The 55803-nt window shown below is 68.1% G+C and carries 54 protein-coding genes (2 of these 54 running past the window's edge); 20 read left to right on the forward strand and 34 right to left on the reverse strand.

The features are described from left to right. Window positions 1-754, forward strand: partial view of a DUF2079 domain-containing protein gene (locus BOSE46_RS10255; protein ID WP_159540146.1) — the 3' portion only. Its footprint begins 578 nt before the window's first position; only the last 754 of its 1332 coding nucleotides appear in the window; the start codon falls outside the window, past its left edge; it ends in the stop codon at window positions 752-754. A gap of 124 nt (window positions 755-878) precedes the next feature. Here BOSE46_RS10255 and BOSE46_RS10260 read toward each other — a convergent pair whose 3' ends face one another. The 10 genes from BOSE46_RS10260 to glpX all read right to left on the reverse strand — a co-directional run bounded on the left by BOSE46_RS10260 (window position 879) and on the right by glpX (window position 9783). Continuing rightward, a complete protein-coding gene (locus BOSE46_RS10260; RefSeq protein WP_159540147.1) occupies window positions 879-2264 on the reverse strand; it encodes an aspartate ammonia-lyase in 1386 nt (461 codons plus the stop codon). Window positions 2265-2313: 49 nt separating this feature from the next. Continuing rightward, window positions 2314-2955, reverse strand: a complete 642-nt coding sequence (locus BOSE46_RS10265; RefSeq protein ID WP_159540148.1) for a maleylpyruvate isomerase N-terminal domain-containing protein — start codon at window positions 2953-2955, stop codon at window positions 2314-2316. A gap of 10 nt (window positions 2956-2965) precedes the next feature. After that, complete coding sequence (locus BOSE46_RS10270) at window positions 2966-3604, reverse strand: hypothetical protein (RefSeq protein WP_159540149.1); 639 nt, start codon at window positions 3602-3604, stop codon at window positions 2966-2968. A gap of 15 nt (window positions 3605-3619) precedes the next feature. Next, a complete protein-coding gene (locus BOSE46_RS10275; protein WP_159540150.1) occupies window positions 3620-4780 on the reverse strand; it encodes a redoxin domain-containing protein in 1161 nt (386 codons plus the stop codon). A gap of 36 nt (window positions 4781-4816) precedes the next feature. Beyond that, window positions 4817-5860: a sulfate/molybdate ABC transporter ATP-binding protein gene (locus BOSE46_RS10280; protein ID WP_159540151.1), complete on the reverse strand. Its 1044-nt coding sequence runs from the start codon at window positions 5858-5860 to the stop codon at window positions 4817-4819. After that, window positions 5857-6645 carry an ABC transporter permease gene (locus BOSE46_RS10285; RefSeq protein WP_159540152.1) on the reverse strand — a complete coding sequence of 263 codons (789 nt, stop codon included), beginning with the start codon at window positions 6643-6645 and terminating at the stop codon, window positions 5857-5859. The genes BOSE46_RS10280 and BOSE46_RS10285 overlap by 4 nt, the downstream gene beginning before the upstream one ends. A gap of 1 nt (window position 6646) precedes the next feature. Then, window positions 6647-7414 carry a molybdate ABC transporter substrate-binding protein gene (gene modA, locus BOSE46_RS10290; RefSeq protein WP_159540153.1) on the reverse strand — a complete coding sequence of 256 codons (768 nt, stop codon included), beginning with the start codon at window positions 7412-7414 and terminating at the stop codon, window positions 6647-6649. Then, complete coding sequence (locus BOSE46_RS10295; RefSeq protein WP_159540154.1) at window positions 7411-7812, reverse strand: molybdopterin-binding protein; 402 nt, start codon at window positions 7810-7812, stop codon at window positions 7411-7413. The genes modA and BOSE46_RS10295 overlap by 4 nt, the downstream gene beginning before the upstream one ends. 61 nt (window positions 7813-7873) lie before the next feature. Further along, window positions 7874-8773, reverse strand: a complete 900-nt coding sequence (locus BOSE46_RS10300) for an alpha/beta fold hydrolase (RefSeq protein WP_159540155.1) — start codon at window positions 8771-8773, stop codon at window positions 7874-7876. Between the two features lie 2 nt (window positions 8774-8775). After that, window positions 8776-9783 carry a class II fructose-bisphosphatase gene (gene glpX, locus BOSE46_RS10305; RefSeq protein ID WP_236551714.1) on the reverse strand — a complete coding sequence of 336 codons (1008 nt, stop codon included), beginning with the start codon at window positions 9781-9783 and terminating at the stop codon, window positions 8776-8778. Between the two features lie 76 nt (window positions 9784-9859). Here glpX and BOSE46_RS10310 point away from each other — a divergent pair, with 76 nt between their 5' ends. Then, window positions 9860-10387 (forward strand): DUF4245 domain-containing protein, encoded by a 528-nt coding sequence (locus tag BOSE46_RS10310; protein WP_159540157.1) that lies wholly within the window; start codon window positions 9860-9862, stop codon window positions 10385-10387. On the opposite strand, the gene BOSE46_RS10315 is transcribed toward BOSE46_RS10310, so the two are convergent. The 3 genes from BOSE46_RS10315 to xseA are packed head-to-tail and all read right to left on the reverse strand — an operon-like array spanning window position 10384 to window position 13527. Next, entirely contained in the window at window positions 10384-12009 is a 1626-nt protein-coding gene (locus tag BOSE46_RS10315; protein WP_159540158.1) for a PD-(D/E)XK nuclease family protein, read from the reverse strand. The genes BOSE46_RS10310 and BOSE46_RS10315 overlap by 4 nt on opposite strands. Before the next feature lie 59 nt (window positions 12010-12068). Continuing rightward, window positions 12069-12296, reverse strand: a complete 228-nt coding sequence (locus BOSE46_RS10320; RefSeq protein WP_159540159.1) for an exodeoxyribonuclease VII small subunit — start codon at window positions 12294-12296, stop codon at window positions 12069-12071. Next, the gene (gene xseA, locus BOSE46_RS10325; RefSeq protein WP_159540160.1) at window positions 12289-13527 is read right to left on the reverse strand and encodes an exodeoxyribonuclease VII large subunit; all 1239 of its coding nucleotides are present in this window, start codon (window positions 13525-13527) and stop codon (window positions 12289-12291) included. Before xseA ends, BOSE46_RS10320 begins: the two co-directional genes overlap by 8 nt. 45 nt (window positions 13528-13572) lie before the next feature. Between xseA and BOSE46_RS10330 the strand changes: the two genes are divergently transcribed. Next, a complete protein-coding gene (locus BOSE46_RS10330) occupies window positions 13573-14568 on the forward strand; it encodes a 4-hydroxy-3-methylbut-2-enyl diphosphate reductase (protein ID WP_159540161.1) in 996 nt (331 codons plus the stop codon). Window positions 14569-14577: 9 nt separating this feature from the next. Here the strand turns inward: BOSE46_RS10330 and ggt are convergent, their stop codons facing one another. Further along, complete coding sequence (gene ggt / locus BOSE46_RS10335; RefSeq protein ID WP_236551717.1) at window positions 14578-16257, reverse strand: gamma-glutamyltransferase; 1680 nt, start codon at window positions 16255-16257, stop codon at window positions 14578-14580. 560 nt (window positions 16258-16817) lie between these two features. Continuing rightward, complete coding sequence (cax, locus tag BOSE46_RS10340; RefSeq protein WP_159540163.1) at window positions 16818-17894, reverse strand: calcium/proton exchanger; 1077 nt, start codon at window positions 17892-17894, stop codon at window positions 16818-16820. A 49-nt stretch (window positions 17895-17943) separates the two neighbouring features. Between cax and BOSE46_RS10345 the strand changes: the two genes are divergently transcribed. Continuing rightward, complete coding sequence (locus BOSE46_RS10345) at window positions 17944-19827, forward strand: Na+/H+ antiporter (RefSeq protein WP_159540164.1); 1884 nt, start codon at window positions 17944-17946, stop codon at window positions 19825-19827. 61 nt (window positions 19828-19888) lie between these two features. Here BOSE46_RS10345 and BOSE46_RS10350 read toward each other — a convergent pair whose 3' ends face one another. Next, window positions 19889-20311, reverse strand: coding sequence for a DUF6542 domain-containing protein (locus BOSE46_RS10350; protein WP_159540165.1), 423 nt, complete (start codon window positions 20309-20311; stop codon window positions 19889-19891). 94 nt (window positions 20312-20405) lie between these two features. Here BOSE46_RS10350 and BOSE46_RS10355 point away from each other — a divergent pair, with 94 nt between their 5' ends. Further along, window positions 20406-20957: a GNAT family N-acetyltransferase gene (locus BOSE46_RS10355; RefSeq protein WP_159540166.1), complete on the forward strand. Its 552-nt coding sequence runs from the start codon at window positions 20406-20408 to the stop codon at window positions 20955-20957. Then, window positions 20944-21468 carry a GNAT family N-acetyltransferase gene (locus tag BOSE46_RS10360; RefSeq protein ID WP_159540167.1) on the forward strand — a complete coding sequence of 175 codons (525 nt, stop codon included), beginning with the start codon at window positions 20944-20946 and terminating at the stop codon, window positions 21466-21468. Before BOSE46_RS10355 ends, BOSE46_RS10360 begins: the two co-directional genes overlap by 14 nt. On the opposite strand, the gene BOSE46_RS10365 is transcribed toward BOSE46_RS10360, so the two are convergent. After that, window positions 21453-22298 carry an alpha/beta fold hydrolase gene (locus BOSE46_RS10365; RefSeq protein WP_159540168.1) on the reverse strand — a complete coding sequence of 282 codons (846 nt, stop codon included), beginning with the start codon at window positions 22296-22298 and terminating at the stop codon, window positions 21453-21455. The two genes, BOSE46_RS10360 and BOSE46_RS10365, sit on opposite strands and share 16 nt — an antisense overlap. Window positions 22299-22355: 57 nt before the next feature. Between BOSE46_RS10365 and BOSE46_RS10370 the strand changes: the two genes are divergently transcribed. The 4 genes from BOSE46_RS10370 (at window position 22356) to BOSE46_RS10385 (ending at window position 27176) form a co-directional block, all read left to right on the forward strand. Then, complete coding sequence (locus BOSE46_RS10370) at window positions 22356-22961, forward strand: TetR/AcrR family transcriptional regulator (RefSeq protein WP_159540169.1); 606 nt, start codon at window positions 22356-22358, stop codon at window positions 22959-22961. A gap of 47 nt (window positions 22962-23008) precedes the next feature. Then, window positions 23009-24097, forward strand: coding sequence for a redox-regulated ATPase YchF (gene ychF, locus BOSE46_RS10375; protein ID WP_201299600.1), 1089 nt, complete (start codon window positions 23009-23011; stop codon window positions 24095-24097). Window positions 24098-24123: 26 nt separating this feature from the next. Beyond that, window positions 24124-25371: a DUF6357 family protein gene (locus tag BOSE46_RS10380; protein WP_159540170.1), complete on the forward strand. Its 1248-nt coding sequence runs from the start codon at window positions 24124-24126 to the stop codon at window positions 25369-25371. Between the two features lie 650 nt (window positions 25372-26021). After that, on the forward strand, window positions 26022-27176 hold the full coding sequence (locus BOSE46_RS10385; RefSeq protein ID WP_159540171.1) for a DUF3800 domain-containing protein: 1155 nt from the start codon (window positions 26022-26024) through the stop codon (window positions 27174-27176). 195 nt (window positions 27177-27371) lie between these two features. On the opposite strand, the gene BOSE46_RS10390 is transcribed toward BOSE46_RS10385, so the two are convergent. Then, complete coding sequence (locus tag BOSE46_RS10390) at window positions 27372-28142, reverse strand: hypothetical protein (RefSeq protein WP_159540172.1); 771 nt, start codon at window positions 28140-28142, stop codon at window positions 27372-27374. Beyond that, entirely contained in the window at window positions 28142-28567 is a 426-nt protein-coding gene (locus tag BOSE46_RS10395) for an SMI1/KNR4 family protein (RefSeq protein WP_201299601.1), read from the reverse strand. Before BOSE46_RS10395 ends, BOSE46_RS10390 begins: the two co-directional genes overlap by 1 nt. A 763-nt stretch (window positions 28568-29330) precedes the next feature. On the opposite strand from BOSE46_RS10395, the gene BOSE46_RS10400 reads away from it, so the two are divergent. The 3 genes from BOSE46_RS10400 (at window position 29331) to BOSE46_RS10410 (ending at window position 31803) form a co-directional block, all read left to right on the forward strand. Then, window positions 29331-30188 carry a hypothetical protein gene (locus BOSE46_RS10400; RefSeq protein ID WP_159540173.1) on the forward strand — a complete coding sequence of 286 codons (858 nt, stop codon included), beginning with the start codon at window positions 29331-29333 and terminating at the stop codon, window positions 30186-30188. Next, a complete protein-coding gene (locus BOSE46_RS10405; protein WP_159540174.1) occupies window positions 30185-31045 on the forward strand; it encodes a hypothetical protein in 861 nt (286 codons plus the stop codon). The genes BOSE46_RS10400 and BOSE46_RS10405 overlap by 4 nt, the downstream gene beginning before the upstream one ends. A 233-nt stretch (window positions 31046-31278) precedes the next feature. After that, window positions 31279-31803 (forward strand): hypothetical protein, encoded by a 525-nt coding sequence (locus BOSE46_RS10410; RefSeq protein WP_159540175.1) that lies wholly within the window; start codon window positions 31279-31281, stop codon window positions 31801-31803. Between the two features lies 1 nt (window position 31804). Here the strand turns inward: BOSE46_RS10410 and BOSE46_RS10415 are convergent, their stop codons facing one another. Continuing rightward, window positions 31805-32755, reverse strand: a complete 951-nt coding sequence (locus BOSE46_RS10415; protein ID WP_159540176.1) for a DUF2510 domain-containing protein — start codon at window positions 32753-32755, stop codon at window positions 31805-31807. 123 nt (window positions 32756-32878) lie between these two features. Between BOSE46_RS10415 and BOSE46_RS10420 the strand changes: the two genes are divergently transcribed. Further along, on the forward strand, window positions 32879-35887 hold the full coding sequence (locus BOSE46_RS10420) for a BTAD domain-containing putative transcriptional regulator (protein WP_201299602.1): 3009 nt from the start codon (window positions 32879-32881) through the stop codon (window positions 35885-35887). Here the strand turns inward: BOSE46_RS10420 and BOSE46_RS10425 are convergent. The 3 genes from BOSE46_RS10425 to BOSE46_RS10435 form a co-directional block, all read right to left on the reverse strand. Beyond that, window positions 35871-37247, reverse strand: a complete 1377-nt coding sequence (locus BOSE46_RS10425) for a neutral zinc metallopeptidase (RefSeq protein ID WP_236551719.1) — start codon at window positions 37245-37247, stop codon at window positions 35871-35873. The two genes, BOSE46_RS10420 and BOSE46_RS10425, sit on opposite strands and share 17 nt — an antisense overlap. Beyond that, a complete protein-coding gene (locus BOSE46_RS10430) occupies window positions 37244-37912 on the reverse strand; it encodes an LpqN/LpqT family lipoprotein (RefSeq protein WP_159540179.1) in 669 nt (222 codons plus the stop codon). Before BOSE46_RS10430 ends, BOSE46_RS10425 begins: the two co-directional genes overlap by 4 nt. Before the next feature lie 117 nt (window positions 37913-38029). Further along, window positions 38030-38188 (reverse strand): hypothetical protein, encoded by a 159-nt coding sequence (locus BOSE46_RS10435; protein WP_159540180.1) that lies wholly within the window; start codon window positions 38186-38188, stop codon window positions 38030-38032. A 122-nt stretch (window positions 38189-38310) separates the two neighbouring features. Between BOSE46_RS10435 and BOSE46_RS10440 the strand changes: the two genes are divergently transcribed. After that, window positions 38311-38940 carry a maleylpyruvate isomerase family mycothiol-dependent enzyme gene (locus tag BOSE46_RS10440; protein WP_159540181.1) on the forward strand — a complete coding sequence of 210 codons (630 nt, stop codon included), beginning with the start codon at window positions 38311-38313 and terminating at the stop codon, window positions 38938-38940. 48 nt (window positions 38941-38988) lie between these two features. On the opposite strand, the gene BOSE46_RS10445 is transcribed toward BOSE46_RS10440, so the two are convergent. The 7 genes from BOSE46_RS10445 to BOSE46_RS10475 all read right to left on the reverse strand — a co-directional run bounded on the left by BOSE46_RS10445 (window position 38989) and on the right by BOSE46_RS10475 (window position 50767). Next, window positions 38989-42648: a LamG-like jellyroll fold domain-containing protein gene (locus BOSE46_RS10445; protein WP_201299603.1), complete on the reverse strand. Its 3660-nt coding sequence runs from the start codon at window positions 42646-42648 to the stop codon at window positions 38989-38991. Between the two features lie 15 nt (window positions 42649-42663). Beyond that, a complete protein-coding gene (locus BOSE46_RS10450) occupies window positions 42664-44622 on the reverse strand; it encodes a glycoside hydrolase family 127 protein (RefSeq protein ID WP_159540182.1) in 1959 nt (652 codons plus the stop codon). After that, window positions 44619-46619 (reverse strand): TIM-barrel domain-containing protein, encoded by a 2001-nt coding sequence (locus tag BOSE46_RS10455; protein WP_236551720.1) that lies wholly within the window; start codon window positions 46617-46619, stop codon window positions 44619-44621. The genes BOSE46_RS10450 and BOSE46_RS10455 overlap by 4 nt, the downstream gene beginning before the upstream one ends. A 39-nt stretch (window positions 46620-46658) precedes the next feature. Beyond that, window positions 46659-47477 (reverse strand): carbohydrate ABC transporter permease, encoded by an 819-nt coding sequence (locus BOSE46_RS10460; RefSeq protein ID WP_159540184.1) that lies wholly within the window; start codon window positions 47475-47477, stop codon window positions 46659-46661. Further along, the gene (locus BOSE46_RS10465) at window positions 47474-48427 is read right to left on the reverse strand and encodes a carbohydrate ABC transporter permease (RefSeq protein ID WP_159540185.1); all 954 of its coding nucleotides are present in this window, start codon (window positions 48425-48427) and stop codon (window positions 47474-47476) included. The genes BOSE46_RS10460 and BOSE46_RS10465 overlap by 4 nt, the downstream gene beginning before the upstream one ends. Window positions 48428-48454: 27 nt before the next feature. After that, complete coding sequence (locus BOSE46_RS10470) at window positions 48455-49708, reverse strand: extracellular solute-binding protein (RefSeq protein ID WP_159540186.1); 1254 nt, start codon at window positions 49706-49708, stop codon at window positions 48455-48457. A gap of 72 nt (window positions 49709-49780) precedes the next feature. Further along, entirely contained in the window at window positions 49781-50767 is a 987-nt protein-coding gene (locus BOSE46_RS10475; RefSeq protein ID WP_201299604.1) for a LacI family DNA-binding transcriptional regulator, read from the reverse strand. A gap of 161 nt (window positions 50768-50928) precedes the next feature. Here BOSE46_RS10475 and BOSE46_RS10480 point away from each other — a divergent pair, with 161 nt between their 5' ends. Next, window positions 50929-51552 carry a class I SAM-dependent methyltransferase gene (locus tag BOSE46_RS10480; RefSeq protein ID WP_159540188.1) on the forward strand — a complete coding sequence of 208 codons (624 nt, stop codon included), beginning with the start codon at window positions 50929-50931 and terminating at the stop codon, window positions 51550-51552. Window positions 51553-51561: 9 nt separating this feature from the next. Here the strand turns inward: BOSE46_RS10480 and BOSE46_RS10485 are convergent, their stop codons facing one another. Together BOSE46_RS10485 and BOSE46_RS10490 are read right to left on the reverse strand one after the other, a co-directional pair. Next, entirely contained in the window at window positions 51562-51771 is a 210-nt protein-coding gene (locus BOSE46_RS10485; protein ID WP_159540189.1) for a hypothetical protein, read from the reverse strand. Between the two features lie 138 nt (window positions 51772-51909). Further along, on the reverse strand, window positions 51910-52233 hold the full coding sequence (locus BOSE46_RS10490) for a hypothetical protein (RefSeq protein ID WP_159540190.1): 324 nt from the start codon (window positions 52231-52233) through the stop codon (window positions 51910-51912). Between the two features lie 114 nt (window positions 52234-52347). Between BOSE46_RS10490 and BOSE46_RS10495 the strand changes: the two genes are divergently transcribed. Both BOSE46_RS10495 and BOSE46_RS10500 read left to right on the forward strand, forming a co-directional pair. Beyond that, complete coding sequence (locus BOSE46_RS10495) at window positions 52348-52875, forward strand: OsmC family protein (RefSeq protein WP_159540191.1); 528 nt, start codon at window positions 52348-52350, stop codon at window positions 52873-52875. Then, entirely contained in the window at window positions 52868-53032 is a 165-nt protein-coding gene (locus BOSE46_RS10500) for a hypothetical protein (RefSeq protein WP_159540192.1), read from the forward strand. Before BOSE46_RS10495 ends, BOSE46_RS10500 begins: the two co-directional genes overlap by 8 nt. 3 nt (window positions 53033-53035) lie before the next feature. Here BOSE46_RS10500 and BOSE46_RS10505 read toward each other — a convergent pair whose 3' ends face one another. Further along, window positions 53036-54280, reverse strand: a complete 1245-nt coding sequence (locus tag BOSE46_RS10505) for a YibE/F family protein (protein ID WP_159540193.1) — start codon at window positions 54278-54280, stop codon at window positions 53036-53038. Between the two features lie 9 nt (window positions 54281-54289). Here BOSE46_RS10505 and BOSE46_RS10510 point away from each other — a divergent pair, with 9 nt between their 5' ends. After that, window positions 54290-55048, forward strand: coding sequence for a phosphotransferase (locus BOSE46_RS10510; RefSeq protein ID WP_236551721.1), 759 nt, complete (start codon window positions 54290-54292; stop codon window positions 55046-55048). Further along, window positions 55045-55467, forward strand: coding sequence for a cupin domain-containing protein (locus tag BOSE46_RS10515; protein ID WP_159540195.1), 423 nt, complete (start codon window positions 55045-55047; stop codon window positions 55465-55467). Before BOSE46_RS10510 ends, BOSE46_RS10515 begins: the two co-directional genes overlap by 4 nt. On the opposite strand, the gene BOSE46_RS10520 is transcribed toward BOSE46_RS10515, so the two are convergent. Further along, a protein-coding gene (locus tag BOSE46_RS10520; RefSeq protein ID WP_159540196.1) for a YqjF family protein crosses the window boundary here: on the reverse strand, window positions 55426-55803 show its 3' portion. Its footprint extends 396 nt past the window's final position; only the last 378 of its 774 coding nucleotides appear in the window; its start codon lies beyond the right edge, outside the window; the stop codon is at window positions 55426-55428. The genes BOSE46_RS10515 and BOSE46_RS10520 overlap by 42 nt on opposite strands.

Consider the following 55803-nt stretch of genomic DNA (forward strand, 5'->3'; position numbering starts at 1 on the left):
GCTCGCGGGGGAGCGGCAGCGTGGCGTCCGGCTGGCGGCGACCGGCTTGATCGCGATGGCGTTCATCGTGCTGGTGATCGTGCCGGCGTTCAATCCCGGCGACTCCTATGCGTACACGTCGTCGCTCGGCGGTGACCGCGGCATCCTCACGACCTTGTTCGACGAGCCGGGCCGGAAGCTTGCGACGGTTGCGTTGACAGTCGGTGTCACGGGGCTCGCGGCGCTGGCGTCGCCGTGGGTCCTGCTGGTGCTGCCGACGTTCGCGTGGCGGTTCGCCGGCGACAACGCGTACTACTGGGGCACCGAGTGGCACTACTCGCTGCTGCTGATGCCGATCGTCTTCATCGCGATGATCGACGCGATGCGGCGGTGGCCCGTGCTGCGCTGGGCGACGGTCGCGGCCGTCGTCGTCACGGCGTTCACGCTGGTCAACTCGCCGCTCTCGACGCTGCTGGACTCCGAGACGTACGATGAGGCGCCGCGGGCGGAGGCGGCGCACCAGGTCATCGCCGAGGTGCCCAAGGGGGCGACGGTCGAGACCGACATCGCGATGATGAGCCACCTCGTCACGGACCACACCGTCTATTGGTGGGGCTCGATCGGCACGCAGGTCACCCCGACGTACGTTCTGTTCGACGCGGGCGCGGGCATCGGCTCACCGGCCGACGTCGTCGCGTACGCCGAGAAGACCCACGGCGGAACGTACGACCTGGTCTACGACCGCGAGGGCTACGTCCTCGCCAAACGCCGCTGACGGGTCACTTATGTCCCGCTGACGGGTCAGTTACGTCCCGCTGACGGGTCACTTGCGCGCCAAAGAAGCGGGCGAAAAGTGACCCGTCGCGGAGCGAAAAGTGACGCCTCAGCGTGGGGGTGAGTCAGGGGTGGGTCATGGACATGACGTCGAGGGCCTTGTCCAGGTCGGCCTCGCTGATCTCGCCGCGCTCCACGAAGCCCATCTCGATGACGACCTGACGGATCGTCTTCTTCTCCTTGACCGACGTCTTGGCGATCTTGGCGGCGTTCTCGTAGCCGATGAACCGGTTGAGCGGCGTGACGACCGACGGTGACGACTCGGCGAGCTCGAGACAACGCTCCTCGTTGGCCGTGATGCCGTCGATGCAGCGATCCGCGAGCACGCGCGACGCATTGCCGAGCAGGCGCATCGACTCCAGGATGTTGCGGCCGATCACCGGGAGCATGACGTTGAGCTCGAACGATCCCGACGCGCCGGCCGTCGCGATCGTCGCGTCGTTGCCGATGACCTGGGCGGCGACCATCAGCGTCGCCTCGGGCAGGACCGGGTTGACCTTGCCGGGCATGATGCTCGAGCCGGGCTGCAGGTCGGGCAGGGCGATCTCGCCGAGTCCCGTGCGAGGGCCGGAGCCCATCCAGCGCAGGTCGTTGCAGATCTTGGTGAGGCTGACGGCGATCGTGCGGAGCTGGCCCGACATCTCGACCAGGCCGTCGCGGGCGCTCTGCGCCTCGAAGTGATCGGTGGCCTCGGTGATCGGCAGGCCGGTGTTCTCCGCGAGGATCTCGATGACGCGCTGCGGGAAGCCGATCGGGGTGTTGATGCCGGTGCCGACCGCGGTGCCGCCGAGCGGAACTTCAGCCGTACGCGGGAGGGAGGCCTCGACGCGCTCGATGCCACGGCGGATCTGCGCCGCATAGCCGCCGAACTCCTGGCCGAGCGTGACCGGCGTGGCGTCCATGAGGTGCGTACGCCCGGACTTGACGACGCCGGCGAACTCCTTGGCCTTGGCCTCGAGCGAGGTGGCCAGGTGGTCGAGTGCGGGGATCAGCTCGTTGGAGGCCGACGCGGTGGCCGCGACGTGGATCGACGTCGGGAAGACATCGTTGGACGACTGGCTGGCGTTGACGTGGTCGTTGGGGTGGACGTCCTTGCCGAGCGACTTCGTGGCGATCGTGGCGAGGACCTCGTTGGTGTTCATGTTGCTCGAGGTGCCCGAACCGGTCTGGAACACGTCGATCGGGAACTGCGCGTCGTGTGCGCCGGAGGCGACCTCCTCGGCGGCCGCGACGATCGCGTCGGCGATGTCCTGGTCGAGGATGCCGAGCTCGGCGTTGGCCTTGGCGCAGGCGGCCTTGATCTGGGCCAGGGCACGGATCTGTGCGGGCTCGATCGGGGTGCCGGAGATCGGGAAGTTCTCGACGGCGCGCTGGGTCTGGGCTCGCCAGAGGGCGTCGGCGGGGACGCGGACCTCGCCCATGGTGTCGTGCTCGATGCGGTATTCGGTCATGCTTCCGACGATATCGCTGCAGTGCGGACGCGTATCGGGCAGGCGTGGGTCAGAACGCGGAGACCGACCCGGGCGCGCGTTGCGGCCGGCTCAGCGCGCGTACGACCGCCGCCTGGCCGTGCCTGCGCATCGCGACGCCGCCGAGCAGGTCGACCACGTGCGCGGCGACCGTGCCGGGGAACTCCGGCGTCGGCAGCCCGACGCTCGAGGCGAGATCGTCGGAGTGCACCATCAGCTCCATCGACCGGGTGATGAGGAAGTCGTCGGTCGTGAGCGCCCAGCCCTGCCACGGGATGAAGATCGTGTCAGGCTCACGCGGCGTGCGCAGCAGGTCGGGCAGCTGGTCGAGCAACGGTGCGATCTCGGCCAGCACGGCCTCGGGCCCTGCCTTCGCTGCCTCGTTGCCCTCGTCGCGGATCGAGGTGTTGGCCTCGTCCTCGGGCCGGGCGGTCACCCACTCGGCACCCGCGTAGTGGCCGAGCAGCGGGATCGGGTCGTCGGTCGTCGGCGGCTGCGCCAGGAACCGCGCCGCGTGCTTGACCTGTGAGAGCAGGTGGTGCGTGAGCCCGCCGACCGTCATGCCGGCGCACGAGCTTTCGGCGTCCCACGACTCGGCGACCTCCGGACGACCGGCCAGACGGAATGCAGTGTGGCCGGCGTCGACGAACTCGGTGCGATCCAACGGCTCCATGCGTACGACGTTAGTACGAGCCGGCGACATCGTCCTGCCGAGCGCCCGCCACGATCCAGTAGCGCTCGTCGCGACCCTGCAGGGCGACGTCGACGGCTTCGGCGCGTACGTCCGACAGGTGGTCGCCCATCGCCCGGCGCAGGTGCTCGGAGTCGTTCATCGACCACACGCACAGGTGTCCGCCGGGCCGCAGCCGTGACGCGCACACCTCGATGAAGTCGCTGCCATAGACCGCCGCGTTGCCGTCGTGCACCAGGAAGTCGGGACCGTTGTCGACGTCCAGCACGATCGCGTCGAGCGACGACGCCGACTGCGCGGCCACCACCTCGCGTACGTCGCCGACCACGACGTGCGTACGTTCATCGGCGAGCAGGTCAGCGCCGGGCACCGTGCCGTCGCGCATCCACCCGACGACCTCAGGGTGCAGCTCGGCGACGACGACACGACTGACCTGCGCCGATGCGAGCAGAGCCCGCAACGTGTAACCCAGGCCCAGGCCGCCGACGAGGACCTCGCGAGCGCCGAGATCGATGACCGTACGCGCGAGCGCCTGCTCTGACGAGGTCTCGACGTCGTCCATCACGAACACGCCGTTCACCCGGAGCTCGGTCGCGCCGTCGTCGCGTCGGCGGAGGATCGCACCCGTCATGGTCCGACCCTACGGTCACCCGAACGCGTACGAGAAGACCTCCAGCTGGCCGCGGTAGCGAATCGTGAGCGTCTCGCGGTCCGCCGTCGGCGCTGCGTAGACCTGCACGAAGTCCGGCCCTCCACGAACTGGTATGCGCCGGCTGACGCCCTCGGAGGTCGTGACCTCGAGCGATCCCCGACCGCCGACCAGCACGTACGCCCGCCGCGCCCCGAACGTCACCCGGCCGACGGCGCGGGCCTTCGGCACGGCGCTCTCCGGGTCGACGCGCCAGCGGCCGCCGATGCTCGCGGTGCCCGGTCGAGGCCGCTTCGCCAGCCGGTAGAGCTGCTCACGGCCGATGATGCCGTCGACCTCGGCGTCGTAGTGCGCACCCACGGCGCTGCCCAGCACGATCTGCGGTGGGGTGCCGCGCGGGGCGTCGCCGCCGTCGTCGAGCCTGCCGACGGGGCGGGGCAGAGCACTCGTCGATCCGTCCTCGGTCAGGAGCTTGCGCACCTGTCGCTCGAGGCGCTGGCTGCCGTGATCGCCGATCGTGATCGCGCGGACGGTCCCCGAACGATCGATGAGGTACGTCGTCGGCCGCACCGCCGTGCGGTAGCGGTCCATCGTCGTTCGGGCATCGTCCATCAGCACGGGAAACCCGAGCGACAGGTCGGCGACGGTCTGCTCGACCTCGGTGTCGTCGGTCTCGAACGAGAACTGGGGCGCGTGCACGCCGACGATCGCGAGGTCGTCGTACGCCGCCTGCCACGCCCGGAGGTAGCGGGACTCCCGCCGGCACTCCACGCACGAGCCCGAGAACACGAAGACGATCGCGACCCTGCCCTCGAGGGAGTCGATCGAGACGCCCGACGACCCGATCCACGGCCCCGGCCCGAGCGCGGGCGCACGGCCGCAGCGCGAGAGCCGTTCGATGCCCGGCGTGCAGGCGGACAGCCGGGTGTTGGCGCGGGTCACGGTGCTCGTCAGACCCGTCGGCACGGGCGCGGGCCCGGTCCGCACCGGTGCGACGGCCGGAGTCGTCGTCGCGACCGGGTCCTCGGGCACGAGCTGACCGAGTCGTCTCGGCAGGTCGCCGACCGCCGCGACGACGAGCAGGGCGACGACCGCGAGGCCGAGGAGGGCGCGTGGGTCCGCGGCCACTTGTCGGAGGAACGCACGGAGCCGGGTCATCACTGGAGGTTCGTCACCGCGGCACGCCGTGACGGGTCATGCTCCGTAGATTGCCACCTCGCTGGCCTTGACCGCGAGGAACACCCCGGTCCCCGGTGCCAGGTCGAGCTCTGCGACGACGGGTGCCGTGACGTCGGCGCTGATGGCACCGGCCCGCACTCGTACCTGCGCACCTCGCGGCTCGAGCTCCGTGACGGTTGCGGCGATCACGTTGCGCGGGCTGCCGGTCGGTCGTTGCACGAAGATGCTGACCGCGGACGGGCTGAACACGGCCAGGGCTGTGGCGTCCGGTGCCAGGTCCTCGTCGGACAGACCGGACACGACCAGGCCCTCGGGCGTACGGACCGCTCCTCCGTCCACGCGGCCGCGAACCAGGTTCAGCCCCGCGATGCTCGCACCGAACGCGCTCCGCGGCCGCTCCAGCACCTCGCGGGTCGGACCCTGCTCGACGATGCGTCCGCCCTCCATGACGACGACACGGTCGGCCAGCAGCAGGGCGTCGAGGACGTCGTGCGTCACGATCACGGCGGTCCTGTCGGCGAGCACGCGCCTGAGCAGCTGCCTCACCGCCGGCACTACCGTGATGTCCAGGGCGGCCATCGGCTCGTCGAGCATCAGGAGTCTCGGCTCGGCGGCCAGGGCGCGGGCAACGGCGATGCGCTGCGCCTGCCCGCCGGAGAGCTCCGACGGCCTGCGATCGGCGAGGTCGGCGGCGTCGACCGCCTCGAGCCACGTCGCGGCGGTGGAGCGCGACTGCGATCGCGTACGCCCGGCGCTGCGCGGCCCGAACGCGACGTTGTCGACGACGCTGAGGTGCGGGAACAGCAACGGGTCCTGGGCCAGCAGCGCGACGCCTCGGGCATGCGCCGGTCGCCAAGCCGCGGAGGAAAGGTCGAACAACACGTCGTCGCCGAGCGTCGCCCGGCCGGAGTCGGGCCGCAGCACGCCGGCGATCGCCGCGAGGACCGTCGACTTGCCGGCGCCGTTGGGTCCGAGGATCGCGACGGTCTCGCCGGCCGCGACCTCGAGCGAGACGTCGACGTCGCGCTCGAGCACCGTTGCCTCGATGCGCATGCTCATGGCGCAGAGCTCCGCGCACCGCGTACGAGCCCGATGACCAGGACCGCGACGACGACCAGCAGCAACGAGAGGGCAACGGCAGCATCGGGATCGGTCTCGCGCTGCAGGTAGATCTCGAGCGGGAGCGTACGCGTGACGCCCTCCAGGCTGCCGGCGAACGTGATCGTCGCGCCGAACTCACCCAGTGCCCGGGCGAAGGACAGCACCGCTCCGGCGGCGAGCCCGGGCAGGACGAGCGGCAGCGTCACCCGGCGCAGCACCGTGGTCGGGCGCGCGCCGAGCGTCGCCGCGACGACCTCGTAGCGCTCACCGGCGGTCCGCAGCGTGCCCTCCAGGCTCACGACCATGAATGGCAGCGCCACGAACGTCTGCGCGATCACTACCGCAGTCGTGGAGAACGCGATCTGCAGGCCGAGCACGTCGATCGTCTCGCCGAGCAAGCCCTTGCGCCCGAACGTGTAGAGCAGTGCGATGCCGCCGACCACGGGCGGCAGCACGAGCGGCAGCAGCACGATCGACCGCACGAACGACTGCCCCCGGAAGGACGTACGTGCGAGGACCAGCGCCATCGGCACGCCCAGCACGACGCACAGCACGGTGCTGGCGGCGGACGTACGCAGGCTGAGCCACAAGGCTGCCTGCGACGAGTCCGAGCTGATCAGCGCGAAGAAGTGCGTCCACTCGACACGTGTGGCCAGCGCGGCAAGCGGGAGCACGATGAACGCGGCACCCAGGGCGGCCGGCAGCAGGACCCACCGCGGCACTCCTGCCTGCTCCGTCGTCACGTCACGGCTTCCCGAACCCGAACGCGGCCAGCACGGACTGCGCGTCGGGCCTGGCGAGGTAGTCGACGAAGTACGCCGCCAGGCTCTCGTCCTTCGCGTGCCTGACGGCAGCCACCGGGTACGTGTTGACGACCCTGCCGGCGTCGCGGAACGGCACGCCGTGCACCTTGCTGCCGGCCGCCTTGACGTCGGTCACGTAGACGAGCCCCGCATCGGCCTCACCCGAGATGACCTTGCCCAAGACGTCGGTGACGGACTGCTCCTCGCTGACCGGCTTGATGTCGACGCCGGTCACCTTCTCGACCTTGGCCGCGGCCGCACCGCACGGCACCTGGCTCGCGCAGAGCACGACCTTGACGTCAGGATCGGACAGGTCCTTCAACGATTCGATGTCCGCAGGATTGCCGGGCGGGGTGGCGATCTCGAGGGTGTTGGTCGCGAAGTCCTGAGCCTGGCCGCCGATCAGGTCGGCGTCCATGGCCTTGGTCATGTTGGCGGCGTCGGCGGACGCGAACACGTCGGCGGGTGCGCCCTGCTCGATCTGGGCGACGAGGTCGGCCGACCCGGCGAAGTTGAACTTCACCTTCACGCCGTGGGTGTCGTCCTCGAACCGCTTGCCGATCTCGGTGAACGCGCCCTGCAGCGACGCCGCCGCGAACACCGTCAGGGTCTTCTGCGGCGCAGAGTCGGAGTCACGCTCCGGCACATCTGGCTGGGAGCAGCCGGCCAGGGTGAGGAGTGCAGCGACGATCAGGGCGAGCCGTTTCATGAGGTGCTCTCCAGGGACTCGATGATGACGTTGGTGGACTTGATGACCGCCACGGCGACCGACCCGGGCTCGAGGCCGAGCTCGTCGACGGCTTCGCTGCTCATCAGTGACACGACCCGGAACGGCCCGCACTGCATCTCGACCTGCGCCATCACGGTGTCGGCCTTGACGGCGGTGACCAGGCCGACGAACCGGTTGCGGGCCGAGCTGGTCGAACCCGCGTCGTGCGTCGATGCCGCGTGAGACTTGGCGAACGTCGCGAGCTCGCTGCCCTCGATCGCCATGCGGCCGGACTCGTCGGGCACGGACGTCAGGCTGCCGGCGCTGACCCAGCGACGTACCGTGTCGTCGCTGACGCCGAGGAAGCGGGCAGCATCGGAGATCCGTACGTGCGACATGCCACGAACTCTAGGCCATCATCTGCGGCGACACAGACTCAAACAGCCCGCAGATGCGGAGTCAGCGAGAGACGGCGCGCTCCGCCGTGCGGACGATCGCCTCGACGTACGTGTCGTAGAGCTGCACGGGCAGGTCGTGGGCCAGCCCCGCGATCTCGATGTGCTCGGCCCCGGGCACGGCGTTGGCGACGGCCTTGCCGCCCGAGCGGTGCACGAGCGGATCGCTGAGGCCGTGGATCACCGTGACCGGCAGGTCGAGCTTCGCGAGGTCCTTGGTGCGGTCGGGCTGCGCCAGCACCGCCAGCATGTGCCGCGTCACCCCGCTCGCGGTCCAGCCCCGGTCGTACGTCTCGTAGGCGCGGGCCCGCGCCAGCTCCTCGTCACCCGGGAAGGCCGGCGACCCGAGGATCTCGGACGTACGCAGCGACCGCGCGACGTACGAGTCGCGGGTCGAGCCGGCCGACGACAGCAGCGCCGGGATGATGCGCGGGTTCTGCCAGCCGACGCGCCGGTTGCCCGTCGTCGACATGATCGACGTCATCGACATCGCGCGCTCGGGCCGGGCGATCGCCATGGTCTGCACGATCATGCCGCCCATCGAGACACCCACGAGGTGAACGCGCTCGATGCCCAGGTGGTCGAGCACGCCGAACGCGTCCTCGGCCAGGTCACCGATGCCGTACGGCGGCTTGCCGAGGCCCGCGAAGGCACGGACCAGGTCGAGCCGGCCGACCTCGTGCTGGCGCAGCTTGGTCGAGCGGCCGGTGTCGCGGTTGTCGTAGCGGATGACGAAGAAGCCGCGATCGGCGAGCCGCTCGCAGAAGTCCACGGACCACCAGCCCATGGGGCCGCCGAGGCCCATGACCAGCAGGATCGCGGGATCCTCGGCGTTGCCGAAGGTCTCGAAGCAGATGTCGATGCCGGACGGCAGCGACGCGAACTGTTCCCCCGACCGGTCCATGCTCAGGACTCGTAGTCGATCGTGGAGTACGCCTTGAGCTTGGCGAGCTGGTGCTCGCTCGTGATCTTGCGGATCGTGCCGCTGCGCGACCGCATGACGATCGACTCGGTGTACGCCTTGCCGGCGCCGTAGCGCACGCCGGCCATCAGCTCACCGTCGGTGATGCCGGTGGCGACGAAGAAGCAGTTGTCGGCGTTGACCAGGTCACCGGTGTAGAGCACCCGGTCGAGGTCGTGCCCGGCGTCGATGGCGCGCTGGCGCTCGTCGTCGTCGGTCGGCCACAGCCGGCCCTGGATCGTGCCGCCGATGGCCTTGATCGCACACGCCGTGATGATGCCCTCGGGCGTGCCGCCCACGCCGACCAGCAGGTCGACGCCGGTGTCGGGTCGAGCTGCGGTGATGCCGCCGGCGACGTCGCCGTCGATGATGAACTTGATGCGCGCGCCCGCAGCACGGATCTGGTCGACCAGGTCCTGGTGGCGGGGCCGGTCGAGCACGCAGACCGTGACGTCGTTGACCGAGATGCCCTTGGCCTTGGCGACCAGGGCGATGTTCTCGGCGACCGGCAGCCGGATGTCGACGACGTCCGCGGCCTCGGGCCCGGCGATGAGCTTCTCCATGTAGAACACGGCGGACGGGTCGTACATCGCACCCCGCGGTGCCACGGCCATGACCGATACGGCGTTGGGCAGGCTCTTGGCGGTCAGCGTCGTGCCGTCGATCGGGTCGACGGCGACATCGCAGTCGGGGCCGGTGCCGTCACCGACGTGCTCGCCGTTGAACAGCATCGGCGCTTCGTCCTTCTCGCCCTCGCCGATCACCACGACGCCGTTCATCTGCACGGTGTTGATCAGCGTGCGCATCGCGTTGACCGCGACGCCGTCGGCGCCGTTCTTGTCGCCACGGCCCACCCAGCGGCCGGCGGCCATGGCCCCGGCCTCGGTCACCCGGACCAGGTCGAGGGCGAGGTTGCGGTCGGGCGCCTGCGCGGCTGGCTGAAGGCTGTTCACGCGGTCATCGTACCCGCCGGTAGCGGCGTTGTGACCGGACGAGTTGTTGCCGATGCCGCCCCGTAAAGTTGCGGCAATGAGCACCCCACGGTCGAGCCGCGGCAATCCGTCGATGGGTGACATCGTCCGGTCCGTCGTCGTGATCGGCCTGATCATCATCGGCCTGTACGCGTTCGGGAAGCTCTTCACCGACAAGCCCGACACCCCGACCCGGGCCGTCGACTACGCCACGCTCACCGATCAGGCCCGGCCGGTCGCCGGTTTCGACCTGCTCGCCCCGACCAAGCTGCCTGACGGGTGGCACGCGAACGCCGCCACCCTCAACATCGACTGGTGGCACCTCGGCATCGTCAAGGGCGACCACGACTACATCGGGCTCGACCAGGTCAAGGACACCAGCGCCAAGCGGGCGATCGATCGTTTCGCCGACAGCAGCCGGGCGGACGGCAAGACCGACATCGGCGGCGAGACCTGGTCGGTGCGCAAGGGCCCGGACGACCGCACGACGTACGTCCGCACGCAGGGCGACGTCACGACGGTGGTCATCGGTACGCCCTCGCGCTCGGTGATCAAGGACTACATCGCGTCGCTGTCCACGTCCTAGAACGGCGCCGGCTCGTCGTCGACCGGTGCAGGTGAGCCCTCCACGGTTGCGAGCTCCTGGTTCTCGTACACCTGGCGGTCAGGGCACCACTGGCGTACGGGGCACCACGCGCAGTGCGCACCCGTGCGCGTGTGCCACTCGGCGTCGACGTGCCAGTCGCGGGCCGCTGCGGCGACGTCGGACCTGACCGACTCGGCCAGCCCCGGCTCCTCGAGGTCCCAGGCGTAGACCTCGCCGGTGTCAGGCGTCAGCACCTCGACCTCGACCGTTGCCGTCGTGCAGCCGTGCGCCTCGGCGACGCCGGCCGACAGCATCGACAGCAGGAACGGCACCTGCAGGTTGTCGGCATAGACGTCGTCGGCACCGCTGGCCGGCAAGGTCCGCGTGGTCTTGACCTCGCGGGCCACGAGCCGGTCGCCGATGCGGAACACCAGGTCGGGCTTCGTCACGGCGATGACCTCGGCGTCATGGTCGAAGCCGTGGATCGCGGTCTCGCTGGCGACGTACTCGACGCCGTCGGTGGCGAGCGGGCAGCTGGCGACGTGCTGGCGCAGGTAGGGATGGGAGATCGCGTAGTCCGCGGCGTCCATGACGGTCGCGGCGAGTCCGATGTCGCCTCCGGGTGCCGGCAGGTCGTCGTCGCTGCACCCGACGCCGCGGGCGTGTGCGGCCTCGAGCCACGTGTGCACCAGGAGGCCACGGGTCTGGGCGCCGGAGTACTCCTGGTCCTTGGGCAGGTTGAGGTCCGACGACAGCAGCCATTGGGCCGGGCAGCGCTGGTAGCGGTCGAGGCCGGACGGCGAGATGGACCTGGACGCGTAGCCCTTGATCGGCTGGCCGAGGACCTCCGGCACCGGGATCAGCGCGTCGCAGGCGCCGGCGATCTTGCAGCTCGCACACTCATAGCCCGGCACCGCCGTGCCGAGGTCGCCGAGACTGCCGGCAACGTGCTTGGCCTCGGCCGAGAAGGCGGCGTCAGCGTCGTCCGGCGTCCCGTCGAACAGCACCGCGATGCTGCCGTCGGCGGCGCCGATCTCGACGACGCGGATGCGTACGGGTGTGTCACGCGACGGGAACCCGGCGGCGACCTGGGCGGCGGTGCTGACCCACAGTAGGTCCTCGGGCGTCGGGTCGACGTGTGCGGTGCCGAGCCGGTAGCGCCGGACCTCGCGCACGCCGTCCTCGGTGCGGTAGAGCGGGCCCCACACCGTCAACGTACGTTCGACGGTGCCGATCGACGGGTCGCTCTGGAAGAGCTGCAGCGGCCCGATCTCGTCCTCGATGTCCCAGTGCGCCTCGAGGATGTTGGTCACGGCGACGGTCGCGTACGGCCGAAGGAGTCGGTGCACGCGTCGCCGGTCGAGCTCCTGCGCGATCCAGCCGGCCAGGTGCTGCGGGTCGTGCGCCCATTCCGACGAGTGCGCCGCGCGCAGCAGGTCGTTGACGATGCCGAGGACGAACGTCTTCTCCGAGCCGAACGAGCGGCGCCAGCGACGGGACTTCACGTCGGGCCGGATCTTGACGGCGAGGTGGCGCGGGCACGAGCCGGCCGACGCGATGTCGGTGGCGGAGACCTTGAGGATCGAGGGATCCCCGAACAGGTCGAGGGCGTCGATCGTCATGCCTGGCCCCCTATCCGCGTGGAGTCACGATGATAGGCCGCACGACGTCCGCCCGGAGGTCACTCGGCGGCGTCGTCCTCCGCGTCGAGGCCGGCCGCTGCGGCGAGGCGGCTGCGGGCCCCGTCGAGCCACTGCTGGCAGATGCCGGCCAGCACCTCGCCGCGCTCCCACAGGGCGATCGACTCGTCGAGGCTCGTGCCGCCGACCTCGAGCTTCTGCACGACGGAGATCAGCTCGTCGCGGGCCTGCTCGTAGGGGATCTCGGGAGTCGTCGGCGTTTCAGCCATGGTGGCCTTCCTTGTTCGGCGCAGTTTCCTTCGTCAGGGTGCGTACGCCCACGGTGCCGTCGGACACGCGGACCGTGAGCTCGTCGTCGGTGGCGACCTGGTCGATCGAGGCGACGACCGTGCCGTCTGCGAGCTGGGCGACGGCGTAGCCGCGCTCGAGGGTCGCCAGCGGTGACAAGGCGCGTACGCGGGCCAGGTGGTGCCCGACCTCGTCGTGCGCCCGGTCGAGCCGGTGACCCAGCGAGCGACGGGCCCGGTCGCGGGACTCGAGGATCAGGCCCTGCTCGGCGTCGACGAGGGTCGTGGGGTTGGCCAGGACCGGGCGCGAGCGGATCGCGGCAAGACCTTGGATCTCGCGCCCGAGGATCGCGCGGATCGCGTGCGACGAGCGCTGGCGCATCGCGGCGAGACCGGCAAGCTCCTCGCGCACGTCGGGCACGATGCGCTTGGCGGCGTCGGTGGGCGTCGAGGCGCGCAGGTCGGCGACCAGGTCGAGGATCGGGCTGTCGGGCTCGTGGCCGATCGCGCTGACGACCGCCGTCGTGCACGCGTGGACGGCGCGGATCAGGGCCTCGTCGGAGAACGGCAGCAGGTCCTCGACCGAGCCGCCGCCACGGGCGATCACGATGACGTCGACCGAGGCGTCGGCCTCGAGGTTCCTGAGGCAGCCCATGACGTCGAGCGCCGAGCCGTTGCCCTGCATCAGCGCGTGCCGGACCACGAAACGTACGTCGGGCCAGCGGAGCTGCGCGTTCTGGAGCACGTCGCGTTCGGCGGCGGAATTCTTGCCGGTGATCAGGCCGATGCCGCGGGGGAGGAGCGGCAGGGTCTTCTTGAACCGCGGGTCGAACAGGCCCTCGGCGGCCAGCAGCTGCTTGCGGCGTTCGAGCTGGGCCAGCAGCTGGCCCTCGCCCTGCGGCCGGATCTCGCGCAGCTCGAGGGCGAGCTGGCCGCGCGGGAGGTAGAACGACGGCTTGGCGTGCGCGATGACCCGAGAGCCCTCGGTGATCGGCGTGGGGGAGGCGTCGAGGATGCTCGCGTGGCAGGTCGCGTCGATCGAGATCTTGGCGACGAGGTCGCGCAGCGTGAGGAAGCAGACGCCCTGGCGGCGAGTCAGCTGGGCGATCTCGGCCTCGACCCAGACCGCGCCGAGCCGGCCGATGTAGCCGTCGATGAGCTGGGAGATCTGACGCAGCGGCGCGGGGGTGTCCGCGGTCGTCTCCAGAGCCATACCGACACCCTAGGGTGCTGGGCGGACACCGTTAGACTCGTCCACATGTCTTCCACGATCGAGCTCGGCATGCCCCCCGTCGGAGGCAGCGTGCTGCTGGCCGACCCGCGCGGCTACTGCGCAGGCGTCGACCGCGCCGTGATCACGGTGGAGAAGGCGCTCGACCTCTACGGCGCACCGGTCTACGTACGCAAGGAGATCGTGCACAACAAGCACGTCGTCAACAACCTGCGTGACCGCGGCGCGATCTTCGTCGAGGAGCTCGACGAGGTGCCCGAGGGTGCGACTGTGGTGTTCTCGGCGCACGGCGTCTCGCCGATGGTTCACGCCGAGGCCGCCGAGCGCAGCCTCAAGACGATCGACGCGACCTGCCCGCTGGTCACCAAGGTGCACCACGAGGCACGGCGCTTCGCCAGCGAGGGCTACCGCATCCTGCTGATCGGGCACGAGGGACACGAAGAGGTCGAGGGCACCGCCGGCGAGGCGCCCGACCACATCACGCTCGTGCAGACGCCCGACGACGTCGACGCCCTCGAGTTCCCCGAGGGCACCCGGCTGTCGTGGCTGTCGCAGACCACGCTCAGCGTCGACGAGACGATGGAGACCGTACGCCGGCTGCGCGAGAAGTTCCCGCAGCTGGAGGACCCGCCCAGCGATGACATCTGCTACGCCACCCAGAACCGCCAGGTCGCGGTCAAGGAGATCGCCAAGAACGCCGATCTCGTGATCGTCGTCGGCTCGGCCAACTCCTCCAACTCCGTACGCCTCGTCGAGGTCGCCCTCGAGGCCGGCGCCAAGGCGTCCTACCGCATCGACGACATCTCCGAGATCGACGAGCGTTGGCTCGACGGCGTCGAGAACGTCGGCGTCACGTCAGGCGCGTCGGTGCCGGACGACCTGGTGCAGGAGGTGCTGGGCTACCTGGCCGAGCGCGGCCACCCGGGCGCCGAGGCCGTACGCACGGCCGACGAGAGCCTGATCTTCGCCCTGCCGCCCGAGCTCCGCCGCGACATGAAGGCCGCCGCCCAAGCCTCGAACTGACACGGCGACTCAGTGCCGGCTCGGCCACACCACCAGGCCTGAGCCGCCGCCTCGGCGCTTCGGCTCCGCAGCAGCCGTGAGCTTGCCGTGGCGGCCGACCTCGATCGTCGCCGCAGCGCCGATCTCCGCCGCGGAGGTGAACTGGTCGCCCGACGGCGTCAGCTTCTGACCGTACGGCGCCAGCAGGTCCTCGTACGCCTGGATAAATTCCGGCTCCGCGGGCGTCGTGGCGGCATTGCGCTGCGAGGCACGCGGCGCTGCGACGGCTTCGGGCAGCGTCATGCCGAGGTCGATCCGGTTGAGCAGGATCTGCAGCACCGTCGTGATGATCGTCGCGCCGCCCGGCGACCCGACGACGTACTTGACCTTGCCGTTCTTGAGCACGATCGTCGGCGACATCGACGAGCGCGGGCGCTTGCCCGGCTCGATGCGGTTGGGGTCCTTGGCGTCGTACACCGCGCTGAAGTCGGTCAGCTCGTTGTTGAGCAGGAACCCGCGGCCGGGCACGGTCATCGCCGAGCCACCGGTCTGCTCGATGGTCAGCGTGTACGCCGCGGCGTTGCCCCACTTGTCGACGACCGAGAGGTGTGTCGTCGAGACGTTCTCGGTGTCGGGCTTCTCCTCGTGCGTCGCCGTCGCGCAGCCCTGGCCGTCGAGCGCACCGGGCTGGACCGGACGCGCCGACGCACGGTCGGGGTCGATCGTGCACGCCCGTGAGTCGGCGAACTTCTGGCTGAGCAGCGTCTTGGTCGGCACGTCGACGTACGCCGGATCGCCGACGTACGCGCCACGGTCCGCGAACGCCCGGGCTGACGCCTCGAGGTAGAGGTGCAGGCTCTGGGCCAGCTTGGAGCCGCCGCCGAGGCGGTAGTTCTCCAGGATGTTGAGCGCCTCGCCGACCGACGTGCCGCCGGATGACGACGGCGCCATGCCGTAGACGTCGAGTCCGCGGTAGCTCACCTTCGTCGGCTCCTGCTCCTTGACCCGGTACGCCGCGATGTCTCCCGCCGTCATCGACCCGGCCGGAGCCGGCAGCGTCGAAGCCGGGTCCTTGCGCGGGTGCTGCACGACGTCGGCGATCTCGGCGGCCAGCGGTCCGCGGTAGAACGCGTCGGGTCCGCGCTTCGCGATCTGGGCCAGGGTGCTGGCGAGCTCGGGATTGCGGAACCGGGTGCCGACCTGGGGCGCGTCACCGCCGGGCAGGAACAGCTTGGCCGTGTCGGGGAACGCGGCGAACCGCGTCTTGTTGTCGAGCGTCTGGTTGCGGAACGTGTCGTCGACGACGAATCCCTTGCGGGCGAGCTCGATCGACCGTGCGAGCGTACGGGCGAGGGAGCGGGTGCCGAACCGCTTGAGCGCCGAGTCCCAGGTCGCGAGCGTGCCGGGCACGCCGACGGCGACGCCGGACGAGACGAGCTGGGGAGTGAAGGCGTACGGGCTGCCGGTCGCCGGGTCGATGAACGCGTCGTGGGTGATGCCGGCGGGCGCCGTCTCGCGGCCGTCGATCGTGCTGACCTTGTGGCTGCGGGCGTCGTAGTAGACGAAGTATCCGCCACCGCCGATGCCGGCGCTGTAGGGCTCCGCGACACCGAGCGCCGAGGCCGTGGCGACCGCTGCGTCGGCGGCGTTGCCGCCCTTGCGCAGCACCTCGAGCCCGATGCGGCTGGCGTTGGCGTCGACGGACGACACGGCACCGCCGTACCCGTACGAGGTGGACCCGCTGCCCTTGGCGGAGCTGGGTGACGCGGATGCAACGAGTGAGCCAGCTGCAAGAGCAGCTGCAAGGCCAACCCCGAGTCGGCGCAATGTGCTGATGGACATACCCATGCTTCCCCCCGGAAGACAGCCAGTGATGTCCCACCAACGTAAGCCCGAGTGAGCCAACCCGCGACCCCATCGGCCCCTAATGAGGCCGCCCGCGGCCGAATGTGAGCGAAGCGAAGGGGCGTCACGTAAGCAAGCCCCTTCGCTCCGCTCACGCCCTCGTTCCTCGGGCTAGGGGGCCGGTGGGGGAAGGTGATCGACTCGCGACGCGAGATGAGGCCCGAGCGAAGCTGGGGGCACCCCCACGAGCTCTGCGAGTAGGGGGCGGGAAGGGTGGTCTGCGAGCTTGCGAGCAGACGCTCGCGGAGCGAGCACGGCGACGAAGTGACCACGTCGCAACGCAGGCTGACACCCGAGCGAAGCGAGGGAAGGCTTCCTGGGCGGAGCCCAGGCCGCGACGGAGTCGCGGGCGCGGCGAAGCCGCGCTAGCCCCACCAGAAGGCCGTCGCCACGATGAAATACAACGCAATCAGCGACGCACCCTCCAGCCAGTTGGACTCGCCGTCGATCGTGATGACCGTCGCCAGCACCACCGACAGCAGCAGGCACGCGACTAGGAGCGGGCTGAACACCAAGGTCAGGGTCGAGAGCCCGAACGCGACGCTGATCAGCACCAGCGCCGGCGCGAGCACCAGGGCGATCTGGATCGGGCTGTTGAGGATCACCGCGAATGCGTACTCGGACTGGCCCTTGGCGGCGAGCTGCACGCCGACGATGTTCTCGATCGCGTTGCCGGCGATCGCGACGACCACGAGGCCGGCGAACACCTGCGACACGTCGAGCGACTCCATCGCGGGCTCGAGCGCGTCGACGAACCAGTCGGAGACGAAGGCCGCGAGGGCGCTCGCCAGCGCCAGCAGGCCGATCGCCAGGCCGACGGGCCAGCGTGGCGCTTCGGCGTGCGGGTCAGCAGCCGCTGAGCCCCGCTTGAGTGACGCCGGGAGAGACAGCGCGAACAGCACCAGCAGCACCACCGCGACGATGATCGAGAACGCCTTCTCGTGCGCGACCGCAGGCGTGTGCAGTCCGTGCGCGAGCGACGGGATGGCCATCGCCGAGACGGACAGCAGCATCAGGACCGCGATCGTCCGGGCGCGCTCGGAGTCGAGCCGCTGCGTGCCGTGCTTGAGGCCGCCGACGAGGAATGCCAGCCCGAGCACGAACAGCAGGTTGGCCAGCACCGAGCCGATCAGAGCAGCCTTGACGACGTCGACCAGCCCGGCGCGCAGCGCGAAGATGCAGATGAAGAGCTCTGGCAGGTTGCCGAGCGCCGACTGCAGCACCCCGGTGGCGCCGGGGCCGAACCGGTCACCGAGCTGCTCGACGCTGCGCCCGACCAGCGTTGCCAGCAGCGTCACCGCGACGGCGGAGACGATGAACGCGGCGACGGCGGTCCAGTCGGCGTAGTGCGCGATGCCGGCCAGTACGACCATCAGGGCACCGCCGCCCAGCACGATCAGGTCAGAGCGGATGAAGGTCGAAGAGGTTGCCTGGCTGCTCATGGACTGATCGTGTCAGATCTCCGCTGGAGCGCACTGAGAGAATGGTCGGGTGCACACCGCCCTGACGCTCGTGACCCTGCTGGCCATCGTCGTCGCGGTCAGCGCCGCCGCCGGCCGGCTCAAGCTGTCGGCCCCCCTGGTCCTGATCGTCGTGGGCATCGCGGGGTCCTACCTCGACTTCGTGCCCGACTTCGAGCTGACGCCCGAGATCGTCCTGATCGGCCTGCTGCCGCCCCTCCTGTATGCCGCGTCGATTCGCACGTCGCTGCTCGACTTCCAGACGTACCGGCGGCCGATCGCGCTCCTGAGCGTGGGGCTGGTGCTGTTCACCACGGTCGGCGTCGGCCTGGTCGTCTGGGCGATGCTGGACGTCAAGCTGGCGGTGGGCTTCGCGCTCGGCGCCGTCGTGGCACCACCGGACGCCGTCGCCGCGACTGCGATCGCCAGGCGGGTCGGCCTGCCGAGGCGGGTCATCACGATCCTCGAGGGCGAGAGCCTGGTCAACGACGCGACGGCGATCGTCACCCTGCGCACCTCGATCGCCGCGATCTCCGGCACGGTCAGCGTCTGGCAGGTCGGCGGCGGCTTCCTCGTCTCGGCCGTCGGCGGTGTGCTGATCGGCCTCGCGGTGGCGTTCGTCATCGGCCACATCCGCAAGCTCATCCAGGACGACGTCACGGACGTCGCGGTGTCGCTGCTGACGCCGTGGATCGCCTATCTCCCGGCCGAGGAGATCCACATCCACGGCCTCGACTCGCAGCCCTCCGGCGTGCTGGCGGTCGTGGTCGCCGGCGTGGTGCTCGGGCACAAGTCGCCGCGCATCCAGTCGGCGTCGTCGCGGCTGTTCGAGCGCACCAACTGGACCACCATCTCGTACGTCCTGGAGAACGCCGTCTTCCTGCTGATCGGCCTGCAGATCAAGTCGATCGTCAACGACCTCAGCAACAGCGACCTGTCGACCGCGCGCATCACGTGGTCGTGCATCGCGGTGCTCGTGACGGTCATCGTGCTGCGCATCATCTGGGTGTTCCCGGCGACCTACCTCCCGCGGATGATCCCCAGGATCGCCGCTGCCGAGGCGCGGCCCACACCGCAGGCCGCGTTCCTTGTCGCGTGGACCGGCATGCGCGGGGTCGTGACGCTGGCGGCGGTGTTCCTGCTGCCGGAGGACACCCCAGAGCGGGAGGTCCTGGTGCTGATGGCGTTCGTCGTCACGGTGGGCACCCTGCTGATCCAGGGGCTGACGATTCCGGCGTTCGTGCGCTGGCTCAAGGTGCCCGGCCCCGACCTCCAGGAGGACCATCTCCAGGAGGCCACGGTGCTGCAGTCGGTCACGGATGCCGGCATGGCCTACCTCGACGACGAGGCCCACAACGGTGTCTCCGATGCCGTCATGCACCGGCTACGTGAGCGCGCCATCGACCGTACGAACGCCGTGTGGGAGCGGCTCGGCGGCGCGGAGACCCCGAGCGCGCAGTACTCCCGCATCCGCGGCGAGATGATCAAGCGTGAGCGCGACGAGCTGCTGCGCATCCGCCAGCTCGGCACGGTCGACCAGGTCGTGCTGGCCCAGGTCATGAACGCGCTCGACGTCGAGGAGTCGATCCTCGACGTGGCCTCCCAGGACGAGTCGACGGCGGACCGCGAGGAGGACCTGCGGCCGTCAGACCCCGGCGCGCCGTGCGAGCACCTGGCGAACGCCTGCTCGTTGCCCAACCCGGTGACGCCCACGGGCTGCGAGGAGTGCCTCGCCGAGGGCGGCGACTGGGTGCACCTGCGGCTCTGCATGGATTGCGGTCACGTCGGGTGCTGCGACTCGTCGGTGGGCAAGCACGCCTCGGCGCACTACGAGGAGACCGGCCACCCGGTCATCCGCAGCTTCGAGCCGGGCGAGGCATGGCGCTGGTGCTTCATCGACCAGGCCAACGGCTGACCCAACCCGGTGGTTGAGGTGCGGAGGCCGCCTGCGGCCGTAGCCTCGAAACCACGTACGCTCAGCGGTCGCGGTCGGCCAGGATGCGCAGGGCGATGATGCCGAGTGCGAGGCCGTGCCCGATCACGAGCGTCAGGCCGTGGTCGATGACGGTCGCGATGAACCGACCGATCAGCCCGACATCCTTGGCCAGCCCGTCGACGTGGATCGCCGACGACCGGAACATGCAGACCAGCAGGAGGCTGCCGATCAGCAGCGCCGGAGGAAGCACGCCGGCGGAGAACAACGAACGTACGTCGACAGCCAGCGGCACCGTCACGGCGATCAGCACGAAGCCGACGGAGAACAGCAGCCCGAGTCGGCCGTCCCCAAGGTCGAGGCCGATCACGACAGCCATCGCGAAGCACGCAGCGACGATCGCCTGGCGGGCGCTGAGATCGCGTCGGGCCATGGCTGCGGGTGTGCGGGACACCGCCTGCGACATGCTTCTGACGGTAGTTCACTGCCATGACAAGAACCCGGCATTGCGGTGGGTGTCGCCCCGACGGCCCTTCGTCCCCGCCTGATAGAACCGAGACGTGGACGCAACGATCGAGACCGCCCGCCTGATCCTCCGCCCGTACGCCGACAGCGACGCCGACCGCATCCTCGACATCCACAGCCGCCTCGAGGTCATCCGCTGGCTCGGCAACCCGCCGTTCGTGCCGATGGCGTCGCGCGACGAGGCGCTCGTACGCATGAAGGAGTGGCGTGAGCGCGACGCCCAGGGGGAGCACACCGTGCACCTGGCGATCGAGCCGCGTGAGACCGGCGTGCTGGCCGGGGGAGTGGCGATGACGCCGCTGCCCGAGGACCCCGAGGGTCGCTACGAGGTCGGCTGGCACCTGCACCCGGATGCTGCGGGCCACGGCTATGCGAGCGAGGGTGCCACGGCGCTGCTCGACGCTGCGTTCGCGAACGGCCTCGACGAGGTCTGGTGCACGATGTATCCCGACAACGAGGCCTCGGCCCGCGTCGCCCAGCGCATCGGGCTCACCGACCTGGGGATCCTGCCGGACCGTTGGTACGGCGGCGACTCCCACCTGTTCCACATGACCCGAGAAGGATGGCTGGCACGTGATCGAGACTGAGCGGCTGACGCTGCGGCACTTCACCCCCGACGACGCGGACTTCCTCTACGACGTCTTCCGCCGGCCCGAGGTGGCCCGGTGGAGCGGTGAGGGCGAACCCATGGCCGACCGCGACGCGGCACTCAGGCACATCGCGGGCCAGCCCAAGCGCGCCGGCGACCACCCGGCCGCCGGCATCTTCCACGTCAGCGTCACAGCGACCGGCACCCCGGCAGGCCTGGTCCTGTTCGCGCCGCTGCCGTCCAGCGAGGGTGTCGGCCGCGACGACATGGAGGTCGGCTGGCACTTCCACCCCGACGCGTGGGGCCACGGCTATGCCACCGAGGCGGCGCAGGCGCTCGTCGACCGCGGGTTCGCCGCCGGACTGGCCGAGATCTATGCCGTGACCCACCCGGACAACGTTGCCTCCCAGGCCGTCTGCCGGCGACTCGGCATGACGGATCTGGGCCTGAGGTCGGAGTGGTACGACGTGGAGCTCCGCGCGTTTCGCCTCGATCACCCGGGCGAGTAGGACATCGTCCGGATCTCGTCGGCGACCCGCTCCGGCTCGTCGAGCGGCACGAACGTACGTCCGCCGTCGACCTCCACGAGCTCGGCGTTGTCGCCGAAGGCCTCGCGCAGGCGTTGACCGTCGGCGAGCTTGAAGAACCGGTCGGCGTTGCCCCACACCAGGCGTACGGGCTTGCCGAACGTGTTGAGCCGGGTCGAGACGTCGAGCAGGTCGGCCGGCTTGACCTTGCGGAGGAACTTCGAGGTGTCGCGGCGCACTGCGGTGTCTCGCAGGCACGGCGTGATCCAGCGGGTGGTCAGCGTCGGGTCGAGCGGCTTGGCGACGAGCCCGCCGTAACCCAGCATCGAGTGCCGCAGCATCCGCGGCCGCATCGACGCCATCATCGTGCGCAGGCGCATGGGGCTCCGGCCGACCTTGAACAGCACCTCGAACGGCGGGGGCGGGAACTTGTCGAACGCGTCGCAGTTGGTCAGCACGAGCCGGCCGATGCGGGAGTGGTCGGTGTCGATGAGGAACTGGCACAGCGCGCCACCGGTGTCGTTGCCCACGAGGGTCACGTCGGTGAGGTCGAGCGCGGCGATGAAGTCGTTGATCAGCCGCGCCACGTCCTGAGGGGAGAGGTCGGCGTCGAGTGCGATCGGGTGCGACCCGAGCGGCAGGTCGGGAGCGTACGACCGGATGCCCTGTGCGGCGAGCGCGTCGGCGACACCGGTCCACAGCTCGTGGTTGACCAGGAATCCGTGGACGAACACCACCGGCGGCGCCGCGCTGTCGTCCGGTCCGGCGACCCGGTAGTGGACGTGGCCGAACGGTGTGTCGATGGTCGCCATGATTCTCCTCGATGAGTAGTCTGAAGCCGTGACCCAACTAACATACATACAGTCTGTATGAAAGATCAACGGCGTACGCAAGCCGATCGGTCGGCTGCCACTAGGGACGCGCTCGTACGGGCGGCGCGCCCCCTGTTCGCGTCCGACGGGTTCGGTGGGGTCAGCGCCGAGGCGATCGCCCGCGCGGCCGGCGTCACCCGGGGCGCGATGTATCACCAGTTCGCCGACAAGACCGAGGTCTATGCCGCCGTCCTCGAGGTCATCGAGGACGAGGTCATGGAGCGCATCAGCACCGGCATCGCCGAGGCCGGGCACGACGACATCGTCGAGATCATGAAGGTCGGCGCGAAGATCTGGCTCGACGCGTGTGCCGAGCCGGCCGTCCACAAGATCGTGCTGATCGAGGCGCCGTCGGTGCTCGGCTGGGAGCGCTGGCGTGAGGTCAGCATGCGGCACGGCATGGGCATGGTGCAGGCGCTGCTCGAGAGCGCGATCGAGACCGGACGCATCCGCAAGCAGCCGGTGGCTCCGCTGGCCCACGTGCTGATCGGAGCGCTCGACGAGGCGGCGATCTACCTCGCCCGCTCCGACGGCTCCGCGCAGGCGCGCCAGGAGGTCGACGACATCATCGATCGGCTCGTCGACGCGGTCATCGCCGGATGACCGACCGCGCTCGGTGACTGCGGCGGTTGCCCGTACGATTGATCCTCGTGGCTCTCAGCATCGGCATCGTCGGACTCCCCAACGCGGGCAAGTCGACCCTCTTCAACGCATTAACCAAGAACGACGTCCTCGCGGCGAACTACCCGTTCGCGACGATCGAGCCCAACGTCGGCGTGGTGGGCGTGCCCGACCACCGGCTCGGCAAGCTCGCCGAGATCTTCAGCTCGGAGCGCCAGCTCCCCGCGACGGTCCAGTTCGTCGACATCGCCGGCATCGTCCGCGGCGCCTCGGAGGGGGAGGGGCTCGGCAACAAGTTCCTCTCGCACATCCGTGAGTCCGACGCGATCTGCCAGGTCACCCGCGTCTTCCGCGACGAGGACGTCACGCACGTCGACGGCAAGGTCTCGCCGTCCGACGACATCGAGACGATCTCGACCGAGCTGATCCTCGCCGACCTGCAGACCCTCGAGAACGCGCTGCCGCGCCTCGACAAGGAGTCGCGCAAGGACAAGTCGCTCGTGCCCGCGTTCGAGGCCGCCAAGGAGGCGCAGGCCGTGCTCGAGAGCGGCAAGGGCGCGTTCCAGGCCGGGCTCGACCTCGATGCGATCCGCGACCTGCACCTGCTCAGCGCCAAGCGCCAGCTGTTCGTCTTCAACTGCGACACCGAAGAGCTCAACGACGAGGACCTCAAGTCCCGTATGCGCGAGATCGTCGCGCCGGCCGAGGCGATCTTCCTCGACGCCAAGTCCGAGGCCGAGCTGGTCGAGCTCGGCGACGACGAAGAGGCCGAGGCGATGCGCGCCGAGATGCTCGCCGACATGGGCGTCGACGAGCCCGGTCTCGACGCGCTGGCCCGCGTCGGCTTCGACACGCTCGGCCTGCAGACGTACCTCACCGCCGGCCCCAAGGAGTCGCGCGCCTGGACGATCCCCAAGGGCGCCACCGCCCCGCAGGCCGCCGGCGTGATCCACACCGACTTCGAGCGCGGCTTCATCAAAGCCGAGATCGTCTCGTTCGACGACCTCGTCGAAGCCGGCACGATGGCCGCCGCCAAGTCCGCCGGCAAGGTGCGTATGGAGGGCAAGGACTACGTGATGTCCGACGGCGACGTCGTCGAGTTCCGCTTCAACGTCTGACCCCTCGACCAGAAGGCGAGGTGTCCATGAGCGGTGTGATCGTCTTCGACCGTGAGAACAGCTGGCTTCCGAAGGTGATTCGCGATCGCGAGGGCCTGCGACTCGAGTTCGCCGGGGGAGCCGATGCTCTGCATGATCCGCGGACATTCAGCATTCCGATCGAGGAACAGCACCTCGCGGTGCTCCGGGCGGACCTGGGGAGGCACGTGATCCTGTGGAGCGCGATGAGGCCCCTGTGCGATGCGGCCGGGATCCGCGATCCGCTGGATGATGGTGTCGCCGTCGCTCTGCTCGACCCGATCCTTCTTGCACCTGCCGATGAGGTGGATACGTTCCTCCAGCACACGAGATGGGAGCGGGTTCTGCTGGTCGCCCACGGCGCCAGCATCGACCTGCTCGAGAGCGGCCGGATCGTCGAATCCACGAGTGCGGCGACGGAGAGCGCGGACTGGCCGAGGGCACAGAAATATCACGCGGATCAGAATCGCGCACGGCGCGGCGTGACGCTCTCTTCGCTCGACGCCGCGATCCTGAAGTTCACTGGGCAGTACGTTCACGGTTCGACGATCCCGCACCGCGACCCTGGGGCCGTCGAACCTGCGCTGTTGCCCATGGTGCTGGGAGTGATCGCTACCGCGGAGCGGGCGGGCGCGGGGATGAGCATCGCCCGAGATCCCCGACGCGGAAAGCGCGGCACCGACAAGCAGGACTGGACGCGGATGGAAGCGGTGGTTGATGCAGCCGTGCGAGGCGCGTATCCGGAGCTTGCTGATGATGCGGTGAGGACCGTGAGCTTCTTGATGTGTTCTGAGGCGGTGGATCGCGCTCGAAATCAGCCGTTCGATGTCGACGACACATTGGCCGAAGCAGCTTCCCCGTCGCGCGAGCGCACACTGACCTTCACCGACGACATGAATGGCGAGAGGAAATGGAGCCCGGGCGACGATCGGTCTGCTGCCGAGGCGTTCTGGGAGTTCGTCGCTGAACTGATCGGCTCCCGGAACGAGGTGTTCACCCTCGAGGACGAGCCGCTGGGCGAGGGGATCCAGCTCCACTTCTATGCGGACTCCATCGCCCGAGTCGAAACTGTATCGACGGGAGAGCACCGGGTCGAGTACGGCCTCGTCGATGACCTCGCCCACTACCGGGCAATGGTGCGCGAGTACGTCGCTGGTGGATTCGACGCCTTGGACGGGCTGGCGCAATGGATGTCTGACAACTCCGAGTTTGAAGAGGCACGTCGACGACGCGATGGCCGTGATCGACGCGCCTAGACGTCAAGCCGCGGTTACGGCCGAACAGCATGCCCGAGCTTTCGGGTCTCGATGACACATTTGCGGGGGGAATGACGCAAGGGCCATTAGCGGAGGTGGAGATGCCGTTGCTGCGCTCGGCTTATCGAGCTCGTCGACGCCTCGACACTAGGCTTCAGCCATGTCTCAGCAGGAAAGTCTGACTTGTCGCCGCTGCGGTGGGAGCGTCCGCAACGCAGACGATGGTCGCAACATCTTTGAGCACATGCACTACGTGTGCTTCCACTACGAGTTCGAGCACGGCGACGAGGATGTTGACTTCGATTGCGGAAGCCCTGGATGCCCATCCGGCATGCTGCCCCCGATCGCCCCGAGTCCCGCTGCCGAAGCAGCGCTCGACGAAGTCACAGACGCCCTTCGTGACCCGTACTCGGCTGACGCTTGGCACGTCGACCGGAGAACCCCATCGTCGCTGGCCCTTACTCGCGGCAGTGACAGCTTTCTAGTCGTAATAACCGACGCGCCACCCGATCGCGATAGCGGCATCGGATCAGTGGCCGGCGGGTGACGATCGCGCTGGAGTGGGACAGGTCAGCGCGTCACCTGATCGTGCAGCAGTCCCTCACATCGAGTGCTTCGTCTGCGCCGCAGCGCATGGGACTATGGCGCCCATGGGCCGTTCAGGGAATCCTGCGAAGCGCGCACTTCACGATTCTGCTCTTGCGCGCGCGACGGCGAAGGAACCGGCTTCTGTGCTCAAGGCAACCTTCTACTGTGATGAGAGTGGCTACACCGGCGCGAACTGGGCGGATGCGGATCAGCCGGTCTTCGTACAGGGTGGCTGGCTAATCATGCATAGAGAGCGGCGGGAAATTCTCGACGAAGTCGTCACTCTAAAGGAGCGATTCAGCCTTCGAGCCGAGGAGTTGAAATGGGTCAGGGTCGCAAGGCGAAGAGACTCTTCGGCCGTCTACCGCGCCTTCTTCGAATTGATGCTCAGGCATGGAGCTCTTCCGTTCTTCTTTGTAATGGACAAGGACTTTCTCCTGGCAGCCAAGACGGTCGAGACGTTCTTCGACCCCGCCTACAATCACCACTTCACGGACGGTTTCACTGGGGCCTCGGAGGAGAAGAAGCAACTCGTTGAGATGCTTCTACCCGCGCGGGAGATCTTGGATGAGTTCGCCTCTCTACACCACGGAGGGGTCGTGCCGCCTCGCGAGCGAGTTAGGGATCTCGCCGAGATGATCGCCGACTGGTTTGAACTTGGAGGCGCGCCATGGATCGCTGAGACTCAGCGACACTATTCAGATGATCAACTCGACGATCTCAGAAGCGAGTTCGGGGCGACCAATTCTATGAGAAGCACGACCGGGCACTCGCTGCCAGGGCTCATGCAACTCTTGGAGAATTTCTTGCGGCCACGCGCTATCGCGCTCGGCATTTTGCATGACAATCTGACTCGCTTCGATGATGTGATCGAATTCGTGCGCCGGTTGCTCCGTCCGTCTAGACCGCGAGATTCCATGCCAGTCGGCAGTGGCTCGTTCTACTTCTCCATGCCGACCGTGACTGGATTCGATCTTGTTGATTCGAAGTCCGAGCCCTTTGTTCAGCTCGCCGATCTCCTGTGCGGATTCGTTCGTACAGTCTTCACGAAGATCAGGAACGGCGAGGAGCTGGAAGACGACGAATTGGCGATTTGTGCTGACATTGCAATGGTGCATCACGAATACCATTGCTGGGACGCGAATATGCCTGAGGCAATGTGGGAATCGTTTGCTGCGCAGGGATGGGCCGAACTCCGGAGACGTTTCGGGTCGTAGCACGACGAGCGTCTGGCCTCGGAGGTGGAGTTTATAGCCGGCGTGCCTGAATTTCCGGCGCCGCGATACATCAACACGGGATCCGGGCCGGTGGCCGTCTCGAATGACGCCCCTCAGGTAACAGCATGTTGGCATGATGGACTTTTAGTCACCAGACACGACCGTAACGGGCGGGACCCCGCGCGCCCTGTCCGATCAGTCATTCGTTCCGCCTCTTCGATATGGCTGAACGTTGGTCCCGTTCTTCTTGGTGTACCCACTGACGCCATGCGCCCCGGGCGACTGACGGCCTCCAGTTGGAAGATCGGTGCCGGGGGCCGATGCCGCCCTCATGGATGGCTGAGTCGAGGGTGCGCGGGTGCGATTTGACCCGGCGCGGTTGAGCGCTCCCGTAGCCACTGTGGCGATGACAGAAACGGTCAAAGCCCTCACGCGCGGATCCTTCGACGCCTGCTGGACAGCGCGCTGCAGTGAATGAGTCCACCGTCGCAAACTGCCCGTTGAGGCCGCAGTCGCGTTCGGAGAACTCGTAACTTCTTTCTCGTCACCGGACGTCTGCGTGCTCGATGCGTTAGGGGAATCGACATACAGCGGATTCGTGAGTATCAACTCGACGCACGGCTGGGGAGGGCTGTTTCCGAAGTCCGACATCACCTTCAACGCTGGGTCGTAATAGCCGTTGGTCTGATTCGTCCAATTGCCGCCATGAGCGGCGAGGTGTTCTCGGCGGGAGAGGAATTGGATGTTTCGTGGGTCATCCCGATACTCAGGATGCGCCGAGAAACTTTTCATGTGCTGGCCTTCCAAGGCCAGGCCCTTGTCGTCGTAGGCTTTGCCCTTTTCCACGATCTGTTTCTGCTGCTCCTCCGGCCAGTCACGAGTCCCTTTGCCTTCGAGCACTAGACGCTTCTCGTTCTCCCATGCTTCCCTGATCGCGCGACTGGATGCTGCAGTTCTACTCGACATCAATCTTCACCGGCGCCAACAACGGCAGCCAAACTGTTCAGAAAGGTGAAGAAGTCGGGGAAGGACTCGTCGTCTTCGATCCTTGCGGCCTCATGGTTATAGATCGAAATTCGCTCACCTGATCTCTGACACAAGACTGGGTCGCCGGACGACAGTGTGCCGATGACGACGTAGCTGTCATTCGGTCGATCAGGATCATCGACTTCAATCAACGGACGATGTTCCACCCCTCGCAATTGAAACCCTGCTGGAAGGAAGAAGTCTCCACCGTCCGAAACCAGTAGCCATTGCTTGAGCTGAGTCGGTAATTGGAACTGATGCTCTGCCTCAAAGGCCCCGATGACGGTGTTGGTGGTCGGCTCCACAAAACTCATCTGCCCGCGCGAACTCAGTAGATCCGCAATGGCATTGGCTTCACTGGACAAAGGTTCTCCTGGGGCTGTCGCGGGATTGATTGACACTCGGGGTAGATGGTTCTCCGGCCGCGTCTGCAAGCCGTCTTGATCCTTTTGGCCCGACCGCTCGTAGCGGTCACGGGCGTCGCGCTAATCATGCCGACATTTCTGCGGTCGTGTGTGAAGGGCTTCGAAACTGGACGGGGCTGCGCATGCCGAAATCGGGAGGTATCGGCATGGATTAGATAAGGGCCTCGGTGCAGATGCCCGAGGCGAGCCGCTCCTTGGAGTTCCAGCAACGCCTGAGTCGGCTGACTTATGAGACCGCAGCCAACTGAGCTGCGGACATGCTGGTCGGCTGGAACGGAAACAAGCTGGTCGAAGTTGCCATGACAGAATGCAGCGGCCTTGTCGTCTCGCCCAGCCACGCCGGCCGCTCACGCAACCGAAGCTCTCAAACACATCAACGGTAGACCGACGATCATCCGACCGTGAGCATTCAAGCGGCGATGTGACGCGGGTTGATCGCGAGGGCCTCGCCTTCGCGGGTCTCGACCTGGATCGACGTCGCGCTGTGGTGGAAGCGCTAATCGAGACAATCCACACCGTCCTTCACGACGGAGAGACGGCGGGCTACGAGGCCCCCGGGCACCAACCCGAGGGCTCGTTGCCTCTCCGATCGGCGATGACGTCCCGGCAGACTCAACAATGGGGCACCGAAGCTGCTCCGCGACCGATATGTCGCGAAGTCATACATTCCGACCTGATGGTCGTGATGTAGTACACTCAGACCATGAGCGAGAAGCCTATTACGATCACCATCGCCGGCAAGGTGGGCTACGAGGACCAGATCACCGTCGCCCAGGCGGCCCGGATCATCGCCTTCCTCAATGCCGAAGAGGACAACGCCTCGCTCAGCCCGGACCTCGGCGAAGGACCGGGCGACGTCCCGCGGCACAACACCGCCAAGAAGTCAGGGCGCACGATCGGCAGTGCCCGCGAGGCTCTCGACCTGTCGGGGGCCAAGACGAACCCGGAGAAAATCGTCGCCCTCGGGCAGTACGTCCTGCAGGACGGCGGCGAGACGTTCAAGGTGGAGGACGTCAAGGCACAGTTCCGGCGCGCACGGGAAACCGCGCCCGCCAACTTCAGCCGCGACATGACGACTGCAGTCCAGGCAGGCTGGATTGCTCAGGGCGACGGCGACGAGTATTACGTCACGAACAAGATCCAGGGCATCTTCGACGGGGACTTCAAATTCCCGAAGTCGAACTCCGGCGGCGGCAGATCTAGGGGAGCCACGAAGACTTCGGCCAAGGCTAAGACCAAGCCCGACGTCTTTGCGGGCATTGACGAGTTCCCGAACCGGATGGACGGTGTCCCGGCCTACTCGAAGATGAAGACCGATAAGGACAGGTTGCTGTGGGCCCTCCACTTCGCGAAGGCTCGGGATATCAAGGGGCTCGCCAACAAGGACCTCGCGTGGCTCACTGACCACCTAGGAGCCGGAGTGCCGAACGGCAACATCACGGCGAACTTCAACCGGGCGAAGTCCGCCGGGTACATGAACCGCTCGACGGTGGACCAGACGCTCCGGATCACGCCCGAAGGTGAGGCCTACCTCAAAGCCTTCGGCGCGGCGGAATCGTGATCGGCGCGCACGACCCGGTGGCGCTGCGGGTGCAGCGGCTCGACCTCCAACTGCAGACGCTGGTCCTTGGTCAACTGGCCGCGAGCCGGTCCGAGGGGGGCGCGTTCTCCCCCGCGACAGTCGCGCAGTTGTTCCATGACTTCGGGCTGCCCGCCCCCGGCAAGATCGCGAACGTCTTCACGTCCCTGACGAAAAAGAAGTGGTTCGCGAAGCAGCCGCGGCGGGGGACCTACAAGGTGACGCCCACCGGGCAGGCCAAGGTCCGCGAGCAGATGACGGGGCTCGACCTGGTGGCGCTCGTCGCTGAGTCCGCGCACGAGAACGCCCCGATGCTGGGTCGCACTGAGCACGCCTTGGTGCCCGTCCACATGGCCCCTCCCGCCGTAGTGCAGCCCCTTCGCGCGTTCCTCGCGGACCACCCCTTCGACACGAACGTGTTCGGGATGACCCGGTTCCCTGACGCGAAGGCGGGGACAGCTGACCCGGTCGGGCGCGCCCTGGCCGTCGTGAAGGAGGTGTGCGCTGAGTCCGGGCTGGAGTTCCACCTGGCGTCCGACCGCGCGATCGTCGATGACCTGTGGGCGAACGTCACGGCGCACATGTGGGCCTGCCGCTACGGCGTCGCCCTCTTCGAGGACCGCGTCGACCGCGGTCTCAACCACAACCTCCTGATCGAGGTCGGCGCGATGCTCATGACTGGCCGCCGCTGCGCACTGCTGAAGGACGGGTCCATCGAGAGGATGCCCACCGACTTTGTCGGGATGATCTACAAGTCGGTTGACTTGTCTGCCGAGGACACAGTCGCGGCGACGGTGCGCGCCTGGCTAAAGGACGATCTCGGGATCGGCGGCCACTAGCCGCCTCCGCGTGCCGGTGCGAGCCGAGTCGTCCGCCCCCGCGGGAAGCCGCCCCCCGACGGTCTCCTGCTGTTTTTCAGCGCAAGCGAGAAGGAAGTCGCGCACCGCGGGTCCCGCTTCATTCTGGGCGCAAAGCCCCTGCGGCAGAGCAGCCGTCTGGAGTCCTGAGTCCGTGCGGTGACGTCTGGGTCAAAAGCAGTTCGCGGCCTCGAATCCGTCGGTAGGCTCCGGGCATGTTCTCACTTGGCCGGGCGGCCAGCGTCGTTGGTGCCACGGTGTCCGCGCTCGTCATGAGCACCATGTCGTCGGCAGTGGGGCAGTCGCTCCAAGACTGCTTCGACAAGGCGGAGACCCATGACGGTGAGCCGCCGACCTGCACAGAGGTGAACGGCAAATGGGTCGCGAGCTGGCCAGGCGGTGGCGGTGGTGCCGGGGGATTCGCATTCCTGTTCATCCTCGTTGCACTGATCGGGATCGGCATCGTGGTCTGGAAGGTCAGCACCGCTCGCCGGCTTGCGAGCGAGTCGGGTATGGATCCCGGACTCGCGACGCAGATGACCCTCCTGACCGACGCCGGGCTGGAGGCGACCTACCTTGCCGCCAACCTTCGCAACCCTGCACCTGCGCCGGCGGCAACGCCAGCCGAGCAGGCGACCACGGCCAAGCGGCTGGCCGAGCTGAAGGGCCTGCTAGACGAGGGACTGATCAGTCAGGCCGAGCACGACGCGCAGCGCCGCGCGATCATCGACGCCGTTTGAGCTAGTCGCAGCCGGTTCCGTCGCCGTCTCGGTCCAGACCGTAGGGATCGTCACCGGTCACGGTGACGGGGTGGCCGATGTCTGGGCAGTTGAGGTCGGCGACGATCGGGAGACACGGCGAATATCCGGCCATGCACTTCTCGGCGGGCTTAGGTGCCTTCTTCTTGGGCCTGTTGACGAGCGGGACGGGTTTGGCGACCTGCTTGCAATCGGGCTTGGCAGGTGAGGCGAGCGCGTCATCGAGGCGACGACCCAGGTCAACGTTCTCGTGGCGGAACTGCTCGAGGTAGCGGTCGTCTCCGAGTCCGCTCTTCGCGAGCGCCACGTTGAGCGACTTGCCGGCCTTGTCGCGCACCTCGGCGACGCTGCGGCCGTGGGAGTCCGTCGTGTACGCGTCGACCACGAACCCGTCGTCGAGGAACTTGCGAGTGAACGCGGTTGCCTCGGGCCCGCACCGCTCGTTCCGCTCAGGCGTGTTGATGAGGCCGAGGCGGTACTCCTTGCCGTCGGACGCCACCCAGGAGTCGCCGTCCTTCTGGTCCGTGACGAAAAGCAGCACGATCGCTGGCTCTGTGGTCCGTGTCGGTTCTGGGGTCGGAGTCGGTTCGTCCGACGCGCGTACCGGATCCTCCTTGGCCGTCTGCTTGTCCGAGGCATCTCCGGTGGAGTCTGGCGTGGCGGCGTTACCGATCGCACCGATGCCGAGGAAGGTGACCACCACGACGACCAGCCAGAACTGCCACCGACGCACCCAGGGTCGCTTTCCGACTTCTTCGATGACCGGGACGGAGGTGACGGCGGCGAAGGACTGAGTCGGTTGCTGGGGCGCCTGCGGCTGTGTCTGCGCGTAATTGGTCGCAGTATGCGCAGTCCACGCCTGGCCGTCCCAGTAGCGCATCTCGCCCTGCGCGTCCGGGTACCAACCGGCTGGGGTACGCGGAGTCTCGGGCATCCGACGATCGTGACACGGCCAGACTGCGGATATTGCCGAATGCCCGAGTTGAGCTCCCACTTCGGAGCACCCGGACATTCGGGAATCGACTCGCGAGGTCAGCAGGTGCGGCAGAATCGGCACGTGCACCGCGCGACCTCATCTCCCGGGTCGGTCCGCTATTGCCTCTCCGGAGGCGTCACGGTCCTCATCGACGGGACGTCCGTAGAGATCGGCGGTCCCAAGCAGCGCCAGGTGCTCGCAGTTCTGCTGTCCCGACTTGGCACGGTCGTCACGATCAGCCAGATCGTGGACGCGGTCTGGGGCGACAACTCGCCGTCGAAGGCGCCGGTCTCGGTGAGGTCCTATGTCACCAACCTTCGTCGAGTGCTGCACCGCGACGGCGCGCAGCGACTTCACTCCGGTCCCCTCGGATATCGCCTCGAGCTCCTGCACGGTGACTCGGTCGACCTCCTGGAGTTCGAGGATCTTGCGAGATCGGGACGTGAGGCACTCGTCCGACAGGACATCCGTACGGCCGCCGACCGACTCCAGGCAGCTCTCTCGCGGTGGGTGGGCCCTCCCTATGGGGAGCTCGCCGACGCCGACTTCATCCACGCCGATGCTGCCCGTCTGACGGCTCTGCAGGACACGGCTCAGGAGGCGTGGTTCGACGCCTCCCTTCGGCTCGGTCTCGACTCCGAGCTGCTGCCCGAGCTCGAGGCTGCCGTCGCGACGAGTCCACTGCAGGAACGGCTGTGGGGGCACCTGATGGTGGCGCTGCATCGTGCCGGTCGCCATGCCGACGCGCTGCTCGCCTATGACCGCGCGCGGGAGGTGCTGGATCGCGAGATCGGCAGCCGGCCAGGTGAGGGCATCCGAGCCTTGCTGGCGAAGATCCAAGCCCACGATCCCGATCTGCGAGCGGCACAGACTCCGAGCACTCGCGAGGAGGGCGCTCACCCCATCTTCGGTCGCGACACCGAGCTGAGCTCGCTCCGTGACACGAGCGCCGGACTGACGATGATCACCGGCGAGAGCGGCATCGGCAAGACCGTCCTCGCGCAGGCCGCGTTCACGTCCGCCCAAGCAGCAGGACTCCCGGTGGCGTGGGCGGCTCATCCCGCGGGCGTACGGCTACCTGCACTGTGGACCTGGATCCAAGTGCTGCGGCAGCTGGGTGAGCAGCTCGGACCGGACGCGCGGCAAGCCGTGATCAGGGACGCGCCGGGCGTCGTCGACGCCCTCGTGCCGGAGTGGAACGAGGACCCCGACGCCGGCCGGCTCGCCGCGACAGGCTTCGCACTTGTGGAGGGCGTGGTCACTGCGCTGCGATCCCTGGCGTCGCACGCTCCCGTGCTGCTGGTCCTCGACGACCTGCAGCACGCCGACGCCGAGACGTACGACGTCCTGATCCTGCTGGTCGCCCAGTTTCCGACGCTCGCAGCGAGCGTCATCGGCACCTGGACGTTCTACGGCGACGGTCGGCCCATGAACCGTGAGGGCTTCGACCGGACGTTGCGCTCCGCCGGTCCGGGATCGATTCACCTGTCCGGTCTTGACCGCGGGCCGGCCACCGAGCTGATCGGCTCCATCATTGGCGCCGACCTCGGTCCACAAGTCGCGGAGAAGGTGTGGCGGGAGACCGGCGGCAACCCGCTCTACCTGCAGGAGGTCGCTCGGACCATCGTCGAGTCCGGGCCCGACGCTCCGGTTTCTCGTACGGTGCTCGGCGTCCTCGACGCCCGGCTCGGCGAGCTCGCAAGCGAGACGCATCGGTTGCTCGGCGCGGCGGCCGTGATGGGCGCCGAGATCGATGTCGCTGCACTCGCCGACGTCCTCGAGGTGCCGGTGTCCCAAGTCCACCAAGACCTCGCTCCCGCCTACCTGGCGGGTCTGCTCGACGAAGTGGGCGATCGGCCGGGCGACTATCGGTTCAGCCACGGCTTGGTGCGCGACGCGTTGCTGGCCCGGCAGGACATCGCCGCCCGTTCGGTCATGCACGCGACCATCGCGCGACTCGGCGCGCTCTCAGTCGCCACGATGGCCTACGAGCGCGCGGTTGCGCTGGCCGATCATGCGTGGCGCGCGGGCGCCGAGCTCGACGCCGAGAGCGCCGTGACGATCATCAACACCGTCGTCCAGCGGGCGCTCGGTCGATCGCGCTATGCCGACGTCGCGGGCCTCGCTGAGCGTGCGGTCCAGGTCTGCGAGCGTCTGAGTCCCACACCGGCGGGGCTCGAGCGTGAGGCGATGCTGTGGCTCCACCTGGCTGGTGCCAGGACGATTCTCGACGGCCAGACCGACGAGGCGGCCGGCGTCGCGATCCGGCGGGCATTCGAGATCGGGGAGTCGACGAAGGGTCGGGGCTACTACAGCGCCGTCGCGATGCACTGCCTCATGCTGTGCGGGACCGGTCGCATCGACGAGGCAGAGGCCATCGCACGTGGTCTACGCGACGAGTACGAGTCCTCGGGGGCGCGCGACGTCGGTGAGGTGAGTGACCTCGCCGACATCATGATCTCGGTGCTTCGCGGTCAGGTCGACCGACTCGTCGCTGCGGGACGGCACATGATGACGACGTTCCCGGCGCCAGAGACCGTCCTGGACCCGCTCCACTTCTTCCATCCGCGGGCCCTGTGCTGGATGGCCATGGGCGAGGCGTCGCGTGGCGACGAGGCTGCCGCCCGTGGCTATCTCGCAGAGGCGATCGAGCTCACGAGGAGCCGTGGTGACGGCTTCAGCGTGCTGGTCAACAGCATCGCCGAGATCGAGATCGACGCGATCCTGGGAATCACCGACGGTACGGCCGAACGCGCCGCGGAGGTCGACAAGGCGTTCCGGGCTGCCGGCAGCGACCAGTGGGCGGCCGTGGCTCTCATCATTCGCCTCTGGGCCGAGACGCTGCAGGGCAGCGCGACCGACCACGGGCTCGAGGCCGCGCGCGCGTTCGAGGAGTACACGATCGACGGCACGACCGCAGCGACGTCACTGCTGCGCTGCCTGCTCGCCGACATCGAGAGTCATCACGGTCGCCGGGACTCGGCACACTCGATCATCGCGCACGCCGAGCGAGTCGCCGAGGCGACCGGCGAACGGGTCTGGGACCAGATGATCGCCGACCGTCGCGACTCACTCACTTCTTCGCCTTGAGATCCAGGCAGCTGCTCGCGCCGTCGATGACGCCCTGGCGGAACGCCTCGACTCGCCCGTAGCCGGCGCCCTGACGCTCGGCGTCGCCGTCGCCACGGAAGACCAGGAGAGCCTTGATGCCTTCATCGAGGTCGCCGGGGGAGATGCTGTAGCTGCTGGTCTTGGCGCGATTGTGCAGGATCACGCTGGCGGTGTAGCCGCCGGCGAAGCAGTCGCTCTTGAGCGTCGCGGTCTTCTCGTCCGACTTGTCACCGAGTCGCGCCAGGGTGGCCAGTCCCCACTGGGTCGTCAGGAGCGTCGCGACTGCGTAGTCGCCGCCCTGGCTGTAGATCTGGGGCATCGTGTTGACGTTGTCGAAGCCGATGTAGTCCTCGGGGACGCAGTAGAACAACGAGAAATCAGAGGTCGACTGGCCATTGCAGGTTGGTGCGTTCGCCGGGTCGAACGGCTTGTAGTCGGTCAACGGCTTCCAGGCCTTCCCGCCGGAGATCTCCGGGTACAGCTGGGAGAAGAAGTCCTCGATGTCGTACGGGACCTTGTTGACGATCTCGTCGTACGGCGCATCGCCACCACGGTCGGCGTCCTCCTGGGTGCTGAACGGCAGCTCGAGCACCACGGGCTGACCATCGTGGTACGCCTTGCACTTGGTCGGACCGCTGTCGAAGCCGTCCTGGAACGCGCTGACCCGGTCGAAACCGCTGCCGTGCGCGGAGGCGTCGGTGGCGTCGGTGCCCGGGTTGTCGCGCAGGTCGAGGATTCCGGCGAGAGCCGTGTCGAGTTCGCCGGCGCTCACCTTGAAGATCTTCGCCTTGGCGGCGTGGGCCGACCATGCGCCGGCAAAGCAGTCGGCCTGCAGCTCAGAGGACACCGTCAGCTTGTTGGCGTCGAAGAACCCCGCCCGCTGCTGCATCGCGTGGCCCCACTCGTGCGCCAGGACGACCGGGATGACGAAGTCGCCATACTTCTTCTGCAACGACGGCAACAGGTCCTGGGCGTCCCACGCCACGGAGTCGTCCAGCTTGCAGTAGAACGCATTGCCCTGCACGTCCGAGTAGCTGTTCGCGCACTTCGGGCCCTTCGTGGACTGCTCCGTCGAGGCGTAGAGCCCACCCTTGACCGGCTTGTACTTCTTGCCGTAGAGCTTCGGGAACTCGGCCGTCCAGTAGTCCTGCAGGTCGGCGATCGCCTTGATGGCGAGCTTGTTGACCGGCGCCGAACGATCGCCGTCGATCTTGACCGAGCTCACCTTGGTCCTCTTCGGCTCGGACGTCCCCTTGTCGTCCGAACCGCCACCACACGCCGTCAACAACAGCGTGGCCGCGACGAGGATCGCGGTTGCCGGCCGCCTCGCACCCATCATGAGATGGTCGTCGAGCTGTCGATGTCGTTCATGACGGCGGTCAGGATGTCGACCTCGTCCTGCGGTGCGTACGCGTTGAGCTGCAGGACGTAGAGGCCGCCGGACGCAGCCGGCACCACGACGGTCTTCTGCGCGATCAGCAGCGTCTTGCCGTTGGCCTCGAACGTCCCGCCGTACTGCACGGCGTCATAGCCACCCAGCTTGCTCGGGCTGGCCGGCGACAGCTCCTTGAAGCCGTCGAGGCTCCGCAGCTCCTGCGGGGCGTACTCGAGGATCTTGTCGGCCTCGACATCGCCCTCGAGCTTGGAGAACAGTGCCAGCACGTGTGGCGGGTTCGCCGGGTCGGCCGCGCCCTTGTAGACGATCGCGCCGTACGAACCGGCGTCCCCGTAGTCCTTGGTCGACTCCCAGCCGTCGGGGATCGGCAGGTCGACCGTGACGCCGTCGCTGTCCTCGCGAGTCAGGATCTTCTCGGTGGCGCCGACCTGCTTGATGTACTCCGGGAGCGTCAACGCCGAAGCCGTTGCGCTGGGCGACGGCTTGGCGCTCGACTTCGTCGGCTTCGGGTCCTTATCGGGCCCGTCGCTGCTGCCACCACACGCACCGAGGGTGAGGGAGAGGGAGAGGGCGATGCCGACGGCGGCGAGTCGTTGGGTGGGCTTCATGGCTTCTCCTGGGAGTGGGACGACACCGAGAAGGACGCTATGTCAGGCCGATTGGAGAATTGTTGGAGTCGATTGCCGAAATCGCCGATATCGCCTATATCGGCGGCGCGCGAGTGACTACACGGGCTCGGCGAGGGTCAAGCGGGCTTGCTCTGCCAGCGTTCGGCGGCGCTTGTCGGCGCGGTGGGCCAGCATCAGGCGGGCAGAGATGTCGTTCAGTCCGTAGCGCTCCATCAGCTTCGCCTTGGCGGTGCGGACGGCTTCCTCATCGGTCATCGGCTCTCCAAATCGTCAGGGGTGACGACGAAGATTCGGTGCCACTGTGACCACGGATTGGTGCAACAGAGAGCCTGACTGTCTTGCCGGCGTTGTCGGCGGCCGCTGATAGACATGCACGCATGAAGGATGTCTGGCCATACGTACGCGAGGAGCGCATCGCACTCGCCGACGATCTCGAGACCGTCAGTGAGGAGCAGTGGGACGCGCCTTCTCTCTGCGGCGAGTGGACGATCCGCGACGTGGTGGCGCACATCATCGACACGGCCAACACGTCCGTCCCGAGCTTCATACGTGACATGGTCCGGGCGCGCCTCGACTTCGACCGCCAGAACCAGATCGGTGTCGACCGCGAGCGCTCGGCGTCGTCCGCACAGATGCTGCAGCGCCTCCGTGAGGTGGTCGACCTGCGCAAGTCTCCCCCCGCGCCGCGCGACAGCAGGCTCGTCGAGGCGATCGTGCACGGCGAGGACGTCCGCCGGCCGCTGGGCATCAAGCGCGACTACCTCACCGATGCCGTGGTCGACGCCTTCAAGCTCCAGGCGAAGACCTCGGAGTCGTTCGGCGGGACGAAGAAGACCCTCGCCGGCCTGACGTTGACCGCGGATGACGCAGACCTGACGCACGGAGACGGCCCCGCCGTCGAGGGGCCCGCTCTTGCGTTGCTCCTGGTCGCCTGTGGTCGGTCAGCCGCGCTGGACGACCTGCGTGGTCCCGGGCTCGCGACCCTGCGCGACCGACTGGCGGAGTAGGCGGTGCAGGGGCCGGCGGTGGAGGAAGACCGCCGGCCCCAGCTCGGGTCAGCGCTTCGAAGTCAGGGACTTCTTGTCGCTGAGCGGGGTGATGCTGATGCGGTCGATGATCGGTGCGAACTTCGACCTCAGCAGCTCTTCATAGGTGTCGGACGCGTACGTCTTGCCGTCGAAGTTCGGCAGCTCCTGGGACGCGAACCGGATCGTGTTCTTCCCCTTGGCCAGCTTCGCCGGGAACGACAGCTCCCAGAAGTTGTTCTGGTGGAAGCTGTGCGGGAACCACACGCGCTGCACCTTGCCCCCGTTGATCGACACATCAGCGTGCCGGGCCAGCGGGTCGGGGTTGTAGTGGGTCGCGGGCGACTGCTCCGGGTTGGAGTAGCGCACCGTCACCATGTCGGTGCCGGCCTTGGACGCCGTGACCTTGAACGTCAGCGTGTTCTTGTTGCCGTGGTCACCGCCGATCCCGGTCACGGCCTTGCCACCGCTGGCCAGCGAGTACGTCTCGGCCATGGCGGTGCCGGCAGCCGTCGCGTTCTCGGCCTCGTACGACTTCGTCGGCAGCGTGCCCTTCGACGCACGTACGCCGAGGGCGTCGACCGCGAGCGATCCGCTGTGCCCCGTGACGACGACCTTGTTGACGCCGCCACGCAGGAACACCTTGGCCGCAGGGATGGACCGCTTGACCGTCGCGAGCGTCTTGTCGTTGACGCTGAGTCGCGCGGTGCCGTGGCCGGATGCCCTGAGGTTCAGGGTCGCCTCGCCGTCCTTGGCCGCATAGACCCAGAACGTCGCGGAGCCCCTCTTGCCCAGCGGCACCGTGCCCGAGCCCGAGACGTGCTTGCGGCTGTAGACCGGCTTGGCGCCCTTGAGCACGGCGTTCTCGGCCTCGTAGACCGACGTCTTCGCTGCCGGGTTGGCCAGCGAGAGGTCCATCTTGTCGATGATCGCGTCACCCTTGGTCGACTTGCTGCCGTTGAGGCTCTTGGCCGCGAGCGAGATCGTGTGATCGCCGGCGGTCAGCTTGACCTTGGCGTCGGTGTGGTCCCACACGACCCACTTGTAGCCCAGCGGCAGGTAGATCTGCTGCTCGGCGGCACCGTCGACGTTGAGGAACACGTTGGTCGGTCCCTGCTCGGCGACCTTGTCGAACGTGTTGAGCGAGTTGGCGAAGACGCTCAGGTCGTACGTGCCGGCCTTGGGCACCGAGACCTTGAAGCTCAGCACGCCGTCGGAGCTGGTCCGCAGGCCACCGACGTCATACCCGCCGGAGGTGTAGAACTTGCTGACGTCGCCGGGGGAGCCCTCGGGCCCGTTCTTGCTGTAGCCGCCGCCGGTGTAGGTCGCGTCCTCCGCCTCGTACGTCTTCTGCCACAGCTTCGGGGCCTTCGACGGTGAGGTGGTGCTGCTGCCCGGCGACAGGATGACCTGGTACGCCGATGACTCCTTGAGCGCGGGCAGCTTGCCCTCGCCGAAGTCCAGGGCGACGCTGCCGCTCTTGAGCTTGGTGTCGAACTCCGCGACGGTCGCCGGCTGCGGCGAGTCGCCGATCTGACCCGTCCACGGGATCTCCTGCACGAGCACGTGCGCGCTCTTGCCGAAGCGCTTGGTGCTGACGTGGTCGAACTGCACCGCGCTCTTGCCCGAGGCGCCGCCGATGATGGCGCGAGCCTGGATCTTCGCCGGGTCGTACGTCGCGACGCCCTGCAGCGTGTAGTTGGCGTTGGGCTTCGGCGGCGTGACGGCGACCGTGTGGCCGGTCATGTTGCCGTACGCGTTGAGCAGCCACCACTGGCCGTTGCCGCGGTTGGCCTGCACCGCGGAGTCGCTGAGGTTGCCGTCGATGTTCCAGTACGCGATGTCGGCGTCGATCTTGGAGTCCTCGATCGCGGAGACCCACTGGATCATCTGCCCGGGCACCGACGTGTGGTAGTTGAACGCGTACTCGTTGACGTTGATTGGCAGCTTCTTGCCGGCGTACGCCGTGCCGTCGAACGCGGCAGCCTCCCACGTGCGGTACTTCGCCACGTTGGTGCGGATGCTGGCCGGGTTGCTGAGCTCGTGCCACGTCATGACGTCGGGGACGGTCTTGGCGTCGACGACGTGCTTGAGCCAGCCCTGGATCTGCGTGTAGAGGATGCTCGTGTTCGGTCCGGAGATCCGGGCGTCGGGCATCTTGCCCTTGATCAGCGCATACACGTCGTCCCAGGCCTTGAAGTAGTCCTTGGGATTGTCGAGCCAGCTGACCTTGTTGTAGCTCCACTCGCCGGTGCCGAACATGTTGCCCTCGGGCTCGTTGAACGGCACGAACACGACGTGCTTCTGGTACGTCTTGGGCATCGTCAGCACCTGGTCGACCTGCTTGGCGATCTTGGCCTTGAAGTCGTCCAGCTTGGCCTCAGGCGTGTCGCCGGGCCACTGGTAGGGGAAGCCGCGATAGATGTCGGTCATGTAGATGTACGTGTCGCCGCCGGTGCTGTCCGCGAGCGGCTTCACGACCTCGAGCGCGTCGGCGCCGGGGTGCTGCGGGCCGTCCTGCGCCTTGGTCGAGACCGTGCGCAGCTTCATGCCCTCAAGCAGGTTGCTCGTGGGCACGCCGGTGCCGTAGATGCCGTAGAGCGTGCCGGAGGCTCCGCCGTGGAAACCGCCGGTGTTCTTGGCCAGGTCGATCGTCACCTGGTTGGGCTTGGTGACGGTCACGTCGGCGGTGATGTCCTGGCCGCCCGCGGTGCCGTCCACCGTGAACTGGCCGAGCGATGCGTACTTCGACGGGTCGACGGTGTCCCACGTGGTCGGCACGTTGCGGTCGAAGCCGTCGCTGTACGTCGCACGGATCGTGGCCGGCAGGGCGGGCGCCTCACCGATGTTAGTGCGGACGTCGAACGACGTGTCGGCCAGCTTGGTCAGCGTCGGGACCTCGTCGACCAGCCCCGAGATCTGGTCGGCGGTGAGGGCCTGGTCGTAGACCTGGAAGTCGTCGAGCGCCCCGCTGAACAGCGGATCGTTGCCGAACTGAGACTTGCCGATGTAGCCGGCACGCGTCGCTGAGCTGTTGAGCAGCTGCGCGGCGGTGACGTCGGTCTTCGCCGTGTCGACGAACGCGCCGTCGAGGTAGAGCGTCGTCTGGTGCTTGGCGGTGTCGAGGGTGACCGTCACGGTCTTCCACCCGTCAGTCGGCAGCGCGGCATAGCCGGTCGTGTACGACTCGTCGCCCGGAGGCGCGGCCTTGACGGCTGCGCGCAGGTTGCCGTCGCCGTTGCTCGGCGCAGCGAACAGGTAGTGGTTGGTGTCCTGGCCGATGTCGAAGATGCGTTGCCAGGAGCCGCCGGAGCCGTCCCACTTGACCCGCGCGGAGACCGTGAGGTCGGTGGCGCTGCCGAGCAGGTTCTTGGGCAGGTCGACGTACGCGCCGGTGGAGCTCTGTGAGCCACCTGGCAGGTCGAGGGCCTCGTCGCCGGCCTCAGCGCCGGGCACGGACGTCGCCGTGGCCTTGTTGACGATCGTGGCGTCGACGCCGTGACCGCTGCGATCGACGAGCGTCCCGGTGCTCGCCGGGTCACCGTCGAAGTCGTAGTGCGCGATGAGGTGGTCTGGGTCCGGCGCCGCCGCCACAGCGGCATGTGCCGGAGTCGAGACCAGGGTCATGGCGGCGAGCGCCCCCGCGGCTGTCGCCGCGATTCCCCTGGCCCCCCGAATGCGTTGCATCATCTCTGCTCCGTTCCCTTAATCGTTGGATCGTGCTGGTGCGTCGTGGTCGGCGAGGGCAGGTGTCCAGACCCGCATCGTCGAGGGGCCCCGGTTGGCCCACTGGTGGTACGGCCGGAACGTCACGACCGACGGTTCGTCGAGCCGGCTGCGCTCGACGGCGAACTCCTCGTCGTACGGGAGGGTGTGCTCCTCACCGTCGACCCGCCTGAGCTGCACGGACACGGTGGCACCGCCGCCCTCGGCGGGGGCCACGTGTGAGGCGTCGATCGCGATGTCGTTGACCGTGACCCCGGCCGGCAGGTCCACGTCCTCGACCGCGAGCACGAACGGGCCGCGCTCGATTGCGACCTGGCCGCGGACCGCGTCGATGCGCGGGTCGGGCCGGGTGACACGGGGCGGCATCGGCAGCTGAAGCACGTACGGGCTGCCCGCCGGGCGTGGTCCGCTGATGACGACCGTCTCGTCGGTTGCCACGACGCGGTCGATGCCGTCCGACAGCACCGCTGTGCCTCGGGCCCACGCTGGCACGCGGAGGACGATCGACGACTCGGCGTCGAGGTCGTCGAGCAAGGTCAGCGACACCGACTGCTCGTACGGGTAGCCGGTCCGCACCTCGGCGCTCACGGTCGCGCCGCTGTCGAGCCGCGCGCGGATCGTCATGTCGGCGTACTGGTGGATGTGCAGCGCGTGGTCCGAGGTGCTGGCGAAGTACATCCCGATGTTGGCCAGCGTGCGAGCCACGTTGGTCGGGCAGCACGAGACCTCGAACCACGGCGCGCGCAGGGTCGCCAGCGCCCGCGCGCTGTGGTGCTCCTCGTCCGGCACGGTCCCGGCGACGCGCTGGTGGAGCGTGTTGACGTAGAAGAATGCCTTGCCGTCGGCCCGCGGCGAGCTGATGACGTTGTTGTAGAGGGTGCGCTCGATCAGGTCGGCGTGGCGCTGGTCGCCGGTGGCCAGCAGCAGCCGCCAGCTCAGCATGACCGAGGCGATCCCGGCGCACGTCTCGGCGTACGCCCGGTCGGGCGGCAGCTCGAAGTCGTCGCCGAACGCCTCGTCCTGGTGGTGCGCGCCCATGCCGCCGGTCAGGTACGTCCGGCGGGCGACGGCGTGCTCCCACTGCCGGTTGACCGCCTGCAGCAGCTCGTCGTCGCCGACGTCGACCGCGACGTCGACCGCTCCGGCGGCGAGATACAACGCGCGGACGGCGTGCCCGCGCAGCGTGTCGGCCTCGCGGACCGGCACGTCGTCCTGGAAGTACGCCGCGCCGAACTCGATCTCGCCGAGCGTCCCGTGGCCGCGCCGGTCGACGAAGTACCGCGCCAGCTCGAGGTACCTGCCGGTTGAGCCGACCTCGCCGGTTGAGCCGACCTCGCCGGTTGAGCCTGTCGAAACCCCGCCCGTCGCCCGGTGCAGCTCCATCAGCGCGAGCTCGATCTCCGGGTGCCCGCACACGGCGTTGCGGCCGTCGGGTCCGAACTCGGCGTACACATGATCGGCCAGCCTGGCCGCCACGCGCGGCAGGTCGCTGTCGATGCCGGCGCGGAGCGCAGCGGCGGCGGCCTGGAACAGGTGACCGAAGCAGTAGAGCTCGTGCCCCCACTCCAGGTCGGAGTAGCGCGGACGTTGCCCCGGGTGACCGAAGGCGGTGTGCAGGTAGCCGTCGCCCTCCTGCGCCGCCGCGACCCGGCCAACGAGCTCCTTGTACTGCGCGTCGAGGCCCGCCTCGGGCTCACGGAGCTCCCACGCCATGGCCTCGAGCAGCTTGTAGACCTCCGAGTCGACGAACTCGACCCCCGCGTGCACGTACGCCTCGCCGGTCGCGGCCGCGTCGAAGTTGCCGACCCAGCCGATGCGCTCGACCCAGTGCAGGCAGTGCTGGATGATCGCCTGCTCGTTGAGCCTCTGGTAGTCGCCCCAGAAGCCGCCGTCGATCGTCAGCTCGTCAGGTTCGAGCGGACGCAGTGGTGTGGTCACATGCTCTCCAGCACGGCCGAGCCGTCGATGACGAAGACCGGGATCGACGAGATCGGCGCGTCCGAGACGTGCGTCGAGCCGCCCTCAAAGACCTCGCGCGTACGCACGTCGACCCAGCGGTGGCCGGCCGGCAGGTAGACATCGCGAGACGTCGCGCCCGGCTCGGTCACCGGGGCGACCAGGATCGAGTCGCCGAACATGAACTCGTCCTCGACCTGCCACGCCTGCGGGTCGTCGGCGTGGTCGACGAACAGCGGTCGCATGGGCGGCAGCCCGGTCTCCGAGGCGATCGTCATGTGCTCGTGGATGTACGGCCGCAGGCGCTCGCGCAGCCGGAGCTGCTCGGCGATGATCTCGTACGCCTCGTCGCCGTACGACCAGACCTCGTTGGGTCCGCCGGTCTGGGCGTAGCCGGTCGGCGTACGCGGGTCGCGGTCGCCGTGCAGGCGGAACAGCGGGCAGAAGACGCCGAACTGGAACCAGCGGACCATGAGCTCCTGGTATGCCGGATCGCTCGCGTCGCCGCCGTGGAAGCCGCCGATGTCGGTGGTCCACCACGGGATGCCCGAGATCGCGATGTTGAGGCCGGCGCGCACCTGCTGGGTCAGCGAGAGCCACGTGGCCGGGATGTCGCCGGACCACACCGCCGCGCCGTAGCGCTGCGAACCGGCCCACGCCGAGCGGCACAGCAGCACCGTCGGGTCCTGCCCCGCCGACGCCATGCCCTCGGCGAACATCCGGGCGTTGTCGCGCGGATAGATGTTGGCGACCTCGGCGCCCGGACCGGCATACAGGGCGAGGTTGGCCGGGTGGGCGGGGTTGAGCTCTGGCTCGCAGGCGTCGAGCCAGAACACCTTGATGCCCAGGTCGAGGTAGTTCTGCTTGACCAGGCCCCAGACGTACTCACGTGTCTCGGGGTTGGTGGGGTCGTAGAACGCCAGGGGGAGTGGCGTCGTCATGCCCTTGTCCTGAATGGTCTGGTGGAACTCGATGCCCTGGTCAGAGCCCACGAGCAGCCCGCCGTCGCGGTAGTCGGCGAAGTTCTCCGACAGCGGCGAGACCGTCGGCCAGATCGACACCATCAGCTCGATGCCCATGCCGCCCAGCTCGTCGACCATGCCTTGGGGATCGGGCCACTCGGCCTCGTCGAAGCGGTAGTCACCCATCGCCGACCAGTGGAAGTAATCCGTGACGATGACCGACATCGGCAGGTCGCGGCGACGGTGCTCACGGGCGACGCCCATCAGCTCCTCCTGGTCGAGGTAGCGCAGCTTGCTCTGCCAGAAGCCGCTCGCCCAGTCGGGCAGGTCGGGGACGTGGCCGGTCGCGTCGGCATAGCTGCCGAGGATCGCGCCGGGCGTCGGGGCCGCGCTGAACCAGTAGTCGAGGCCGCGAGCCTGCGTCGCAGTCCACCGCGTGACGTCGTCGTTGAACTCGGCGCGGCCGATGCCGGGCATGTTCCACAGCAGGCCGTAGCCCCGGCTGGACAGCACGAACGGGATGTTGACCTCGGCGTTGCGCTGGACGAGGTCGAGCGACAGGCCCTTGAGGTTGAGCCGTCCGTGGGTGCGCTGGCCCATGCCGTAGAGCCGCTCGCCGTCGTACGCGCTGAACTGCTGGTGGATCTCGTACGCCCCGGCGCGGTTGCCCTGGAACACCCGCGATCCCGGCATCCAGAAGTGCTCGCGGCTCTCGGCCAGCAGCTCCTCGCCCGTGCTGGTGCGCAGGAACCGGATGAGCGGCTCGGGGTAGGCCTGTTCCCTCGAGAAGGTGACCTCGACGGTCGCCTCGCCGTGCACCAGCAGCGCGCGGTCGTCCTCGATCTTGATGATCGGGTCCTGCGAGCCGTCCGGTACGTCGTCGAGCGCACCGACCGAGTCGGTGGGGATCGCGAACTGCGCCGCGCGTACGCGGACGGAGTCCTTGCCCCACGGCTCGATGCGAAGGCGTTCGTGACGGTGCTGGACCTCGAGGGCCGAGCCTTCGATGCGGAACATGTTCATGGTGGTGGGAAGCTCCTGTGCTGGTGGGTTGAGTCAGTCCTTGACGGCGCCCGCGGTGACGCCGGCTGCGACGTACCGCTGGGCGACGACCAGGAGGAAGGCGGCGGGGATCGAGGCGACGACAGCGGTCGCCATGATCGAGTTCCACTCCTGGTTGTTGTTGCCGATGTACTTGTAGATGCCGAGGGTGATCGGCTGCATGGATCCGCCGCTGTTGAGCGTGCTGGCGAAGATGAAGTCCGACCAGGCCCAGAGGAACGCGAACAGCGAGACCGTCACGATCGGGTTGCGGCTGACCGGCAGCACGATCGACACGAACGTGCGCCAGCTGCCGGCGCCGTCGAGCTTCGCGGCCTGGATCAGCTCGTCGGGGATGCCCGACATGAACGCCGTGAAGATCAGGACGCCGAAGGGCACGGCGAGGGTCGAGTCGGCGATGACCAGGCCCCACCAGGTGTTGATGATCCCGACGTTCAGGAAGATGGAGTAGAACCCCATCGCCATGATGATCCCGGGGATCATCTGCGCCATCAGCAGGATGAAGGTCAGCGGCTTGCCGCCCATCGGGCGCAGCTTCGCCAGTGAGTACGCCGCGGGGGCCGACACGGCGAGCGTGAGCGCCACCGTGCCGATGCCGATGGCGAGGCTGGTGCCGAGGTAGGGCAGCTGGTCGTTGAGCACCGCGCGGTATCCGCTGAACGTCGGGTGCAGCGGCAACAGGTAGGGCGGGTCGCGGCGCATGTCGCCCGTACGCATGAGGGAGACGTTCAGCATCCAGTAGACCGGGAACAGCATGAACGCGGTCAGCACGACGCCGATGACGGTCTTGGGGGTGCTCCGGGAGGTCTTCATCGCGACGCCTCCGAGCTCTGGAACTTGATGTAGAGCAGGCCGCACAGCATCGCCACGATGATCAGCAGGTTGCCGACGGCCGCGCCGGGCCCGAAGTGGGGGAGCAGCGAGCCGAACCCGAGCTCGTACGACCAGGTGGACAGCGTGGTCGAGGAGTTGCCCGGCCCGCCGCGGGTCATGATCCAGATGATGTCGAAGACCTTGAGCGTGTAGACGAAGCCCAGCAGCAGCGTGATCGCCGAGACGGGCCGCAGCAACGGCAGCGTGATGTGCCGGAACGTCTGCCAGCTGCTGGCGCCGTCCAGCGACGCTGCCTCGAAGAGGTTGTCGGGGATGTTCTGCAGCCCGCTGTAGAGGATCACGAGGTTGAACGGGATGCCGATCCAGATGTTCGCCAGGATCACGGCGACGAGCGACCAGGTCGGCGACGTCAGCCAGTTGATGTCGGGCAGGCCGAATGCGTTGAGGGCGGTGTTGACCACGCCGGAGTCGCTGTTGAGCATCCACGACCAGGTCGACGCCGAGACGATCATCGGCAGCAGCCACGGCACGAGGAACAGCGCTCGCAGGGTCGACGAGAGCCGGAAGTTGTTGTTGAAGAACACGGCCAGCGCGAGACCGATCGCATACTGGAAGGCGATCGACACGACCACGAAGATCGCGGTGTGGATCACCGCCGGCCAGAAGGTCGGGTCCGCGAAGACCTCACGGAAGTTGTCGAGGCCGATGAACGGGGCGTCACCGGAGACGAACGAGCGCACGGTGTAGTCGCGCAGGCTGAGATCGAGGTTGCGGTAGAGCGGGTAGGCGTAGAACGCGATCAGGTAGATCACGACCGGCGCCAGGTAGGCCCACGCGATGAAGCGGGGGAGGCGAGGGACCCGGGGCCCCCGCGCCGAGACCTGGGTCTCGACGCGGGGCACCCGGATGGCGGCCCTGGTGTTGCTCATGATGAAGCTCCAGTCCGAGGGTTGGTGTTACTTGACCTTCGAGGCGGCGGCCTTCTGGGCCGTCTCCATGGCCGCCTGCGGGGAGTCCGACCCGCTCATGGCCTTCTGGAAGGCGTCCCACATCTGCTCGGAGATGATCGGGTAGTTCGTGCCGAGGTTGTCGCTCGTACGACCCTTGGCGTCGCCGACTGCCGTGACCCAGGGCGCGAGCTTCGGGTCCTTGGACGCCTGCTCCTGCTGGGCACTCTCGAGCGGCGCGATGTAGGACAGCGTCGCGTCGGTCTTCAGCAGGTTGTCGGGGCTCGTGAGGCAGTCGATGATCTTGGTCGTCTTGGCATACCGGGCCGTGTCCTTCTGCACGGGTGCGGCCACGAACTCACCGCCGGTCGGCACCGGGGCGGCGCCGCCGTCCTTGGCCGGGATCGAGATGATGCCGTACTTGAAGCCCAGCTTCTCGGCGTTGCCCATCTGCCACGTGCCGTTCTCGACGAAGCCGAACTTGCCGGTCTCGAACTCCTGCCACGCGGTCGTCTGGGTGTTGTTGATGACCGAGTTGGGCGCGTAACCCTTCGCCAGCCAGTCGTCCCACAGCTTGACCGCCGAGACGGCGTCGGCCGAGGCGAGGTCCTTGAGGTTGGCGCCGGAGCCCCAGAACCACGGCAGGAACTGGAACGAGCCCTCCTCGGTGCCGATGCCCGAGAACGTGATGCCCTTGGACCCTTCGTCCTTGATCTTGGCGAGCGCCGCGTTGAGCGAGTCCCAGTCCTTGATCGAGGTCGGGTCGACGCCGGCCTTCTTGAGGAGGTCCTCGTTGTAATAGAGCGCGAGGGTGTTGGCGCCGATCGGCACGCCGTACGCCTTGTCGTCGAGGATGCCGGCCGCGGCGATGTTCTTGGCGAACGGGGTGGTGTCGAGCTTGAGGTCGTCCGCCGAGGCGAGGACGCCCGCGTCGGCGAGGGTCGAGATCACCGGGTTGTCGATCACGATGACGTCGGGCGATGCGCCCTGCTGGCCGGCGAGCAGCGCCTTGCTCGTGAGGTCGGAGGTGTCGTAGCCGGTCCGCTTGATCTTGACACCGGCGTCGTCGCCGCAGGACTTCACGAGCTTGACCCAGTCGGACGAGTTGTCGAACTGCGGGTAGGGGTCCCAGAACTGGAACTGCTTGGAGCTGGATCCGCCAGAGCCACCGGAATCGCTACCGTTGGAGCATCCGGCGACCGTCCCCGCGAGCGCCAGGCCCGCGAGTGCCAGGCCGATCGGCCGGAGTCGAGAGTGAGTCATGAGTGGAACCTTTCGTGTTGTCGAACCGATTCGACGATGGGCGTCGACATGCGGCGATGGGTGGGGGTGTTCTCAGCGAGTGCTGCCTCGGTCCACGAGTTCAGCTGCGATGAAACGGACTTCCGAGGGATCCGTCGTGCCGGGGTTCTGGATGCGGCGCGTCAGACGCTCCACGGCCAGGCGGCCCAGCTTGTCCGGAGAGGACTCGACGGCCGTGTAGGGCAGCGAGAAGCTCCGGGCAAAGTCTTTGGAATAGAGGCTGACGACCGAGAGGTCGTCGGGGACCTTGACGCCCCGGCTGTGCAGCACGGCGGGCAGCACCGCGACCGATGCGTCGTTGTGCACGATCAGGCCGGTGGCGTTGGGCGTCTCGTCGAGGATGCGGTTGAGGCTCTCGTCGATCGCCGGCTGCCGGGACTCGCCGTAGTGGGCCGAGAACTTCATGCCGTGCTTGGTGGCCTGCTCGAGCGCCGCGTCACGGAACCGCCAGGCGTACGAGCCGCCGCGCTCGTAGACGTGCCGCGGGGGAGTGATCAGGCAGATCTCCTCGTGACCGAGCTCGTGCAGGTGATCCACGAGGGTGCGTGCGGCGTCAGGGAAGTCGAGGTCGAAGACTTCGAGTCCGTCGGTGTCGCCCGGGAGGCCGACAAGCACGCCGGGCTGACGGGCGGCTCGCAGCGCCGTGAGGCGCGGGTCGTCGTGGGCGACGTCGAGCAGGATCAGGCCGTCGACCATGCCGGACTGGGCGACGCGGGTGAGGGCGGCGGCGCCGTCGGCCTCGGTCATCATCAAGATGTCGTAGCCCAGCGAGCGGGCCGACTCCGTGATCGGCAGCAGGTACTGCAGCATGGCGGGCGCGAACTCGTCCTCGTGGAACTGCAGCAGCAGTCCGAAGACCATCGTCTGGGAGGTCTTGAGTGCTCGAGCACCCGCGTTGGGAGTGAAGTTCAACGACTTGATCGCGTCGTCGATCCGACGGCGGGTGTCGAGCGAGATCGTGCGCTTGCCGGAGAGGGCGTACGACACCGTGCTGCGCGACACGCCTGCCGCTTTTGCCACGTCTCCGATGGTCGCCACCGCTGACAGCCCTCCTGATCGAACCGGTTCGACGAACCGGTTCGACGAATGTAAGCCAGGTCACACCGGAGTGGCAAGGGTCAGGGAGGAGATTTTTTGTTTCCGCTGGTCAGCCCGCCCAGGTGATCGTCGTACGATCGAGCATGGCTCTCTGGACGGATCGGATCCTGCCGCGCCTGGTGGACAAGTCGCTGTCGACGGGCGACGTGATGAAGGAGCGCGAGCGAGTCTGCGCCGGGCTCGCCGGGCAGGTCATCGAGCTCGGCTTCGGGTCAGGCCTCAACATCGAGAAGTATCCGCCCGCCGTCGAGTCGGTGGCGGCGGTCGAGCCGTCGGATGTCGCGTGGGCGATGTCGGCCGATCGCCGCTCGGCATCGCGTACGCCCATCACGCGGTCGGGGCTCGACGGGCAGGCGCTCAACGAGTCTGATGGCTCATTCGACGCAGCGCTGTCGACGTTCACCCTCTGCACGATTCCCGATGTCGAGCTGGCTCTGCGTGAGGTCCACAGGGTGCTCAGGCCAAGCGGCACGTTCCACTTCCTCGAGCACGGGCTGGCACCCGAACCGGGCGTCGTGCGCTGGCAGCACCGGATGGAACCCGTGCAGAAGGCGGTCGCCGGCGGATGTCACCTCTCGCGCGACATCCCGGCCCTGGTGAGCGACGCCGGGTTCGAGGTCACCGCGCTCGACCAGCGCTACCTTCCCGGGCCCAAGGTCGGGCGGCCGTGGACGTACGTCCACTCGGGCACCGCTGTACGCCGCTGAGCAGCTAGGTCAGGAGGCCTTGCGCTCGGCCGCCGGCTCCTCGGCCGGCTCCTCGCGCTGCCGGATCAGGCTGAGCACGGGGGCGGGCAGGTTGCCCTCGCGGATCTGGGCGACCCAGACGCGGACGTGGCGGATGACGTTGGGAAGGGCCAGGAGGACCGCCACGAAGGCAGCGCATAGAAGAAGTCCGGCCAGCGGGCGGATGACAAGGTCGATCATGGAACCATTCCTCGGCAGGGGGAAGCAGGTGACGATCGGGGAAGACCGGCCCAGCTGCTTGAGGCGAAACGTACGCATCAACATGTACGCCTCTATGTGCCGAGACTCAAGCCGACAGGCCCCGGTGCGAGATGAATCTCAGAGCCGCCTGCGGAGCCGTTCGGCCGGCCAGAGCTTCTGCGAGCGCTTCGGCCCTGCGGCTTCTGGGATTCCGGCCGCGCGGGTCGTCTCGGTGCGTACGGCCTCGGTGTCCAGCGCCATCACCATCTGGCGCGACCGCACCTCCGACGCCGCCGAGGCGCACTCGATGACGATCACGGGATCGGTGTCGCGGGTCGTGCCGAGAGCCTTGATGCCCGGATGGTCGAGCCGGTGGATCGCCCGCAGGATGCGCTGCTGACGCGTCTCGGACGAGAGCCGGTACGTCGACGTCCACGGCGCGTGGGGCGGAATGGACGGCATGCCTGAAGCCTAGAAGTCCACATGTCCGGACATGTGTGCTTCGTGGATACGGCGTGTGAACTTTGGATGCCGGAATCGTGAACGCGGCATCGCGGTTCACGGCTATGGTCGGGTATGACCGATAACGCGCTGAGTGCCGTGCAGGGCCCGCTCAAGCAGCAGTATCGCGACGACCCCGAGTCCGCGGTCGTCACGCTCCGGTCGACCGGCCACCTCGGCGACGGTGTCAGCTGCTCCCTCGACACCGGCCGGGCCATGGCGGCTGCGGGCCTGCACCCTGCGGCCGGGGGCGACGGCACCCAGCTGTGCTCGGGCGACATGCTGCTCGAGGCGCTCGCCGCGTGCGCCGGTGTCACGTTGAGCGCTGTCGCGACGTCCATCGGCATCGAGGTGCGGGGCGGCGACATCATCGCCGAGGGCGACCTCGACTTCCGCGGCACGCTGGCGGTCGACAAGGAGGCGCCCGTCGGGTTCCGGGAGATCCGCCTGTCCTTCGAGCTCGACACCGATGCGGACGCCGAGCAGCTGGCGACGCTTGAACGGCTGACCGAGCGCTACTGCGTCGTGCTGCAGACCATCAAGACGACTCCTCGGCTGAGCGTGTCGACGTCGACCCCCGGGGTATCCCCTCGGCATGACTGATCCTGATCCCCAGCAAGCGCGCAACGACAACACGGACGAGGACGGCGAGCTGGCCAACCAAGGACCCGTACCGCCCGAGCCCGAAGACGTACCCGACACCGGCGAGCGTCGCGGTGACCTCGCCCCGCAGGCGGGCGGACCCGCCGAGGAGGACTGAGCCTCAGCTCCCGGCCGGCCCCGCGTGGCTGCCGCGCCGCGTCGGCACGTAGGCCTCCTCCTGCTCGTCCTCGCCGCTGGGTGCCATCAGCACCGCGAACGCCGTCGTGATCGGCACGGCAAGCACGAGGCCGATCGCGCCGACGATCGTCCGGACGATCTCGGTGCCGATCTCCTCGGTCGTCGCCATCGTGCCGAGGCTCTGCTGGTACGCGGTGATCAGCAGCAGGATCGTCATGGCCGAGCCGGCATACGCGAACACCAGGGTGTAGACGCTGGACGCGATGTGGTCCCGGCCGATGCGCATCGCCGAGGCGAACAGCTGGGCTCCGCGCATCGTCGGCTGCACGGCTCGCAGCTCCCACACAGCACTGGCCTGCGTCACTGTGACGTCGTTGAGCACGCCGAGACCCGCGATGACCATCGTGGCGGCCACGACGCCTTGGAGGTGGATGCCGGGCACGCTGGCGACGAGCACCTGGTCGTTCTCCGAGCCGACACCGGACAGGTTGGTCCACGCGGTCGCCCCGAGGCCCAGCAACCCGGTCAGCCCGATGCCGACGAGCGTGCCGAACAACGCCGAGGTCGTACGTATCGACACCCCGTGCGCGAGGTAGAGAACGACGATCATGATCGCCGTGGAGCCGACCATGGCGACGAGCAGCGGTGACTCGCCGGCGAGGAACGCGGGCAGGATGAACTTGGTCAGCGCCAGCATCGTCACCGCGATGCCGACCAGCGCGAACAGGCCGCGCCAGCGAGCCACCACCACGACCAGCACCGAGAAGATCGCTGCGAGTGCCGTGAGCGGCAGGCCGCGGCGGAAGTCGAGGAACTCGTACGACACCGCCTGGCCCTTGGGCGCGATGCGCAGGATCTTGACCTCGTCGCCGGCCTTGATGCCGGCCTTGTAGCGCGCGGCGTCGAGGTCGAATGTCGCCGTGCCGTCGTCGGTCGAGGCGGTGATGTGGGCACAGTCGCCCTTGACCTGGGGCAGCCCGTCGGGGCCCTGGCCGCCGCTGTTGCAGTCGAACGGGTCGACTCCGGTGACCTTGGCGTCGACCGTCGTGACGCCCTGCCCGCCGTACGGGTTCGCGTCTCGCGGCACCTTGGTGGAGTCCGGCCACAGCACCACCATCGCGACGATGGCCATGGCAGCGATGCCCAGCACGATGACGGCGAGGGTGGCAGCGAGACCACGACGGGGCGGTCCGTGGTCGACCACGGCGTGCGAGTGAGAATGTGCCACGATGAAAGAGTGCCACGTGACGACACAGAGCCTGAGCACCTGCCGGGAGCGGTGGGCGGTGCCACCCGTGTCGGACGCACGGTTCGCCGCCCGACCGGCCCTTGGACGCCGGCCGTCCACGAGCTGCTGACCTACCTGCACGACAACGGGCTGCGGGGCATCCCCGAGCTGCACGGGATGGACGAGGACGGCCGCGAGATCCTCGAGTACGTCGAGGGGCGCGGCGTGCCGGTCGACAAGGAGATCGTCCTCGACAACGTCCTCGCCGAGGCGGTCACCTGGCTGCGCGACTTCCATGACCTGGTCGAGGGCTTCCGGCCGCAGGGCGTACGCCAGTGGCGTGGCGGTGAGGCCGAGCTGGCCGAGGACCAGGTCATCTGCCACCACGATCCCGGCGCCTACAACTGGATCATCCAGAGCGGGCACTTCGTCGCGATGATCGACTGGGACATGGCCGGACCGGGGCGGCCCATCGAGGACCTCGCGTTCCTGGCGTGGACCGGCATCCCGCTCTATCGCGAGATCCCCATCGACGATGTCGTGCGCCGCCTCGACCTGCTCGTCGATGCCTACGGCGAGTGGGGGCCGATGACGGTGCTCGACGCCGTCGTCGAGCGCATGACCGCCGCGAGCGATCGCATCGCCGCTGGTCAGGCGCGCGGAGACGAGGGATTCCTCAACCTCGGCAAGGTCGGCGAGCCGCAGCGGACCCGTGACCGGGTCGCGGCGTTCCGAGAGCGCATACCGGCGATCGAGGCCGCGCTGTGACCCGCCCGGAGCTGGCGGAGGCGCTCGACCTCGAGCCGCATCCCGAGGGCGGCTGGTTCCGGCAGACCTGGGCGTCGCCGGTCTCGGTCACATTGCCCGACGGCCGCGTACGTCCGACTGCGACGCTGATCTACTTCCTGCTGCCCGCAGGCGAGGCCTCGGCCTGGCACCGGGTCGCCTCCGACGAGATCTGGCTGGCGCACACCGGAGCCGTGGTCATCGAGCTCGGCGGATTCGACGCGGCTCCCGGCATCTGCGAGGCGCATGTCGTCGGTCAGGATCTCGAGGCCGGCGAGCTGCCGCAGCTCCTCGTGCCGGCCGGGGTGTGGCAGCGGACGCGTCCGTCGGAGGACGACGCGCTGGTCAGCTGCCTGGTGTCACCGGGCTTCGACTTCGACGACTTCGAGCTCGCCGACTGACTCGCGTACGACGACGGGGGCGCCGAACTCGGTGCGGACCGTCTCGGCGTACATCACCAGGTCGGGGGTGCGGCTCACGATCCCCGGCAACCCGGCTGCGGCGACGAGGTCGTCGTCGAGCGACTCCACGGTCGCGGTGCGCAGCGGCCACGGTGCGTGGTGGTTGGGGATCCAGAGCGTACGGCCGAGGTAGCGGGTGTGCAGCCCGAACCGGGCAGTCACGAACAGTTCGGCCTCCGACGGCTCCGCGATGGGATCGCCGATCGTGACCGAGATCCGCGCACTGGCACCTCGCGGCTTGGGCCAGCGGCGCCGCGTCGTGTAGTCGATGCGGTT

This window comes from Aeromicrobium sp. 9AM, assembly GCF_902506105.1.
Classification (GTDB): domain Bacteria; phylum Actinomycetota; class Actinomycetes; order Propionibacteriales; family Nocardioidaceae; genus Aeromicrobium.

What these genes read in the sequence shown, in the direction of transcription:
- BOSE46_RS10320 (WP_159540159.1), bottom strand. Translation starts at nt 12,296, where the DNA reads ATGGCTGAAACGCCGACGACTCCCGAGATCCCCTACGAGCAGGCCCGC.
- BOSE46_RS10425 (WP_236551719.1), bottom strand. Translation starts at nt 37,247, where the DNA reads ATGATGGGTGCGAGGCGGCCGGCAACCGCGATCCTCGTCGCGGCCACG.
- BOSE46_RS10460 (WP_159540184.1), bottom strand. Translation starts at nt 47,477, where the DNA reads ATGAAGACCTCCCGGAGCACCCCCAAGACCGTCATCGGCGTCGTGCTG.
- BOSE46_RS10280 (WP_159540151.1), bottom strand. Translation starts at nt 5,860, where the DNA reads ATGAGCATGCGCATCGAGGCAACGGTGCTCGAGCGCGACGTCGACGTC.
- BOSE46_RS10265 (WP_159540148.1), bottom strand. Translation starts at nt 2,955, where the DNA reads ATGGAGCCGTTGGATCGCACCGAGTTCGTCGACGCCGGCCACACTGCA.
- BOSE46_RS10470 (WP_159540186.1), bottom strand. Translation starts at nt 49,708, where the DNA reads ATGACTCACTCTCGACTCCGGCCGATCGGCCTGGCACTCGCGGGCCTG.
- BOSE46_RS10415 (WP_159540176.1), bottom strand. Translation starts at nt 32,755, where the DNA reads ATGCCCGAGACTCCGCGTACCCCAGCCGGTTGGTACCCGGACGCGCAG.
- BOSE46_RS10330 (WP_159540161.1), top strand. Translation starts at nt 13,573, where the DNA reads ATGTCTTCCACGATCGAGCTCGGCATGCCCCCCGTCGGAGGCAGCGTG.
- BOSE46_RS10455 (WP_236551720.1), bottom strand. Translation starts at nt 46,619, where the DNA reads ATGTTCCGCATCGAAGGCTCGGCCCTCGAGGTCCAGCACCGTCACGAA.
- BOSE46_RS10295 (WP_159540154.1), bottom strand. Translation starts at nt 7,812, where the DNA reads ATGTCGCACGTACGGATCTCCGATGCTGCCCGCTTCCTCGGCGTCAGC.
- BOSE46_RS10275 (WP_159540150.1), bottom strand. Translation starts at nt 4,780, where the DNA reads ATGACCCGGCTCCGTGCGTTCCTCCGACAAGTGGCCGCGGACCCACGC.
- BOSE46_RS10315 (WP_159540158.1), bottom strand. Translation starts at nt 12,009, where the DNA reads ATGACGATCGACGCCCTCGACCTGTTCGGGGATCCCTCGATCCTCAAG.
- BOSE46_RS10385 (WP_159540171.1), top strand. Translation starts at nt 26,022, where the DNA reads ATGGGCCGTTCAGGGAATCCTGCGAAGCGCGCACTTCACGATTCTGCT.
- BOSE46_RS10310 (WP_159540157.1), top strand. Translation starts at nt 9,860, where the DNA reads ATGAGCACCCCACGGTCGAGCCGCGGCAATCCGTCGATGGGTGACATC.
- BOSE46_RS10480 (WP_159540188.1), top strand. Translation starts at nt 50,929, where the DNA reads ATGGCTCTCTGGACGGATCGGATCCTGCCGCGCCTGGTGGACAAGTCG.
- BOSE46_RS10390 (WP_159540172.1), bottom strand. Translation starts at nt 28,142, where the DNA reads ATGTCGAGTAGAACTGCAGCATCCAGTCGCGCGATCAGGGAAGCATGG.
- BOSE46_RS10370 (WP_159540169.1), top strand. Translation starts at nt 22,356, where the DNA reads ATGAAAGATCAACGGCGTACGCAAGCCGATCGGTCGGCTGCCACTAGG.
- BOSE46_RS10380 (WP_159540170.1), top strand. Translation starts at nt 24,124, where the DNA reads ATGAGCGGTGTGATCGTCTTCGACCGTGAGAACAGCTGGCTTCCGAAG.
- BOSE46_RS10365 (WP_159540168.1), bottom strand. Translation starts at nt 22,298, where the DNA reads ATGGCGACCATCGACACACCGTTCGGCCACGTCCACTACCGGGTCGCC.
- BOSE46_RS10435 (WP_159540180.1), bottom strand. Translation starts at nt 38,188, where the DNA reads ATGACCGATGAGGAAGCCGTCCGCACCGCCAAGGCGAAGCTGATGGAG.
- BOSE46_RS10440 (WP_159540181.1), top strand. Translation starts at nt 38,311, where the DNA reads ATGAAGGATGTCTGGCCATACGTACGCGAGGAGCGCATCGCACTCGCC.
- modA (WP_159540153.1), bottom strand. Translation starts at nt 7,414, where the DNA reads ATGAAACGGCTCGCCCTGATCGTCGCTGCACTCCTCACCCTGGCCGGC.
- cax (WP_159540163.1), bottom strand. Translation starts at nt 17,894, where the DNA reads ATGAGCAGCCAGGCAACCTCTTCGACCTTCATCCGCTCTGACCTGATC.
- xseA (WP_159540160.1), bottom strand. Translation starts at nt 13,527, where the DNA reads ATGGCTCTGGAGACGACCGCGGACACCCCCGCGCCGCTGCGTCAGATC.
- BOSE46_RS10495 (WP_159540191.1), top strand. Translation starts at nt 52,348, where the DNA reads ATGACCGATAACGCGCTGAGTGCCGTGCAGGGCCCGCTCAAGCAGCAG.
- BOSE46_RS10350 (WP_159540165.1), bottom strand. Translation starts at nt 20,311, where the DNA reads ATGTCGCAGGCGGTGTCCCGCACACCCGCAGCCATGGCCCGACGCGAT.
- BOSE46_RS10300 (WP_159540155.1), bottom strand. Translation starts at nt 8,773, where the DNA reads ATGGACCGGTCGGGGGAACAGTTCGCGTCGCTGCCGTCCGGCATCGAC.
- BOSE46_RS10260 (WP_159540147.1), bottom strand. Translation starts at nt 2,264, where the DNA reads ATGACCGAATACCGCATCGAGCACGACACCATGGGCGAGGTCCGCGTC.
- BOSE46_RS10500 (WP_159540192.1), top strand. Translation starts at nt 52,868, where the DNA reads ATGACTGATCCTGATCCCCAGCAAGCGCGCAACGACAACACGGACGAG.
- BOSE46_RS10270 (WP_159540149.1), bottom strand. Translation starts at nt 3,604, where the DNA reads ATGACGGGTGCGATCCTCCGCCGACGCGACGACGGCGCGACCGAGCTC.
- BOSE46_RS10430 (WP_159540179.1), bottom strand. Translation starts at nt 37,912, where the DNA reads ATGAAGCCCACCCAACGACTCGCCGCCGTCGGCATCGCCCTCTCCCTC.
- BOSE46_RS10465 (WP_159540185.1), bottom strand. Translation starts at nt 48,427, where the DNA reads ATGAGCAACACCAGGGCCGCCATCCGGGTGCCCCGCGTCGAGACCCAG.
- BOSE46_RS10400 (WP_159540173.1), top strand. Translation starts at nt 29,331, where the DNA reads ATGAGCGAGAAGCCTATTACGATCACCATCGCCGGCAAGGTGGGCTAC.
- BOSE46_RS10410 (WP_159540175.1), top strand. Translation starts at nt 31,279, where the DNA reads ATGTTCTCACTTGGCCGGGCGGCCAGCGTCGTTGGTGCCACGGTGTCC.
- BOSE46_RS10485 (WP_159540189.1), bottom strand. Translation starts at nt 51,771, where the DNA reads ATGATCGACCTTGTCATCCGCCCGCTGGCCGGACTTCTTCTATGCGCT.
- BOSE46_RS10445 (WP_201299603.1), bottom strand. Translation starts at nt 42,648, where the DNA reads ATGATGCAACGCATTCGGGGGGCCAGGGGAATCGCGGCGACAGCCGCG.
- BOSE46_RS10490 (WP_159540190.1), bottom strand. Translation starts at nt 52,233, where the DNA reads ATGCCGTCCATTCCGCCCCACGCGCCGTGGACGTCGACGTACCGGCTC.